Here is a 55063-nt window from a genome sequence, read left to right as displayed (position 1 = left end):
GGGCGTCGGCGCGCTCGATCCAGGTGGAGCTGCCGCCCGCTTCGGAGATGGCCCGGGTCAGTTGCGCGGCGGGCAGCGCGGCGGGCGCACGCAACAGGAACTCGTCGACCGTGCCCTCGGCCAACGGATGGGTCTGAAGGGTCAGGATGTCGATCCGGTGGCTGGCCAGCACGATGCAGAGTGCGGCCAGGCTGCCCGGAGCGTCACGGACCGTGGTGCGCATCCGCCACAGCACCGTCTCGGCTGCGGCGTCCGGCGACGGGGCGTCGGAGGCCGCGACCGGCTGTATGGCCGGGTCGTGCGCGACTCCCAGACCCTCGGTATCCGGCGGTGGTGCGTGACTGTGCCGGCGTGCCCACCAGGTGTGGAACGCGGCGGTGGCGGTCAGCGCCACGGCCGAGGCGATGAGCAGATACGGGCCGTCCGGCTGGTGTCCGATCAGGTTGGCGATCGCGTCGGCGACGGCGACCGCGGTGAACAGGGCGGCGAGTTCAATGAGGTCCCGGCGCCAGTGGTGGGGGCGGCGGGCACTCTTCGCGGAGGTCACATCAGTCATGACCTCACTGTGACCGAGCGGTGTTGCCTGATCACGAACGCCTTGTGACCGATGGGTTAAGTATGGATCTAGTCGCCTATCGTCCAATTTTGGCCAGTTGGCAAGGGGTTTTTGAGCGGGGTCAGGGCGAGGTCAGGGCGAGGTGAAGGCGGGGTGAGGGCGAGGTCAGGGCCGCCCGATTTCCGTTCCGCCGGGGTGTGAGGTGGTGCAGCGATTCCGGCCCGGGTTGGCTCGGCCCGGCCCGGGTTGGCCCGGCCCGGCCCGGGTTGGCCGGGCCCGGGTCGGCCGGGCAGTGCGGTCGGCCCCGGGAGCCCGGCCCGGGAGCCCGGCGCGCCGGCCCGGCTGCGTGGGGGACTCCGGTTCCGAAGTGCCATCACGTGCGATGAGCCCTCCCATGCGCGGCAGGACCCGTCCCGTCACCGGCGGCCGGTCACCCGGCCGCCTCCCGGCAGGCGGCTTCCAGGCGAGCCGCCTGCCGGACCAGCTGGGTCGATCCGCCGCGCGCGGCCGTTGCGGCGAGTCCGGCTATCCCGCCGGTCTGCGGCGACCCGCACTGCTCCGCGCACTCCGCAGCCACCCCGAGCAGATCGCTCAGTCCACGTGGCGCCTGCTCGCGCGCGAGCAACGCTGTCAGGACCGGGACCAGCACGGACAGCACCGTCTGGTACGCGCCGGTGGCGGCGGCCGTACGGGCCGCTGCCGCCAGTCGGCTGGGTTTCATCAGCTCCCGGTCGATCAGCACGCTCAGCTCCCCGCCGAGGAGATTCGCGTCCAGCCGGCCCCGGGCGGCAAGGATCAGCAGGGCATCCACCGCCGACAACCGGTCCTCCGGATAGCGGGCCCCGAGTCCGTACGCCAGCGCGAGATGGATGGCCCCCTCGGCGGGACCGTCCGTCTCGGCGAGGGCCGGCAGAGGCCATGCCACACCTCGCTGGTCCTCCTCGCAGGTGAGGAACGGCAGAAGCCAGGCCGCCAGCGTCTCGCCGTCCGCGGGCAGTGTGGCGATCCATTGCGGAGATGTGTCGCCCCAGTGGGAGCACTGCTGCCGTCGTGGGGAGTGCGGGCGCCCGAGCCAGTGGAAGGAACGGGGGAACTCCTGCTGAATGACCGGATGTCCGTTCGTGGCCGGCAGGACTCGCGGCGTACTCCGGGCCGGGCGCGGAAACCAGCCCTGGGGCTCGGGCGATTCGGTTTCCACATGGCGGCGCAGCACTGGCGCAACCGGTTCGTCCGCCCGGATCCAGGCGGCCAGCCGGTCACCCTCCGCTGTGCCCAGCGAAGCGGCCCGCGCTGCGGCCTCCGCCCCGTCCGTACGCCTAACCCGCAGCAGCGCCTGGCCGAAGTCGGCGGGCCCGGGCGTGAGCCCGAGCTTCTGGTAGGTGAGCAACCGCTCGACCAGATCCGTCGGGTCGAGGGCACCGGTGTGCCAGGTGGGCGTTGCCAGCAGGAAGGGCAGTTCACCTGTCCGTATCACGGTGGCGGCCTCCCACAGCCTTGCGTACAGCACGCCGTCGAGTGCCGCGTGGCAACAGGTGTCCGACGTTGTCCACCGGGCACGGCCGTCTCCGACAGTCTTCTCCGAGACCCGTCCGAGCAGCGACGCCGCTACGACCTGCAATCCGTCGTGGTTCCTCAAGAACCGCCGGTCGATATCGGCCTGCGGGCCGGGCTCGGTCCACCACTGCCCGGCCAGCGCCGCGCGCAGGGCGTCGGCCAGGTCCGCGCGTGCGTTGTGGGCGCACCGGATCAGTCCGTCCAGCGCCCGCTCGAAGGCGGTGACTTCGCGCGACCTGGAACGAACCAGGGCGACTACCTCCTCGATGAGCTCGGCGGTATCGGCGGGTGCCGGGTCGAGGCGTCGAGGGACCGGAACCGGCGGCAGCACCTCCTCGTAGGCGTCGACGGCCGGCCCGTCGACCAGCAACTCGCCGAACACCGCGCGTGCCGCCGACCGGTGCACGGCGCCCAGTTGCGAAGCCATGCCCGCGAGATCCTTGCGTACGTCCGGCGCAGTGGCGGGAAGATGGCGGGCCACGAGCTTGAGCGCCCGTTCCTGGATTCCGATGTCCGGGTGCACGAAAGCCTCGGCAACCACAGGCAGCAGTTCCTCGGCACTCGAGGGAACGCGGCGCAGCACCCGTCCCAGCAGCACCAGTTGGGAACGCACCAACTTCTTCTCGGTACGGAAGAGGACCGAGCCGGAGACATCGGCCAGCCGGTCGATGGACAGCTCACCGTGTCCGTCGAGCCGGGTGAGCGCCTCCTGGGCGTGGCCGGCCACGGGCGACGGGCCGTCCGCGGCCATGGCAGCCCAGTCGGTGACCCGTGCGGCCTCCTCGCGGTCGGTGAGTTCGAGCCCTCGCAGGACCTGCAGACAGAAACGCATGTCCACGGTCTTCCCGCCACGCACGAGGCGGGTGACGCACCGGTCCAGGAGGGTGCTCCGGTCCAGCAGGCCCTCCGCGGACAGGACGGTCAGCGCGGTCGGCCAGTGTTCGGCGGGGTCCTGAGTGGCGGCCCAGGTAACCGGCGGGGGCAGCTCGGGCATGTCCAGAAGGTGAGGAGCCAGCACACCGAGGTGCGGCTCGGCGCGCAGGATGTCGATCAGCGGCCGCGGCGGCCTTTGCTGCCACCGCGAGCCGGCGACGCGTTCGGCCCATCCCCGCACGAGACCGTCGGAGACGGGGAGCGGACAGCCCGCCATCCGTACCAGTTCGAGAACGAGCTGGTACTCCGCCTCGGACTCGACGGTGCGGGCGGTCAGACGGCGAGCGAGATCGGCGAGCCAAGCCGGATCGCGGCCGACCAGAACCTCCAGCACCCACGGGTACGGCGAACGCACCCACTCACGCTGCTCCCGTGCGCCGATCCAGGTCGCGCAACCCGCAGCCCCCGCGTGGCAGCCCGCTCCGGCTACCAGTACCGCCTTCCGGGCTCTTGTGCGCTCGCCCCAGGGCCAGCTGCGCATCTCCTTGCGCATCACCTTCAACTCGGTCAGTACCAGCCTGCGTTCAGCCCTGTCCAAGGGGGTGAGCAGCGCGGGGATGTCGTCCAGGCGGCCGTCGCGCACCGCCGTGATCAGCTCCTTCATCGTGCACCTCCTGTGACGGTCGCGCCCCGGCGGACCATACGGACGGCCAGTGCGTGTTTGCACGGGCCCCGGCGGCCGTGGTAGTCCGCCCACCACTGACACGTACAGCTCAGTGCGCCGGCCTTCTCGCGGACCTGGTAGTGCCGGTCACCGGAGTGCACGGCGGCGAGGGCGCCGTCGAGAACGACCGCCCCGGTCCGGGCCAGCTGTCGCGCTGCCACCAGCCGCGGGTTGTGCCGCTCCGCCCGGTCCGCGTCATACGGCAGTTCACGGTGGAAGTAGGCCGCGTCCGCGAGGTCGTACCCCACCCGGCCCGCCGTACCCAGCCGGGTGAGCGCCGCCCGGACACGCTCCACCGGCAGGCCCGACTGCTCCGCCAGGTCGGCAGGCTCGATCCGGGGCTCCCACGCCAGCAGCACGGACACCAGCTCGGCATCGGCTGCGGCGTCGTCCGTTGCGAGGGCCTCCAGCACTCCGCCCTCCCCGGAGAAGCCGCGCGAGGCGTCGGGGGAGAGTGTCAGGGTGAGCCGCATTCCAGGCAGCATCACCTCCCAGGCACTCGCGGTGGCGACGCTGTCGGCAACCGGCCCGTACACCCGCAGCGCCGTGGCGTACCGAAGGATGCGCTGCAGAGCGCCCAGCCGCTGGGGCCCCGGCAGGCAGACGGCCCCCGGCGCCGGCCGCGTCGTCGGCCGCAGCGTCCGGCCGGCGGGGACCACCCATTGCGCGCCGAGCGAGGCGCGGCCCGCCGAGCGGGGTATCGACCGCAGGAACCGGACCGCCTCCACCGCCGGGAGTTCGGCCCGCAGGTCGAAGGCGGCGGATGCCACCTGAGCCTCGGCGAAGCCCCGAAGCCACCGGTCCGGCAGCGGGACCTTCTTCTCCACGACGGGGCCGTGCAGCGTGGTGACCGCCATCTCCTGCGGGCCCACCCGAAGATGGAGCGGCTCATCGCCCGCCATCCGCGAGAGAGCCTCCCGCAGTGGATTGTTCACATCCACGTTGGTCGTGCCATGACCCGTCTCCGTACCCTCCAGACCCTCGCTCAGAACGTCGAGCCGTGCATATACCCCGCAACATCCGGAGAAGGACTCAAAGCGCAGCCGGTCGCCGTTTCCCGTCACCACCGGGTCCAGCGAGGCCTGCGAGGTCCGCTGGTAGTAGCGCGCGGCAGCCACGTCCGCCACGGCGAGCAGCCCGCGTGCGGCGACGGACGGCGACGCGAGGAAGCCCTCGAAGAACCGGGGATGAGGCTCGGCGCCGCGCGGTGTGAGGCCGCCTGCGGTCTCCAGGCCGAGCAACTGCCCTGCCTGCGAGGACTCCAGAGCGGACGGACGTGAGTAGGCCAGGGCCTGAATGGAACGGGTCATGAAAAAACCGTAGAACCCACCACTGACAATCGACCTGGGCCGAGCGGTGCCTGGCCGGCGCGCGGAGCCGGAGCTCCCCGCCCCGGCCCGTCGCCGGACGGTCAGTCCGTCCGGCTCACTGCCCCACTCGCGCGGGCTGGAGAACCTTGCTGAACAGGACGGATCCGCCCTGAGCACGGAGGCGCACAGTCAACTCGCCACTGTCACCGTCGATGTCCACCTCGCCGAACAGGGCCGGAGTCTCCATCGGCGAGACGTTCGCCCGATCGGGGGCCTGAACGAACACCTGATCGGGTCCGAATGTGCCGTCGAGTGCGTTGGAGGGAAACTGGCCGGCCGCCAGCGGCCCCGTGACGAACTCCCAGAAGGGGGCGAAATCCTTGAACGCCGCCCGCTCGGGGGCGTAATGCTGGGCCGAGGTGTAGTGCACGTCTGCCGTCAGCCACACCGTGCCGGTGATCCGGTGGTGCTTGATGAACCGCAGCAGTTCGGCGATCTGCAGCTCGCGGCCGAGCGGAGCCCCGGGATCACCCTGGGACACGGCCTCGAAGTTCGTGGCACCGTCGGCGACGACCAGCCCGAGCGGCATGTCCGCGGCGATCACCTTCCACACCGCCCGGGACTTCGACAGTTCCCGCTTGAGCCAGGCCAACTGCTCGGCCCCGAGGATTCCGGTGGTGTCGTCGGCCTGCCTGCCTGGGGAGTTGGCGTTGCGGAAGGACCGCATGTCCAGGACGAACAGATCGAGCAGCGGACCGTGCCGCACCACCCGGTGGACCCTGTCCCCGCCCGTGACGCCGTGCAGCGTCGACACCGGGAAGTACTCACGGAAGGCCTGCATCGAGCGCGTCGCCAGGACGTCCACGTTCTTCTCGGTGTACCGGACGTCGTCGAGGATCTGCCCGGGATACCAGTTGTTTCGCACCTCGTGGTCGTCCCACTGAATCACCGAGGGCACCTGTGCGTTGAACTGCCGGAGGTTGTCGTCCAGCAGGTTGTAGCGGAAATTCCCCCGGTAATCGGCCAGGGTCTCGGCGACCTTCGCCTTCTCCACGGTGGTGACGTTGCGCCAGACACGCCCGTCTGGGAGTGACACACTCGGCTCGATGACCCCGTCCGCGTAGATGTTGTCCCCGCTGCAGAGGAAGAAGTCCGGGTCGAGCCGGCGCATCTCGTCGTACACCCGGTAGCCCCCGATGTCCGGGTTGATGCCCCACCCCTGGCCCGCGATGTCGCCGGACCACAGGAAACGCACGCCGTCCCGCCGGCGTGCGGGTGCGGTCCGGAAGGTGCCGTACACCGGTTCGCCGGTGCGGCGGGGGTCGTCCGGGGCGGCGAGCGTCACCCGGTAGTGCACCTGCTCGCCCGGCGGCAGCCCGTACAGAGGCGTCGTCCCGGTGAAGTCCGTGCCGGGACCCAGCAGCGGGCCGTGCCACGTGCGGGCACGCCGGAACGACTCGGTCGCCGACGTCTCCACCACCATCCGGGCCGGCCGGTCGGAGCGTACCCAGACCAGTGCGGAGGAGGATGTCACATCGCCCACCTGCACACCCCAGGCCGCGTCCGGGCGGCCGGACCGTGCGAAGGCCGGGGCCGCCGCACCCGCCACGGGGAGCGCGAGAGCGGCGGAGACGGCCAGCGAACCGCGCAGCACGGTACGTCGGTCGGGGGACGGGAATCGTGGACGGTACGACATCGAAGGGCCTCCGGGGCAGCGGGTCGGACGCACGGACTGATGAGCGACCGGCCCACCTTCGCGCCCGCCGGAGTCGGGTAAACCAACGTGAGGTGAATACCCGGCCCGGCGGTTCGGCTGTCCGTTCAGCGGCGTCCCTGCCGGGCCGCGGCCAGTCGCTGCACGCCGTGCGTGATGTCCGCCGGTGGCAAGTGGGCGTAACCGAGCACCAGACCGACGGACTCGTCGTCGGTCCGCGCGGTGCCGCAGTCGCTCAGCGGGCGCAGGGCGATCCGGGCCTCGTTCGCGCGGGACACGAACTCCGCCTCGGGACCGTACCGTTCGGGCAGTCGGGCGATGATGTGCAGCCCTGCCGCGATTCCACTGACCTCGGTGCCGGGGAAGTGCTCGGCGAGTGCCGCAGTCAGGACGTCACGGCGTTCCCGGTACGCGCGTTGGCAGCGGCGCAGCTGGCGGTCGTAGCCGCCCCGGGCGATGAAGTCGGCGAGCACCGCCTGGTCGACGGCGGGATTGCCGAGGTCCATGGTTCGTTTACGGTCGGTCAACTCGTCCGTCATGGACGCCGGGGCCAGCAGCCAGCCCAGCCGAAGCCCGGGCGCCAGTGACTTGCTCACCGAGCCGGTGTACGCGACGCGCTCGGGGTCGAGCCCCTGCAGAGCGCCGACGGGGGCGCGGTCGTAGCGGAAATCACCGTCGTAGTCGTCCTCCACGATCAGGCCGTCGCTCTCCCTCGCCCAGTCGAGCAGCCCGCTGCGGCGAGCAGCGGAGTACGCGATTCCGGTAGGGAACTGATGGGCCGGCGTCGTCACGACGGCGCGCACGCCGGAGCGCACGAGCGGGTCGACGGCCAGCCCTTCCTCATCGAGCGGCAGGCGCGCCGTGGCCAGGCCCGCCGAGGCGAAGAGGGAGGCGTGTTCGGGGCTCCCGGGATCCTCGACACCGACGGTGCGCAGGCCACGGTCGCGCAGGACGGATCCGAGGAGTGTCGTCGCCTGGGCGACGCCCGAACAGACCAGCAGGCGTTCCGGGTCCGCCACCACTCCGCGGCGCCTCGTCAGCAGGGCGGCCAGTGCGTCGCGCAGCTCGGGAAGCCCGCGGGGATCCGGATATCCCAGGGCGCTGTGCGGCAGCCGGCCGAGAACCGAACGGTAGGTGGCGGCCCAGGCACTGCGGGGGAAGAGCGAGAGGTCCGGGGTGCCGGGGCGGAAGTCGATACGAGTGCCCCGGGCACGGGGAGAGAGATCGCGGGCACCGCCGGCCGCCGCCCGGACCGATCCGCTCACCCATGTCCCGGCCCCTCGCCCGCTGCGCAGGTAACTCTCGGCGGTGAGCTGTTCGTAGGCCTCCGTGACCAGACCGCGTGAGACACCCAGGTCGGCGGCGAGCGCACGGCTGGACGGCAGCCGGGTACCCGGCACCAGGCGGCCGGAGCGGACCGCTTCACGCAGCGCCGACTGCAGGGCACGTCCGCGCCCGCGGGCGGGGGCCGAAGCGGCCGGGAGTAACAACTCCCAGGCGGCCGAAACGGATTCCTGCGCACCGTCACCATTGCCGGACACTGAACTGGTCCCCGAAGACGTCATGAATGTGGACCTTAAGCCGGGCCGCAGCGCTGCCTAGCGTCGGTGCCATGAACGTGACCTACCTGCGCGGCGCGCTCTTCGCCGCATTCGCCTGCATCCTCGTGGGTGCTTCCTTCACCGCCAACAGCGTTCTCGGCGACTATCCCTACGCGGGTGGTCAGGCCCTGCGGTACGGCCTGGCAGGCCTGCTGCTCGTACCCCTTCTGACGCGAGCCGGCGAGCCCCGGCCGGTCGTCACGCTGCGCGGGCTCACCGGCAGGCAGTGGGGGCGGCTCGCCCTGCTCGCCGCTGTGGGCATGGTCGGCTTCAACCTGGCAGTGCTTGCTGCGGAGCGGTCCGCGGAGCCGGCCGTTCCAGGAGTGTTCGTCGGGTGCGCGCCCATCCTCGTGGGTGTCCTCGCACCCGTGCTGGATGGGCGCCGGCCGGCCCGCGCCGTGCTCTGTGCCGCGGTGCTGGTCGCCGCGGGAGCCTTCACCGTCCAGGGCTGGGGGCGTACGGACACGGCCGGCATCATCTGCTCCGTCGGCGCGCTGGCGGGGGAGGTGGGCTTCGCCGTGCTCGCCGTACCGGTGCTGCGCCCGCTGGGTCCCAAGCTGCTGTCCGCCACGGTGTGCGCGATCGCCGCCGCGGAGTCGGCCGTGCTGGGCGTGCTGGTCGACGGCGCCGGATTCGTGCGTCCGCCCACCCCCGGCGAGACGGCTGCGCTGCTCTGGCAGGCCGCCGTGGTCACCGTCGTCGGCTTCGTCTGCTGGTACAGGGGCATGCAGCGCATCGGAGCGGAGCGTGCCACTCTCTTCTCCGGTCTGATCCCCGTCTCTGCCGCGCTCACCGCTCCGCTGGTCGGTGCGGGCTCGTACGGTCCCGCCCAGGCCGCGGGCAGCTGCCTGGTCGGGGTCGGCGTGGCAATCGGCTCAGGCGTCCTGCGCCGGCGTGGCCGTGAGCAGGCGGTGGACTCAGCGGCTGGTACCGAGAATCACCCGCGCCACCAGAGCGGGGTCGTCGTTCATCGGGACATGACCGCAGCCGGGAAGCCGGACCAGACGGGCGCCGGGGACGGTGTGCTTGGCCCGGATGCCCTGGCGCCGCAGGAGCAGCCGGTCGCGGCCGCCCCAGGCGATGGTCACCGGCAGCCCCGGCACGTCGTCGGTGAACAGGACGTCGCGTCCGGCGGCCAGCGTCCGGTGGAAGCCGGTCGCCTGGCGCAGGGCCAGGGTCTCGGACACGGCGGCCTCCGGTGAACGCCGCCACGGCCGGGCGTAGATGGTGCTGGTCAGCACGGTGCGGCCGGTCGCGGAGCGGGACAGCCGCTCGATGAGGGGCAGGGGCATCGACTCCGCGGCCAGCCGCATGGCGCGGAGCGTTCCGAACGCGTACCGGCGCTCGCGGTCCGTCCAGAACCCGGCGGGCGAGAGGGCGGTGACCGAGCGTGCGAGCTTCTCGCGCCCGAGTTCCAGCGCCAGCAGGCCGCCCAGCGAGTTCCCCGCCACGTGGGGGCGGTCCACGCCGATCGCCTCGCAGAAGGCCCCGAGCAGCGGTGCCACGGTGGCCAGGTCGTACGGAAGGTCGTCGGGCAGCCCGGGGGAGGCGCCGAATCCCGGCAGGTCCATCGCGATGACATCCCGTTCCACGGCCAGCACCGGGATCACGGGGTCCCAGGCCTGGCGGTGGTGGCCGATGCCGTGGAGCAGCAGCAACGGCTCTCCGGTACCCGACCGTTCGTAGGCGACGGAGACGGTCCGCGGTCGTCCTCGGGGTGACTCGACGGTGAACGAGACCGTGGTGGCCATGAAGATGCTCCCGGGTGAGGCGGCACGGAGAGGCCGTGCCTGCAAGCGGCTTAGACATTCCGTCAACAACAATTACCGCCAGGTAGCTTGTAGTTCAAGAGCGGCGAGGCGGGAAACTGGACACCGTGGTGTGGGTCGGCTGGTATGAGCAGGTGACAGCCGAAACCGTGACCGACGTCTTCGAAGAGCACCGGCCCGTACTCATCGGGGTCGCCTACCGCATGCTCGCCCGGATCGCCGATGCCGAGGATGTGGTCCAAGAGGCCTGGCTCCGCTGGTCGGCAACCTCACGGGAGGACGTGCGTGAACCACGCGCCTTCCTTGTCAGGATCGTCACCCGCCTCGCCATCGACCGGCTGCGTCAGATCGGAACGCGTCGCGAGGCGTACGTCGGACCGTGGCTGCCGGAACCTCTGGTCACCGACTTCGGGCCGACCGTGCCCGACACGGCGGAGCAGGCCGTGCTCGCCGACTCCGTGTCCGTCGCCGTCCTTGTCGTCCTTGAGTCACTGTCCCCGCTGGAGCGTGCCGTCTTCGTCCTGCGCGAGGCCTTCGGCTTTCCCTATGCGGAGATCGCCACGACGCTGGACAGGACCGAAGCCGCCGTACGCCAGCTCGCCGGGCGCGCCCGTCACCACGTGGAGGAGCGGAAGCCGCGCTACGACGTCGACCCCGCACAGCGCCGTGACCTCACGGAACGCTTTCTGGCCGCGGCTGCCGGCGGTGACATCGCCGCGCTGCTCACCCTGCTGGCACCGGACGCGCGGCTCGTCGGCGACAGCGGCGGAAAGTCGAAGGCGCCACTGCGGATCCTGCGGAGCGCGGACAAGGTCGGCCGGTTCCTCTTCGCCGTCGCTCACGGGCAGATCCCCGACCTGTCGATTCGCTTCCTGGAGCTGAACGGCGGTCCGGCAGTACTGGTGCTCTCCGGCGGCAAGCCGGACTCCGTAGTCCAGGTAGAGGCGCGGGACGGAGTCATTCAATGCGTATATATCGTTCGCAATCCTGACAAGCTCACCACTTTTGCCGCAGAGTAGACGACCGAAGCTGATTTGCCGCTTCCTCGGAAGTAGCTCTCGACTACTCGTACCGCGAAGCCGCCCAACCGCCTGCCGAAGCCCCACGGACCCGCTCGGACGTGGGGCTTTGTGCTGAGTGCGGCCATCCTTCCGCGAACGTCCTGTGAACGCTGCACGGCGGATCACCGGTTCGCGGCCCCTCGGCCCGAGGATTGGTCTTGACCAAGGGGGTGCGCCGTCCTATGGTCTCAACGTTAAGACAGGAACCTTTAATAAATAACGTCGCGGAAAAGCCGACGGGCGATTGCGGAGGACAGGGTGGGGACCACGCAGCTGGAATCGGTACAGGAGCCGAAGTACTGGCACCTCAAGACCGTGCTCAGTGAGGCACTCGACTCGGACTTTGCGGTGGGGGAGATCCTCCCCAATGAGCGCGAGCTCGCCGCCCGGTTCGGCGTCGCCCGGGCCACGCTCCGGCAGGCCCTGGAGCAGCTCGAACTCGAAGGCAGGCTGCAGCGCCGCCGCGGAGTTGGCACCACGGTCGCCCCGCCGCGCGTAGGCGTCGCCGTCTCCACCGCGCAGCACGACTGGACCGGAGGCGGTGCGGGCGAGGCATGGCAGTCGGCGGACTGCCGGACGGCAGTCGCACCGGCCGCCGTGGCCAACATGCTCGACGTGGCGGGCGACGAGGCCGTCCACATCGTGCGCAGGATCCGGCTCAGCCACGGACAGGCGGTCGCTGCGGAGCTGCTGTACGTACCGGCGGCCTCCGTTCCGGATCTCTCCGCGATAGACACCGCGTCCGGTCCCGCCAGGGCCCGCAGCGTCGTACGTGAACTGCACCGGCTCGGCCTCGACGGCCAGGACCGTTCCGTGGAGCTCGGCTCGGCGCGCGCGGACGACGCCAAGGAACTCGACCGGCTCCCCGGTGCGCCCGTCCTCGTCGTGACGACCCGCTACCTCGCGGCCGGCGGCACGGCGGCCGTTTCCGTCGCCACGTACCGGGCCGACACCTGCCGGCTCACCTTCGGTGACTCGGGCGACCTGGAGATCAGCCACGACCAGGCCCGCCAGGCATCCTGACCGAATGGCCGCCCACCAGGGCGTGAACCGTACGGCCCGTCGCACTCAGCGGCGGGCCGTCACCGTTCCCTCCACGGCGAAGAGCTGCTCCTCGACATGGTCGAGCGCCAGCCGCAGCGCGCCTGTGGCCACGGCGGCCTCGCCGAGCAGCGAAAGCGTCACCCGAGGGGGCCGCAGGCAGTACCGAGCGAGCTCGCTGCGGAGAGGATCCAGCACCCCGTCCAGTCCGGCGGCCCAGCCGCCGATGACCACCAGCTCCGGATCGAGGGCCAGGACCAGCGCTGCCACGTCATGGACCAGACGCTGAATGAACCGTTCTACGGCGGCCTGCGCCTGCTCGTCGCCGTGCCGAGCCTTGGCGAACACCGCGGCGACCGCATGCTCGTCCAGCGGGTCCAGGGGTGTGTCCGTCGTCGACAGCAGTCTCTCCGGTGTGACGTCACGGCCTAGGAGGTGCAGCGCGCCGATCTCGCCGGCCGCCCCGCCGAAACCGCGGTGCAGCCGCCCGCCGATCAGGGAGCCCGCCCCAGGGCTCAGACCCGCCAGCACGAACACGATGTCGTCGGACTCGGTGGCCGCGCCCTTCCAGTGCTCGGCGACGGCCGCCGCATTCGCATCGTTCTCCACAAGAACGGGGCAGCGGAACGAGCGCCTCAGGCGCTCACCGAGCGCCAGCCCCGTCCAGTCCGGAAGAGCGGTGCCCAGCCGGACGGTGCCGTCGGCCTCCACGATGCCAGGGCTGCCCACGCCGACCGCGCGCAGACTGCTGCGGGCCACGCCGGTGCGCCGAAGCACGTCGGCGACCACAGCCCGTACCTTGTCCAGGCGGTCGTCCGCGCAGGCGGCCTCCGAAACCTCACGAAAGCCGGCGCCGATGATCCGGCCGTCCAGCCCCGACAACAACGCCGAGACCCGGTGCGGGCCGATCTCGATGCCCAGCAGGTGCCCCGCCTCGGCCCGGAACCGGAAGCGGCGGGCCGGACGGCCCTGACGTCGTGCCTCGGCACCGTCCGGCGCCGACTCGACGACCAGCCCGGCTTCGAACAGTCCCTCCATGACGCCTTCGACCGTGGGCCGGGACAGACCCGTGATCCGGGTCAGGTCCGTGAGAGTCGGGGATTCTGCGCCCCGGAGGGCATGCAGAACCACCGCAGAGTTGATCCGACGCAGCAACGACGGGTCCCCACCGGTCAGCCGGCCCACGGTGTGTCCTCCCAGCTCGTGCGCATGTCAGGCGGATCGTACTCGCTGCTCAGGGCCTGGGCGAGCATGGGCGGCAAGTCGTCGGACCTTGGGTGGCAAGGCCGCCCGGGAACACCCGATTTCAGCTCGGAGCGACGAATCCGGACTCGTAGGCGGCGATGACCGCCTGGGTGCGGTCCCGCGCCCCCAACTTCGCCAGCACGGCGCTGACATGGGTCTTCACCGTTTCGATGCCCACTACGAGCCGGGCGGCGATCTCGGCATTGGACAGACCCCCGGCCATCAGGCGCAGCACGGCCGCCTCACGCTCGGTGAGTGAAGCCCGCTCCATGGCCTCCCTCGCCGCGCTCGTTCCGTACTCGGCGGCGAGCTGACGGACCGCGGCAGGGAACAGCAGAGACTCGCCCTCCGCCACCAGACGCACCGCGTGCACGATCTCGGCCGGCCGGGCCCGCTTGAGGAGAAAGCCGTCCGCGCCCGCGCGCAATGCTTCGTAGACGTACTCATCGTTCTCGAACGTCGTCACCACCAGGATCTTCGGTGGGTCGGGCACCGTGCGCAGCACCACCCGAGTTGCCTCGATGCCGTCCATCAGTGGCATTCGGACGTCCATGGCCACCACATCAGGACGCAGCTGGCGCACCAGCGGGATCACCGCGGCGCCATCACCCGCCTCTCCCACCACCTCGATGTAGGGCTGGGCCTCCAGGACCGCGCGCAGTCCCGCACGGACCAGGGGTTCGTCGTCGACCAGAAGAACGGTAACCGGCATTCGCTCAGGGTATGCGGTGCGCTGGTCAGCGTATGCGGTGCAGAGGAAGGCTCGCGTGCACCATCCATTCCCCCTTGTACGGTCCCGTCTTGGCGCTGCCGCCCAGCAGGGCGGCTCGTTCCCTGATGCCCCTCAACCCGCTTCCGCCCCCAGAGGTAGCGGCCGAACCTGTGAGCGGATTTGTCACCTCCAGCTCAAGTCGCCCGTCGGCGACGGTGATACGGACGCGGACCGCAACCGAACCGGAATGACGCAGGACGTTGGTGAGAGCCTCCTGGAGGATGCGGTACCCCTCGCGCGACACCGACGCCGGCACCTGTTCCAACGGACCGGAAACATTCGCATCGACCTCGGCCCCGGAGCCGCGTGCGGAGTCCAGCAGACGATCCGCCTCACTCAGCGACCGACGTTGCCCCGGCGGCGTGGCCGATTCGCGCAGCACTCTCAGCACCCGTTCCAGGTCGTCGAGCGCATCACGGCCCGTCTCCTCGATCGCAGCCAGTGCCCGCTCGGTGAACGCTGGGTCGCGCGCCGCCCGGGCAGCACCCGCCTGAACGACGGCGACCGTCAGAGCGTGCCCGATGGAGTCGTGCAACTCGCGCGCGATCCGGTTGCGCTCGAGCAGCTGCTCCGTACGCTCCTCCAACGCGGTCATCCGCTGTTTAGGAGTGGGGCCGAGCAGCCACCGGGCCGCAATGGTGATCAGCTCCCCGCAGCTCACGACCACGGCGAGCAGCATCACCAGAGGAACCGGAGCGAGGAGCGCAGCCCACCAATGCGTGCCCAGCCCGGCGGCGAACCATTCGGGGCTCGGCTCCGAACCGACCGCGGAGCGGACGAGATCAACTGTCGTCGCCGACAGCCACACCGTCGCCATGCCGGCCAGCCCGGCACACACCAACCGCACCTCCAGCCAGAGCGCGGTCCGCCACCGCTCGGACCACGACGTGGAGGGAGCCACTGAGATGGATGCCCTGGGATCGCCCCGCTCCTCGGGCGTGAGCAGCAGCTGCGCCTGGACCCCCTCGGCGAGGCGCATGCCGGGAATCAGCCCCACCAAGGCCGCGAGGACGACTGGCACCCAGGGTGTGTCCATCGAGATGAACAGCCAGACACTCACTACGGCGCCGGGCAGGAGCAGATGTAGCCAGCGGGTGTAGGTGACCGGCGCGGTCAACGGGCGGAGGAAGCTGAACATGCTGTCATCGTGCCAGCGCGCTCGACCTGACGGCTCCCCCGAGCGAGGGAGATGATCCACACCGGTGGGGGAGGACCGCTGCCCGGCGCGGCGGCCAGGCTGAGGACATGACCAGTATCGACGTCAACGAGCTCACCAAGGATTACGGCGCCACCCGCGCCGTGGACCGACTCACGTTCAGTGTGCGGCCCGGCCGGGTAACCGGATTCCTCGGACCGAACGGCGCGGGCAAGTCCACCACCATGCGACTGGTCCTCGGCCTCGACCGGCCCACCGGCGGCACGGCCACGATCGGCGGGCAGACATACGCGGCTCTGGATGATCCGCTTCGCCATGTCGGGGTACTGCTCGACGCGCAGGCCGCCCACGGCTCGCGGACGGCGCGCAACCACCTGCTTGCGCTGGCCACGAGCAACGGACTCAGCGGGGCAAGAGTCGGGGAAGTGCTGGAGGAGGCCGGGCTCGGACACGTCGGGGACCGGCGGATCAAGACGTTCTCCCTCGGCATGCGCCAGCGCCTCGGCATAGCGGCGGCCTTGCTCGGTGATCCCGAAGTGGTCATGTTCGACGAGCCGTCGAACGGTCTGGATCCGGAAGGCATCATCTGGATAAGGGAGTTGATGAAGCGGTTGGCACGGGAGGGCCGCACGGTATGGGTCTCCAGCCATTTGATGAACGAGACGTCGTCGTGCGCCGACCATCTGATCGTCCTCGGAAAAGGACGCTTGCTCGTCGACCTTCCGATGCGGGAGTTTCTCGACTCCCGGAGCCGGCCCCGGGTACGAGTGCGGGTGCCCACGAATGAATCACCCAGGCTCGGTGAGGTCTTGACACGCAAGGGGTACCGGGCCGAGCAGGGGGACGACGGGTACTGGACCGTCGAAGGGGCGCGAGCGGACGAGATCGGGGCACTTGCCGCCACGGAAGGCCTTCCGGTTCTTCAGCTCATGGACGAGCAGGCCACGCTGGAACAGGCCTACCTGGATCTCACAGCCGGGGCAGCGGAGTTCGAGTCCGCCGTTTCCACACCCACCACACGACAGGAGGCCTGACCATGTCGACCATCACAGTTCTGCGCTCCGAGTGGATCAAGATCAGATCGGTGCGCTCGGTCGCCGGATCCCTGACGGCTGTATTCCTCGCCACCATGGCCGTCACGGTGCTCAGCTTCGCCACCGTCGGCCAGGCCGAGGCGGACAACGCGGATACCGACCTCGTGTTCGGTGCCTTCTACGCGCTGAACTTCGGGCAGATCGCGGCCATAAGCTTCGGAGCGACAGCGATCTCGTCCGAGTACGTCAACGGCGCGCTGCGCATGTCGCTCGCAGCCGTTCCGCGCCGCACCCTTTTCTACACAGCCAAGATGTCACTCATCGGAGGAACAGCTCTCGTCGTGGGCCTTGTCACGAGCTTCAGTTCGTTTCTGGTCGGGCAGTTGTTCATGGGGGATTACGCCATCGGGCTGGGAGAACCCGGTGCTCTGAGGGCCGCTTTCGGCAGCGGCATATATCTCGCTCTGATGACTCTGTTCGCCGCTGGGCTGACTGTCCTTTTCCGCAGTGCGGTTGCTGTGCTCAGCCTGCTCATCCCCTTCATCCTGATCGTTTCGTTCGTCGTCGGCGACATCGCAGGCGGTGTGGCCGACTATCTGCCGGACCGGGCCGGACAGTTGGTGCTGCACCAGCATTCGGAGAGCAGCCTGGGGCCCTGGACAGGGCTGGGCGTCACAGGGGTGTGGGCCGGGGCGGCCCTGCTGGCCGGATGGTGGGCACTGCGACGCCGGGATGCCTAACGACCTCGTGCACGATAGGCATCGCCGCAGGTCAGCGGTTTGCGCCGTCGCGACGCCCGAGCCGCTGACCTGCACGGATGTAGCGACGGCTCCTATCGTGCACGAGGCCGTAAGGACTGTCCCGTAACTGTTGGTTGTCACCGGGCGGTGGCGTGCAGGTTCCGGATGTACCAGTCGAAGCGTGTGCCGTCCTTGCTGCGCTTCGGCTTGCCGAGGGTGAACCCTGCCCGCTGCGCGACTGCGGCAGATGCGGGATTCTGCGGCTCCACCTGGATTACCGCCTCTGCCCCGCCCTCACCCGCCGCGTACTGGGACGCCAACAGGACCGCGCGGGTAGCTAGGCCGCGCCCCCGCCAGGACGGATAGAGGCCGTAGGCGACATTCACCTGGCCGGGCGCCAGGCCTTCTCCTGCGAACCGCAAGTCGATCGTGCCCGCGAGCACCTCGTCGGTACCCGTCCGGATGCCGAACGCGCGGAGTGGCCCAACGTTGTCCCACTGCTCCCGGCAGTGCCGGAAGTACGCTTCGATGCCCTCCCGCGTGCCGGGACCGCCGTTGAGCCAACGAACGAGTAGCTCGTCCTCCCCGGCGAGGTGCGCCTCGACATCGTCCAGGCACAGGGGGGACAGAGTGATGGTCCCGTCGGACAGCATTACTTCACGCATCCGGTCTATTCTTGACGCCAGATCCGTATCGCACCACCGGATTCTGCGCGACATCACGCGGAGCTCCCGGGCCACAGGAGATGATCTCCGTGTGGCTGGTGTGATTACGGCGTCGGAGCCGTCCTGGATAGGCCCGTTCACCGGGTTGAGCCCCCGCCTGTTTGGGAAGCTGGTGGCGGTTCTGCGTCGTGAGGGTGCGGACGCGGTTCGCAAGGGCCGGCCGTGGAGTCTTCCGTTGGAGGACCGGGCCCTGCTGGTCGCGGCGTACTGGCGAACGAACTTGACGATGCGCCAGCTCGCCCCGTTGTTCGGGGTATCGAAGTCGGCGGCGGACCGGATCATTGACCATATCGGGCCGATGCTTGCGCTCCAGCCGCAGAAGCGGTTCGCGAAGGACACTGTGCTCATCGTGGACGGCACACTGGTGCCCACCCGCGACCACGCCATCGCCGCACAGTCCAAGAACTATCGGTACTCCACCAACCATCAGGTCGTCATCGACGCCGACACCCGCCTCGTCGTGGTCGTCGGCCGGCCCCTGCCTGGAAACCGCAACGACTGCAAGGCGTGGGAGGAATCCGGCGCCAAGGCCGCCGTCGGCACAACGATGACCATCGCCGATGGTGGCTATCCGGGCACCGGGCTCGTGATGCCCCACCGCCGCCGCAAGGGCGAGGAACTGCCTCACTGGAAACAGGCCCACAACAAGTCCCACAAACAGGTCCGAGCCCGCGTCGAGCACGTCTTCGCCCGCATGAAGGCCTGAAAAATCCTCCGCGACTGCCGCCTCAGAGGCGACGGAGTCCACCACGCCACGCTCGGCATCGCACGGATGCACAACCTCGCCCTCGCCGGATAGACCGCCCGCTGCACAGCATCCCACCATGCCCGGGGCCGCTCGGAGACCTTTACGGGACAGCCCTTACGACCTCGTGCACGATAGGCATCGCCGCAGGTCAGCGGCTTGTTTCGTCGTGGCGCCCGAGCCGTTGACCTGCGCGGATGCAGCGACGGCTCCTATCGTGCACGAGGTCGTTAGGGCTCGCAGAGAATCAACATGCTGAGTTGATCTTCGTGGGTCTGCTGCTGGAGATGAATGCGGTGACGTCAGCGGGTGTGCGGAACCTGGCTGTCGAGGGTGGGATGGTGTGACCGTTCTCGGCGAGGAGGGGCTGGACTTGGTGCACGGCCCTGGTGATGGTGCTGCCGTTGAGTCCAAATAGCTGACCGATCAGGTCGCGGGTGCCAAGTTTGCGCAGGTAGAGCACGGTGGCCAGGACTCTGTCTGCGGTGGTCAGCCTGTCCTTGGCCCCGGCGCCGCGAGCCCGGATGCGGTCTCCTCCTCGCTGCTGGGACCGCCCGTGTTCACGTAGTTCATCGAGTCTCTGGGACAGCTGCTCGACGAGTCCGTCGAGCGCCGGCTCGGTCATACCGGTCAGTTCCGGATTGCGTAGATCGTCAGCGCGGGACCGGGCGGACAGGTGCTTGGCTGGCCGCGGTTCTTCGGCCGCGCTGACTGTGTCGCGGTGTTGGGGGTGGAGGGTGTAGTTCCAGTCGCCGTGGAAGCGGTGCCGGTGCATGGGCAGGGCGTCGATGTCTTTGTCGGTGACCTTGATGCCGGTCTCGTAGGTGCCCGGGTCGAGTTCGGCGTGGACGCTCAGCCCGGTGTGAGTGGTGGTGGCCTTGATGCTGTTCACGATGATGTCGTGGCTGGTCAGGGGTCTGCCTCGCCAGTTCATGGAGATGTGGGAGAACAGCCGGTGCTCGATCTTGTTCCACTTCGAGGTGCCCGGCGGCATGTGGCAGACCGTGATCTCCAGGCCGGATTCGGCCGCCAGGGCGGCAAGCTCGGTCTTCCAGGCGCGGGTGCGGTATCCGTTGGAGCCGCCCGCGTCCGCGGTGATCAGCAGCCGGGTGGCCTGAGGGTAGTCGTGACTGCCACGGGCCTTCCACCAGCGACGGATCGAGGCAACGGCGAACGCGGCTGTGTCGTGATCGGTGCCGACACTGACCCAGCCGGTGTTCGCGGCGACGTCGTAGATCCCGTAAGGGATCGCCTTGCCCGGTCCCTGTCGGTCCAGGAAATCATGGGTCCTGACCTGGGTCGGCAGTCCTTTCGGACGCCACTCGAGGCCCCCGTTCTTGTACTGGCCGACCAGCTCCTTCTTCTTGGTATCGACGCTGATCACCGGGTCGCCAGCTCCCATATGCTCCTTGGCCCGGTCGTTGATGTAGCGGAACTGGGCATCCCGGTCGGGATGCTGAGCTCCCTCGACGGTCTTGGCGTTGGCCTGGAGGCTGAACCCCTCCTCCCTCAGCAGGTCGGCGACGGTATCCGCCGAGACACGGTGACCCTGCCTGGTGAGCTCGTCGGCGAGTCTGCGGGTGGACTTCGTCGTCCATCGCAGCGGTGACATCGGATCTCCGCGCATATCCGGCTCGACCAGGGCCAACAGCGCGGGCCGCAGTCCGGGATCTACCTCGTCAGCCCGTTTGCGCCCGCCACCGGGACGGCGAACTCGGCCCAGCGGTTCCGCCCCCGCCTCCAACTCGTCCACGCCTTTACGGACGGTGGTCTCGCTGGCCTCGGCCGCCTGAGCGACCACCCGGATTCCGCCGTGCCCCAGGATCCTGGCCTCAGCCCCCATCAGCAGACGGCGCTGCCGCTCGTCCAGGTGTGGGAACAACACCTGGAACTTCACCGCAAGTTGACCACGTGCCTCGTCAGATATGCGCATACCACACCAACGAGCCGAACCGCGGGAAGCAACACCTTGATTCTCTGCGAGCCCTTAGGACAGTTGAACGAACCTGTTTATCCGATCAAGGGGCAACGATGTGGTGTGTGGTCGGACCGAGCTGTTGAAGCGTCCGCCCGACCTTGCCAGTAAGGAGGTAGAACCTTTCCATGCCAAGCTTCGAGGTCACACCGATAGGTACAGTCCGGAACGACCGGACGGACGTCCAGCACACGGACAACTGGGGTGCCGTTCGCAGTACCATCACCGTCGACGAGCGCTTCGGTGATGCGTGCCTCCAGGGATTGGAAGGCTTCTCCCATGTGGAGGTCCTCTTCATCTTCGATCAGTTCCCGGAAAGCGACGACTACCGTGAACCCCGCTCCTACCGCGGCCGCTCCGACCTCCCGCCCGTTGGCGTCTTCGCCGGCCGTGGCCCCCGCAGACCGAACCGCATCGGCGTCACGTGCTGCGCCATCGAATCCGTTCACGGTCGCGAACTGACGGTGGTGGGGCTCGACGCGGTTGCCGGCACCCCGGTCATCGACCTGAAGCCGACGATGGCGGAGTTCCGCGCGGTGAACGTCGAACAGCCTGAATGGGTCAGCAACCTGATGGCGGAGTACTTCGAGCCGTAAACGACCCCGTCAACCTGCCTGGGCTTAGCGCTTTCCCTGCGACGGTGACGATTGCGGCTGGAGTGGGCAAGCGGCGTGGTGGAGTTCCCTCTCGGAACGGACGCGTCGGTAGGGGAGCCCGGCCGCCGTCAGCCCGTCAGCCCGTCAGTCCAGCTTCCGCGTCCAGTACCTCACGCGCTCGGCCAGTCGTGCATGTCGGGGGTGGTGAAGCCCGATTGAGCCCGGAGCCCGGAGCCCGGTAGACGTGGCGGTGGCGATAGCAAAACGACGGCTGAAATCCTCTCAAAGCGTAGGGCGAGGCTCCCGTTGTCAGTGCCGGACGGTTTACTAACGGCATGACCACGGCACATCACCTCCGCCTCATCGACGGGATGCGCACCCGAGAGTTTCCCGCGGATCGCATCCGATCGGGCTCGGGAGTCAGCGGGCCCGGCTACCACACGGCGTCCCTGCACGCCGACGACGGTCACTCGGACGACGACGAGGCGGGGCGGCTGGAGCACCGTGCGCAGTGCCTTGCGGAGCACGAGGCGCTGATCGCCGTGCTTGGCGCACGCTGGGGTGAGCCGCAGTTGATCAGCCTGTGGAGTGCCCAGGAGCGAATGATGTCAGGTGAGGAGATACCTGACCCATGGGCCGTCACTGTTGCGGGGTGCGAGTATCTCCGGCTCTGGCGCATCGAGACTCGGTGGATCGCCCTGGCGCTGTATCTGCAGGAGGAGGGCCTCGGGTGCGAGCTCAGCGTGGTGGTGACCGCGATCGATCCTCCGTGAGTTCCGTGAGTTCCGTGAGTTCCGTGAGCTCCGTGAGTTCCGTCGCGGGGCGGCGCGGCAGTGAAGGGACATGCGCGAGCTGTTGCGGGCAGGTGGGGACGTAGCCGGAACGTGAGGCGCGGTCTGACCCGTTGAATCACCCGGGTCCGGCAGTCGGGGCGGTATCGGGCCAGGGCGGGGGCTGCGTCCGAGGGGCGGGGACGAGGACGAGTCACGAGCCTTGTCGGCCAGGTGGCTGGCCGGGCGTCGGCTGCGCTGTCGCGCTTGACGTCGTCCGGCGCGACAGCGCAGCCGAGGGACCCGTTCTGCCGTCAGGCTTCAGTGGTGAGGACCGTGGCTTCCGAGTCGACGGCTGACCGGAGACGTCCGTATTCGTCGGCCATGGAGCTGAGGGTCCAGTGGGCGTTCAGGCCGCTGGGGTTGGGCAGCGCCCATACGCGGGCCCCGCCGATCCTCCGGTCCTGTGGCCCGATGTGGGCCTGTCGCTCGCCGAATGCAGTCCGGTAGGCCGTGATCCCGACGACGGCCAGCCATTGGGGCCGCAGTTCCTCGACCTTCGAGGTGAGGAGCCGGCCGCCGGCGCGGAATTCCTCAGCAGAGAGTTCATCCGCCCGGGCTGTGGCTCTGGCGACCACGTTGGTGATGCCCAGACCGTAGCGGAGCAGTTCGGACTGCTCGCAGGGCTTCAGCTGCCGCGGGGTGAACCCCGACAGATGAAGCACCGGCCAGAAACGATTACCGGGGAAGGCGAAGTGATGGCCCGTGGCACCCGTCATCAAGCTCGGGTTGATTCCGCAGAACAGTACGCGCAGACCGCCCGCAACCACATCGGGAACAATGCGGTCACGGGCGGCCAGGAGCTGTTCGGGTGTCACCGGCCTGCGGTCCGGTGCATCAGAGGATCGAGCCCGGCGCGTAAGAGGCGGCCTCCGGATGCTGCTTGGTGATCTCCTCGATCCGGCCGACGAGCGCGGTGACCTGATCGCCGGCAGCTCCCGTGAAGGAGAGCTTGTCGGCCATGAGCTCGTCCAGCTGCGCGCGGTCGAGCGGGATGCGCTCGTCCGCCGCCAGCTTGTCCAGCAGCTCGTTGCGCTCCGTGCCCTGCTCGCGCATGGCGAGAGCGGACGCGACCGCGTTCTCCTTGATGGCCTCGTGGGCGACCTCACGGCCGACACCGGCGCGAACCGCGCCCATCAATACCTTGGTCGTGGCGAGGAAAGGCAGGTAGCGGTCCAGCTCGCGGGCGACGACGGCAGGGAACGCGCCGAATTCGTCGAGCACCGTCAGGAAGGTCTCCACCAGCCCGTCGAACGCGAAGAACGCGTCGGGCAGTGCCACCCGGCGGACCACGGAGCAGGACACGTCGCCCTCGTTCCACTGGTCGCCCGCCAGCTCACCGGTCATCGACGCGTGACCCCGCAGGATGACCATCAAGCCGTTGACGCGCTCGCAGGAGCGGGTGTTCATCTTGTGAGGCATGGCGGAAGAGCCGACCTGGCCGGGCTTGAAGCCCTCGGTGACCAGTTCGTGGCCGGCCATCAGCCGGATGGTCTTCGCGACCGAGGAAGGCGCTGCGGCCAGCTGCACCAGGGCGGTCACCACGTCGTAGTCGAGCGAGCGCGGGTAGACCTGGCCGACCGAGGTGAAGGCCTGCGCGAAGCCGAGGTGTCCGGCGATGCGCTGCTCCAGGTCGGCGAGCTTCCCGGCGTCCCCGCCCAGCAGGTCGAGCATGTCCTGGGCCGTGCCGACGGGCCCCTTGATTCCACGGAGCGGGTAGCGGCCCAGCAGGTCCTCAAGCCGTCCGTAGGCGACCAGCAGCTCGTCCGCGGCCGTGGCGAAGCGCTTGCCCAGCGTCGTGGCCTGCGCGGCGACATTGTGGGACCGGCCGGCGATGACCAGCTCGCGGTACTCACCGGCGAGCCTGCCCAGCCGGGCCAGGACTGCCACCGTGCGGTCGCGCATCAGTTCCAGCGACAGCCGGATCTGGAGCTGCTCGACATTCTCGGTCAGGTCGCGCGAGGTCATTCCCTTGTGGACCTGCTCGTGACCGGCGAGGGCGTTGAACTCCTCGATGCGGGCCTTGACGTCGTGCCGGGTCACCTTCTCCCGCTCGGCGATCGAGGCCAGGTCGACCTGGTCGAGGACACGCTCGTAATCGGCGATGGCCGCGTCGGGTACCTCGATCCCGAGGTCCTTCTGGGCGCGCAGCACCGCCAGCCACAGCTGACGTTCCAGCTTCACCTTCTGCTCGGGGGACCAGAGGACAGCCAGCTCCGTAGAGGCGTAGCGGCCGGCCAGGACATTGGGGATGCGAGGCTTCGCAGACACAGCAGTCACGTGTCCAGATTCTACTGGCGGTTTGTGCAGGTCGACGCCGCCCCCTTCTTTGTGCGTTGCTACGACTGCGTGAGCGAGCGGGCGAGTGAGTGCGCGCGTGAGTGCGGGGGAGCGCACGGACGTGGGCGTAGGTGGCTCGGCCCCGCCCGGCCCGCCCGTGTCCGATACCGTCGGGCCGGCTACTCGCCGGCGTCCACCCGTCGCCACGTGGCGACGGGGCCCGGGGCCTTGTCGTCCAAGGGCGTGACCCAGAAGGCCCGTCCCAGCTCGGAGCTGAACTGGGCTCCCGTACGGCCGTCTCCCGACGAGCGGCCGGTCAGACGCCGTCCTATCCAGGGGAACAGGTGCCGACGGGCAAAGCGGACGTCGTCGACGCGCCGGGTGGACCAGTGCGGCGGGGCCGCCACGGGCAACAGCGTCTGCCAGTCGTTCTCCGGCGGCAGCCCCAGCGACTGCCAGACGGCCTCCGCCACCCGGCGGTGGCCTTCGGCGGTCAGGTGCAGCCGGTCAACGTCCCACATCCTGGGGTCGCCCAGTACCGGTGCCCCGTACAGGTCGGCGACCTCCGCGCCGTGCCGGGCGGCAAGGTCGTCGATCAGGGAGAACAGCTCCTCCATCCGCGGTCGGAACCGTTCCATCACCGGTCCGTTGCGACCGGGGCTGCGCATCAGGACCAGCTTCTTGCACGAGGGCGCCAGACGTTCCACGGCCTCTTCCAGGCGACCGCGGACCATGCCCATGTCGCACTTGGGCCGCAGGGTGTCATTGAGACCGCCCACCAGGGTCACCACGTCCGCCTGCATGGCCGCCGCCACGTCCACCTGCTCGTCCACGATCTGGCCGATGAGCTTTCCGCGTACGGCGAGATTGGCGTACCGGAATCCGGGGGTGCGGGTGGCCAGCCGGGTGGCGAGAACGTCGGCCCAGCCCCGGTACGAACCATCGGGCATCAGGTCCGACATGCCCTCGGTGAACGAATCGCCTACCGCGACGAGACTGGTGTATTCGGCATTTATTTCCATGGCCCTGCGATCGTATCGCGGCGCGGCCCGTCCTCCGGAAGGCGACGGTGGCCCGGTCCGCCGCCTTCCGGACGGAGTCCGGCCCCACACTCCAGGAGGGGTGCGGGGCCGGACCGGGGCCGTGATCGGCGCGGCGGGGGAGGAGACAGGATCAGCGCGGCTGAGGCCGGCCCACCAGCTCGCGGAGGACGTCCTCCATCGTCACCATGCCGGCCAGCCGGTCGTCCTCGTCGAGGACGGCCGCCAGATGCGTACGGCTGCGCCGGAGCGCGGTCAGTACGTCGTCGAGCGGTGCCGCCGCCCGGACCCGGGCGATCGGCCGCATAGCGGTCACCGGGAACGGCACGTCCCGGGGGGTGACATCGAGGGCGTCCTTCACATGGAGATAGCCCAGGATCCGCTGCTCGCTGTCCATCACAGGGAACCGCGAGAATCCGGTCTCGGACGAGAGCCGCTCCAGTTCCTCGGGCGTCGTCCCGACCCTCGTGTACATCACCTGGTCCACCGGCAGCACCACATCTTGCACCGGCCTGCGCCCCAGTTCCAGTGCATGGTGCAGTCGCTCGGCGGCGCGGTCGTCGACCAGTCCGGCGTCGCCCGCGTCCTTGACGAGCCGGGCCAGCTCGTCGTCCGAGAACGTGGCCGACACCTCGTCCTTCGTCTCCACCCGCAACAACTTCAGCAGTGCGTTGGCGAAGGCGTTGATCGCGAAGATCACCGGACGCAGCGCCCGGGCCAGCGCCACCAGCGGCGGCCCGAGCAGCAGCGCGGTCTTCACGGGCGCGGCCAGCGCGATGTTCTTCGGCACCATCTCGCCGAGCAGCATGTGGAGGTAGGTCGCCACCGACAGTGCGATCACGAACGAGATCGGATGGACCAGCCCGTGCGGCACCCCCACTGCGTCGAAGATGGGCTCCAGCAGATGCGCGATGGCGGGTTCGGCGACGATGCCGAGGACCAGGGTGCACAGCGTGATGCCCAGCTGTGCCGCGGCGAGCAGCGCCGAGACGTGTTCGAGGCCCCAGATGACGCTGCGCGCCCGCCGGTTCCCGTCCTCGGCCTGCGGCTCGATCTGGCTGCGCCGCACGGAGATGAGGGCGAACTCGGCACCGACGAAGAAGGCGTTCACGACCAGGGTCAGCAGACCGATGAAGAGCTGTACGGCGGTCATCGCTCGTCCTCCGGCGCATCGTCGGAACCGGGCAGCGGTGCGTGCAGCAGCGCCCGGGCGGCGCGCCGCCCGGAGGCGTCCACGACATCGAGGCGCCAGCCGGCCAGCTCGATCGAGTCACCCACGGCAGGGATGCGGCCCACCTCGGTGGCGATCAGTCCGGCAAGGGTCTCGTACGGTCCGTCCGGCACTCTCAGTCCGATCGTCTCCAGCTGGTCGGTGCGGGCCGCGCCGTCGGCCGACCACAGTGTGCGTCCGTCGGCATCCTCGCCGGCGGGTGCGAGATCGGGTGTCTCGTGCGGGTCGTGCTCGTCCCGTACCTCGCCGACGACCTCCTCGACGATGTCCTCCAGCGTCACGACGCCCGCCGTGCCGCCGTACTCGTCGATGACGACCGCCATCGCGAGTTTGCCGGAGAGGCGGTCCAGTAGCCGGTCCACGGTCAGGGTCTCCGGCACCAGCAGGGGCTCGCGCAGCATGTCCGAGACCCGTTTGCGCGGGCGCTGCTCGGCGGGGATGGCCAGTACGTCCTTGATGTGGGCGACGCCGACGACGGTGTCGAGGCTGCCCCGGTACACAGGGAACCGGGACAGTCCGGTGGCGCGTGTGGCGTTGGCGACGTCCTCCGCTGTCGCCTGCACGTCCAGTGCCGTGACCTGCACCCGGGGAGTCATCACGTTCTCCGCGGTCAGCTCCGCCAGATTGAGGGTGCGCACGAAGAGCTCCGCGGTGTCCGCCTCGAGGGCACCCGCCTTGGCGGAGTGCCGGGCCAGTGCCACCAGCTCCTGCGGACTGCGTGCGGTTGCCAGTTCCTCGGCCGGTTCGAGGCCGAAGCGGCGCACGATGTGGTTGGCGGTGTTGTTGAGGTGGCTGATGAAGGGCCGGAAGAGAGCGGTGAAGGCACGTTGCGGGGTGGCCACCCTCTTGGCCACGCCGAGCGGCGAGGAGATGGCCCAGTTCTTCGGGACGAGCTCGCCGACCACCATGAGGAACACGGTGGACAGGGCGGTGCCGATGACCAGGGCCACGGACGACGACACGCCGGGCGAGAGCCCGACGGCCTCGACCGGGCCGCGGATCAGTTTCGCGATGGACGCCTCGGAGAGCATGCCGACGACCAGGTTGGTGACGGTGATGCCCAGCTGGGCGCCGGACAGCTGGAAGGTGAGGCTGCGTACCGCCTTCAGTGCGCTCGCGGCACCGCGTTCCTCCCGCTCCACAGCCCGTTCGAGCTGGCCACGGTCGACCGTGGTCAGGGAGAACTCCGCCGCGACGAAGGCGCCGCATGCGAGGGAGAGCAGCACCGCCACGAGCAGCAGAAACACTTCGGTCATCGGTTCACCTCCGTCCCATGATCGGGCAGGGATACGAGGATCGCGCGGTGTCGGCGATATCGGCTACTGGGAGGTTCGCCCATGGGACGGACGCTCACACCTTTCATATGGATCGACGGGGGAGCACTCATAGTAAAGGATCAGCAAAGTGGCGAGGTAGGGCAGCCGTCCGGGCCCTCGGACGGCTGCCCCGGAAGCGGCGGGCCCGGCCCGCCCGCTCTGGCAGCGGGCGAGCGGGCCCGGCTCACTGTCAGAGCGGCTTCACCCAGCGCCGCCAGTGGTCCTCGCGGTGGTAGCCGACCGCGGCCCATGCGTGCTGGGCGCGCTCGTTGGCTTCCAGGACCATGGCGTCGGCCCGGCGGCCGCCGAGCGCGGCGAAACGGGCGTCCGTCGTTTCCAGCAGCGCCGTGGCGATGCCCCGCCTGCGGAATCCGGGATGTACGGCCAGCCGGTAGACATGGCAGCGCCAGCCGTCGAAGCCGGCTATGACGGTGCCCACGAGCAGGCCGTCCCGCTCCGCGAGGAGCAGGGCCTCCGGGTCCCGGTCGATCAGCCGGGACACCCCATTACGGTCGTCACTGATGCTCGTTCCTTCTGCCGCCTCGCGCCAGAACGTCAAGACGTCGTCGACGTCGGCGAGGGCGGCGCAGCGGATGTGGAGATCACTCATGGGATGAGCCAAGCAGAGCGTCATCCCCATGGGCGAGCGAATTCCGGGGCTGCTCGTGCGTGGTGGGCTCCGTGTCTCAGCTCGTACGGGGGTGGGCTCCGTGTCTCAGCGCAGATGCACCGGGAGCGACTCGATGCCGTACACGATCGACAGCTTCCGGAAGCCGAGATCCTGCGGCGGGACGGCGAGCCGCATGCCGGGGAACCGCCTGGCCAGTGCGGGGTACGCCACGCGCAGTTCCATGCGCGCAAGCTCGGCGCCGATGCAGCGGTGGATGCCGTGGCCGAAGGCCAGGTGGCCGGCCGGCGTGGTGCGGTGCAGGTCGAAGCCCCCGTCGTCCGTGACGTACGACGGGTCGCGGTTGGCGCCGCTCAGGGAGCAGAGGACCATGTCGCCGCGCGGAATGACCACGCCGGCTATCTCGATGTCCTCACGGGCGAACCTGGGGAACGCCATCTGGACCGCGGAGAGATACCGCAGCACCTCCTCGACGAACGGCGCGGTCATCGTGTCGTCCGTGCGCAGCCGGTCGAGGACGTCCTCGTTCTGCAGCAGGACCAGCGAGCCGAGCGCGATCGTGCTGGCCGTCGTTTCGAAGCCGCCGGTGAGCACTCCGTCGGCGAGACCCGCGAGCTCCTCGTCGTCGACACTGTCTCCGTGCTCCCTCACGATCATGCCGAGCAGCCCGTCCCCGGGCTTCCGGCGCTGCGCCCTGACGACCTCCCTGAAGTAGTCCAGCGACGCGGACATGGCACCGAAGGGTGCGGTCGTCCCCCCGAAGAGGTCGAAGCGGTCCATCGCGAGCTGTTGGAAGTCCTGCCGGTCCTCGTACGGCACGCCCAGGAGTTCGCAGATGGTGAGGGAGGGGACGGGCAGTGCGAACTCGTGCACCAGGTCGACGGGGCCGCGGGCGGTCTCCATCGCGTCAAGGCGTTCCTCGACGATCGCTTCGATCCGGGGTGCCAGGCGCCGCAGGCGGCGCATGGTGAACTCCGGGGTCAGGATGCGGCGCAGGCGCGTGTGTACCGGCGGATCGCTGAAGCCGAGCCCGCCCGGGCTCTGCTCGGGGGCGATCCCGGCGTTGCCCGCGAGGTGGGCGAAGTCCGTGCTGAACCCCTCGGCGGATCCGAGTACGGCCTTCGACTCCTCGTAGCCGGTGACCACCCAAGCGTCCATGCCGAACGGCAGCGAAACCCTGGACACAGGGGCGCTCGCCCGGGTCGTGGCCACCCGGCGTACAGGATCGAGGCCGTCGCGGCGCAGGAGCATGAGCAGTTCCTCCGGCAGCAGCTTGATCGTGGAGGAGCCGATTCCGTGCCGTTGAATCCTGGCCAGGTAGGTGCGCCCGAGCCGGGCGGTGATACGGGAACGGAACGTCGTACTCAATGTGCACTCCATGAGTCGTCGCGAGATCTGGTCGGTTGGCAGGCATTCGCCGCCAGGACGTGGCCGACTGCGCTGACTTCGGCTGCCTGACCAGGAATTATGACCACTTGTTCGGAAGAGGGGGCGGCCGGGTGCGATATCCGTCGCTCATCCTTCGACGGTACGGGTCCCGGAGCCCGTACGCCCGGGGCGGCCGACTGCGGTGATATGCCAGGTGACGGGGGTGTGCCGGGGCTGCGGACGGCCCGGGTGCCGGTACCGGAAGGCTGCCGGCAGCCTTGCCGAGGCCCCGTTCCCCTTGCCGGTGCTAGCAATCCCGCGCTAGCGTGAGGGGGTGCCCAAGACGCAGCTGAACGTTCGAGTGGACGAGGCCACCGCCGAGGCCGCGCGGCAGCGCGCGCTCCAGAGGGGGATGAGCGTGAACCGCTACATAGAGGAACTGGTCAAACAGGATGCGGGCGAGGTCGGCCATACCTTCGTCGAGGCCGCCGCCGACTTCATGAAGCAGTACGAATCGGTGTTCGCCGAGGAGTTCGGCCCGGAGCGCAAAGGCACCCGTTGAATCTCCGGATCCACCTTTCCTGGCTGCTCATGGTCGCCGAGCACAAGACACCCGGTGACCCCCAGGTCACCGACTGGGGCGCACTGGTCGCCGCGGTCGCGCGGCACGAGGCGGAGATCTTCGGCAGCCCGGTCTACAGCGACCCGCATTCCCGGGCGGCAGCGCTGCTGCAATTGCTGTTGCACGTGCCCGCGCTGGAGCGCTCCAACGCGATGTTCGCCTCAGCCGTCGCCTACGGCTATCTCGTCGCGTCGGGGCTCAAGGTCATCACCTCGCCGGAACAAGTGCGCGATCTGGCGCTGCTGGTCAAGGAGGGCAAGGCGGACGTCCGGGCCATCGCCGACGAGCTACGTCAGTGGAGCCTGTGACCGGCACGGTGACCACGGGAGCCTGTGACCAGGACGGTGACCACGCCGGTCCGACAACGAGCGATGTGCCGTAGCACTGTCGTGTGGTCGGCGGGCAGGACCCGCCGCATGCCTCCGCGGTCGTCAGCGGAGGCCCTCCCGCCCCCGGTCCACCACTGCCGACCGTCGCGCCACGCCCAGCACACACGAGGACGTGGGCAGCTTGATGCCGCCCTCCGGCATGTTTACCCTCCGGTACGTCTCCACCTCGAAGCCTGCCGCTTCGATCGCGGCGAGAGCGTCGCGCGAGGTGTGACATCCGCCGGCCAGCAGGGGCCAGACAGTCCGGTCCAGTGCGCGTTGGGTGGCGGCCATGGCACGGCCGTCGGCCCGCACATGCTCGAAGAAGCGCAGCTCACCACCCGGCCGCAGGACCCGCCGGATCTCCGCGAGCGACTGCTGCACATCGCGTACGGTGCACAGCACGAGCGAGACGACGGCTCCGTCGAACGCCTCGCTCTTCACCGGCAGGGCCTCCGCCGTACCAGGCACCACATCGACCGGGATTCCGGCGCGCAGCGCGGATCGCACCGCCAACTGCCGCAGTGTGCGCTCGGGTTCGATCGCCACCACCTCGGAAACGGCCGGCGGGTAATGGGCGAAGTTCAGGCCGTTCCCTGCCCCGATGTCGATGACCCGCCCCGACAGTCCCGACAGCAGCTCGGCCCGCACCGCGGCCAGGCCCGCGGCGGACTCGGCGGCCACGCTGAGCCGGGCGTAGCAACGGGCGAAGACCGGGTGGTGCACCGCGTCCTTCTGGATCTTCGTGCTCCGCAACCGCATGACGGACCTCCTCGACGGGCCGGTCCGCGCGGGCCGGGTGCGAGCGTACGCCCCGCCGCCCCGCTCGGCCGGAAAGGTTCGGCTACCTCGATTCTGCCTCCTTCGGCGCACCCCGTCCTGTGCCGTACCCCGTTCAGTCCGGCGGTCGGCTCCCGCCCAGCCGCTCGGCCAGCCAACTCCCGGCTCGGGCACGGAAGTCCGAAGGAGCGAGAGCTCCCGCGCCCGCCGGGACAACACCCAGCAGCGGAGCGCCCGCCGCCACCGGAAGGTCCGACAGATTGCAGCGCTCCGCCAGGTCCGGCTCGGCGGGCATGCTGCCGACCACCACCCCGAGGCAGTCGAGCCCGCGGGCACGGAGCGCCTCCGAGGTCAGCGCCGTCGAGTTGAGCGTGCCGAGCCCGGCAGGCGCCACCACCAGGACCGGTGCCGCCAGCAGCCGAGCGGCGTCCGCCAGGGTCGCGCCGTCGTCGTCGAACCGTACGAGCAGTCCGCCCGCACCCTCGATCAGTACCAGATCGTGTTCGGTCGCCAGTTTCTCGGCGGCCTCGGCGACCTCGTACGGTCGGACGGGCGCCATCCCGGCCCGCCGCGCGGCGGTCGCAGGCGCCAAGGGCTCCGGGAAACGGGCCAGTTCGACCGCCGTCACATGACGGCCCGCCAGCCGCGCCACCTCGGCGGCGTCACCGGGCTCACCCGGCACCAGGCCCGTCTGGGCCGGCTTGAGCACCGCCACCCGACGGCCCGCAGCCGCCGCCGCGACGGCCGCGGTCACGATCGTCTTGCCGATCTCGGTGCCCGTCCCCGTCACCACCAGAATGTTCATCTCAGCCCTCCCGAGCCGCAGCGCATACGGCGCGGCAGATCCGCGCCACATCGTCGTCCCCGGTGACGTACGGCGGCATGGTGTATACGAGATCGCGGAACGGCCGCAGCCACACGCCCTCACGTACCGCCGCCCGCGTCGCGGACTCCATGTCCACCTCGTGATCGAGCTGGACGACGCCGATCGCACCCAGAACCCGCACGTCGCGGACCCCGGGCAGCTCCTCCGCCGCCGCCAGCCCGTCGCGCAGACCGGCTCCGATCCGTTTGACCTCCTGCTCCCAGTCCTGGCCGAGCAGCAGATCGATCGAGGCGCAGGCCACCGCGGAGGCCAGGGGATTGCCCATGAACGTCGGCCCGTGGGCGAGTACCGGAACCTCGCCGCGCGAGATGCCCTCGGCCACCGCGGTCGTGCACAGCGTCGCAGCCATCGTCAGATAGCCGCCGGTCAGGGCCTTGCCCACACACATCACATCGGGTGAGACCCCGGCGTGCTCGGCCGCGAACAGCTTGCCCGTACGTCCGAAGCCCGTCGCGATCTCGTCGAACACCAGCAGTACGTCGTTCGCGTCGCAGGCCTCGCGCAGGACACGCAGGTACGCGGGCGAGTGGAAGCGCATGCCGCCCGCTCCCTGCACCACGGGTTCCACGATGACCGCGGCCAGCTCGTCCGCGTGGTGCGCGATCAGCTCGCGCAGATGCGTCGCGTACGCGCTGTCCGGCTCCGCGTCGAAGCCCGACGGCGGCTCGTCGGCGAAGACCTGCCGGGGCAGCGCCCCCGACCACAGCTCGTGCATGCCGCCCTCGGGGTCGCACACCGACATCGGCTGCCAGGTGTCCCCGTGGTACCCGCCGCGCCAGGTCAGCAGGCGCTGTTTGGCCGGCCGTCCGGCGGAACGCCAGTACTGGAGGCACATCTTCACGGCGACCTCGACCGACACCGACCCCGAGTCGGCGAGGAAGACGTGCTGCAACGGTGCCGGGGTGATCTCGACCAGCTTGGTGGCCAGCCGCACGGCGGGCTCGTGCGTGAGCCCGCCGAACATCACATGGCTCATCCGGTCCAGCTGGCTGCGTGCCGCCTCGTTCAGAACCGGGTGGTTGTAACCGTGCACGGCGGACCACCACGACGACATGCCGTCGACCAGCTCATGCCGGCCCTCGGCGGGTTCGGCGAGTCTGAGCCGCACGCCGGACGCGGACTCCACGACCAGCGGCTCCTGCCGGCCAGGCATGGGACCGTACGGATGCCAGACATGGGCCCGGTCCAGGGCCCGCAGCCCGGCGGGGGAGAGCGGCTCAGGCATTGGGTGCGAGATCCGTACCCGCGCCGCGGCGGCGGACCGCCACCAGGTCCGTGCGAGCCGCCTGGGATTCGGCGGCTTCCGCGGGAGCGGTCTGCGCCTCCGGGCCGTCGCCGCACGGCGCGCACCCGCCGGCGTGCGAACCACAGCCGCCACCCGCGTCCGTACGATGCCCGGGCAGCGTCGTCGTACCGGCGCCCTCCACCTCGAAGCCGGCGTCCGCGATCATGTCGAGGTCGACCTGCCCCGCCTGGCCCTCACTGGTCAGATAGTCGCCCAGGAAGATCGAATTGACGAGATGCAGGGCCAGCGGCTGCATCGAACGCAGGTGCACCTCGCGGCCGCCCGCCAGCCGGACCTCCACGTCCGGGCAGACGAACCGCACCATCGCCAGAATGCGCAGACAGCGCTGCGGCGTCAGGTTCCACTCCTTGGCGAGCGGCGTCCCCTCGAACGGGATCAGGAAGTTGACGGGCACCGAGTCCGGGTCGAGGTCACGCAGGGCGAAGACCACGTCGACCAGGTCGGAATCGCTCTCGCCCATACCGGCGATCAGCCCGGAACAGGCGGAGAGCCCTGCGGCCTGCGCCTGGTGCACCGTCTCCACGCGGTCGGCATAGGTGTGGGTGGTGGTGATGTCCCCGTACGTCCCCTCGGACGTGTTGAGGTTGTGGTTGTAGGCGTCGGCGCCCGCCGACCGCAGCCGGTCGGCCTGGCCGTCGGAGAGCAGGCCGAGGCAGGCGCACACCTCGACGCCCTCGTTCTGTTCCTTGATCGCTTCGATGGTCTGCGACACCCGGTCGACGTCCCGGTCGGTCGGGCCCCGGCCGCTCGCGACCAGACATACGCGCTTGGCGCCACCGGCCACCCCCGCCGCCGCCGCCTTCGAAGCCTCGTCGGGCTTCAGCCAGGTGTACTTCAGGATCTCGGCCTTGGATCCCAGCCGCTGGGAGCAGTACGAGCAGTCCTCGGGGCAGAGCCCGGACTTGAGATTGACCAGGTAGTTCAGCTTCACCCGCCGCCCGAACCACTGACGGCGCACCTTTCCGGCCGCGGCCACCACGTCGAGCAGTTCATCGTCCGGTGTCGCCAGTACGGCGAGCGCTTCTTCACGGGTCGGCAGCTCGCGCCGCAGCCCCTTGTCCACCAGCGTGTTCAGGAGGTCCATGCCGATGATCCTGACGCACAGCACCGCCCCGAGCCAAGGAGGAACCGGACAACAGAGCCCGCAGAGGGTGTGTGCATTGCCACACCATGCCCGGCTGCGCCCCCGGTTAGGGTCTGTGAGCTGCCTACAAAAGGGACCCGACCATGTCCTTCGCCCCGTTCGACTGGATCGACGAGGAGGCGCGCCGCCGCGCGGACGCCGGACTCGTCCGGACGCTCCGGCCGCGGCCCGCCGAACCGGAACTGCTGGACCTCGCGAGCAACGACTACCTCGGCCTCACCCGGCATCCGGAAGTGACCGCCGCGGCGGCCGATGCGGCGCGCCGGTGGGGCGGCGGTGCCACCGGCTCCCGGCTGGTCACGGGTTCCACCGCGCTGCACGCGGAGCTCGAACGCGAACTGGCCGAATTCTGCGGATTCGAGGCGGCTCTGGTGCTGTCCTCGGGCTATGCCGCCAACCTCGCGGCCCTCACCGCCCTGACCGGCCGCGGCTCGCTGATCGTGTCGGACGCGGGCAATCACGCCTCGATCGTCGACGGGTGCAGGCTCTCGCGCGCCGAGACGGCTGTGGTTCCGCACGCCGACCCCGAGGCGGTGCGCAAGACCCTGCAGTCGCACCGGGGCAGGGCGCTGGCGGTCACCGACTCGGTCTTCTCGGTCGACGGCGACGCCGCACCGCTGGCCGAACTGGCCGACGCCTGCCGCGCGGAGGACGCCGCGCTGCTCGTCGATGACGCGCACGGCCTGGGCGTCCTCGGTGACGGCGGCCGCGGCGCGCTTGCCGCGGCAGGTCTGGCGGGTGGCGACGGCGTCGTCGCCACACTCACCCTCTCCAAGTCCCTGGGCAGCCAGGGCGGCGCGGTTCTCGGCCCCGCGCGGGTGATCGACCACCTGGTCAACACCGCCCGCACGTTCATCTTCGACACCGGGCTCGCACCGGCCGCCGTCGGCGCCGCGCTGGGCAGCCTGCGGCTTCTGCGCCGCGAGCCGGAACGGGCGGGCCGGGCCCGTGCGGTCGCCACCGCGCTGCACGAGCAGCTGACCGCGGCCGGCCTGACCGCGGTCCGTCCCGACGCGGCCGTGGTCTCCGTACGCGCCCCCTCGGCCGAGGCGGCCGTCCGCTGGGCGGCGGACTGCCGTACGGCCGGGATGGCGGTCGGGTGCTTCCGTCCGCCCTCCGTACCGGATGGCATCTCCCGGCTCCGGCTGACGGCGCGCGCGGACCTGACGGACGAGGAGATCGCGGAGGCGGTGGCGATCGTACGGCGGGCCGCTCCTGCGGGCTGACCCGCCGGGGCCGCTACCCGAAACATCGGCCCGCCGGCGGCTCAGCCGGCCGAACCGCCGTTCAGGGCGGTGACGAAGGAGGTCCAGGCCGCAGCGGAGAAGAGCAGCGGCGGCCTGGACGCGTCCTTGGAGTCGCGCACGGCCAGCCTCCGGTTGCCGAACGGCGCGGCCTCCACGCAGTTGTTCATTCCCGTGCTGCGGCTGCTGCGCCGCCACCGTAACGCGTGCTGTGCGAGGCAATCCGACATGAGGCCCCCTCGGGCAGTCCGGGGTCACCGACCGTCGCGGTCGATCGCGGCGATCAGGTCCAACGAGTGCTCCGGCGACAGCGCGTGTGCCTGCAGAGTGCGGAAGGCCGAGCTGTACGCCTCAAGGTCTTCTTTCCGCTCCAGGTAGAGGCTACTCGTCAAATGGTCGAGAACGACCACATCCAGATCAGAAATGCTCGGAAAGGAGAAGATAACGAAAGGTCCGGTGAGGCCCACATAGCCGCCGACCGTGAACGGCAGCAACTGAAGCTGCACATGCGGCAGTTGGGCTACCCGGCTGAGATGGCGCAGCTGCTCCCGCATGACCCGGCGGCCGCCGACCTCGCGTCGTAGCACTGCCTCGTCCAGTACCGCGGTCAGTCTCAGCGGCGGATCGCTCCGCAGGACCCCCTGCCGCGCCAACCGGACTTCCACCAGCGAGTCCAGCTGTCCGGTGGGCAGCCCGTCGAGTGAGGCCCGGGTCACCGCTCGGGCGTAGTCGGCGGTCTGCAACAGCCCCGGCACCACCGACGTCTCCAGCGTGCGCGCGGTGCGCGCCTGTGACTCCAGGCTGATGAAATCGCGGTACTGCGGCGGGATCAGGCCGCGGTACGCGTGCCACCACCCCGTGCCCCCGCCGCCCGCCGAACCCGCGAGCGCCTCCAGGACCTCGCGCAACTTCGGGTCGTCCGTGTCGTACGCGTCGAGCAGCCGGGTCACATCGCCGGGCTGCACCCCGCTCACGCCGGTCTCGATCCGGCTGACCTTCGACTGGTGCCAGCCGAGCAGACGAGCCGCGTCCCGGCTCGTGAGTCCCGACGCATGGCGCAGACTCCGCAGCTCCTCCCCGAGCTTGCGGCGTCGCACCGCAGGGCCGTGCTGCATGTGGTGCCTCCCTCCCACTCCCTGTCGAGCGGACAGTGTGGCGCCTTTACGGGGCATCCGGGGCAGAGTTCACCGCTTCGAGCGACAGATATATGCATATCTTGGTGGATCGCCGTTACAGAGGGCAGCATCAGTGGCAATCTGGCGCGAAGCACAACCCGGACCAACGATCGCGGGGTCGCTTCCGGGTGGGAAAGGGACGGCTCGCCATGGCAGACCATCAAGAAGCAAGCGTCACTCTGCCGAGCGAGCCGGTCTCGGTCGCCGCGGCCCGGAGATATGTGGCCCGGGTACTGGCCGACTGGGGACTTCCCGACGACACGGAGACGGGAGAGACCGTCCGGCTCATCGTCTCGGAGCTCGCGACCAACGCCGTCCAGCACACCTTCGGACAGTCACCCACCTTCACCGTGGACCTCCGGCTGGAGCGGGAGGAGCAGCTGCGCCTCGGGGTGACGGACAGTCACCCTCGGTGGCCCCAGCGGCTCCCCGCGGCCGTGCAGCAGGACAACGGGCGCGGCATGGTGATCATCCGCGCGCTGGCCAAGGAGTACGGTGGCCGGCTGACCGTCACCCCCACCGCGGACGGCGGGAAGACCGTCTGGATCGCGCTGCCGTGGCACGCGGCCGTCCAGCACTGACTGCCCCGCCGCGCACCCCGGGCACGGTCACAGAGGCGTCGCGGCCCGCCCGAATCCGCTGCGCAGCAAAGCCCGCAGCGTCGCCGCCGCGGCGCTCGCGCGGTCGCCGCGGTGCACCACCGAGATCGTCCGGCGGAACGCGGCCGGCTCCAGTCGCCGTACGGACAGCGGCGTCGGCGACATCGCGGCGACCATCTCGGGTACGACCGCCATGCCGATGCCCGCGCTGACCAGAGCGCACACCAGCGCATAGCCGGGCGACTCGCAGACCACCGCCGGCAGCGCCCCCGCCTCGGCGAGTGCGCTCTCCACCCCGCGGCGCGGCGGATGGGTGGGTGCGCTGCTGATCAGGGGCCGGCCTGCCAGCTCCGTCACCGGGAGCCGCCCGCTGCCGTCGGCCAGGACCTGCCCGACCGCGGTGATCAGCACCAGCTCCTCGATCAGGAGCGGCTCGGACAGGACACCTGACGGCGGCGGCGTCGCAGCGCCGGGCTCGTAGTCATGGGTCAGTGCCAGATCCACCTCGCCGGCTGCCACCGCGGCCACCCCGCCCGGCGGCTCGTACTCGGTGACGGTCAGCTCCACGTCCGGGTGCGCCCGGCGGAACGCGCTCAGCACCGGCGGCAGCAGATGAATGCCCGCCGTGGTGAAAGTGCCGACGCGCAGGCGACCGCCTGAGAGTCCGGCCAGACGAGCCAGTTCATGGCGGGCCTGCTCCATCTCGTCGAGGACCCGCCGGGCGCGTCCGGCGAGCAGTTCGCCCGCTGCCGTCAGCCGGGCGCCTCGGTGATGGCGCACCAGCAGCGCAGCCCCCGCCTCCCGCTCCAGCTTGGCGAGCTGCTGGGAGAGTGCCGGGGCGGTGTAGCCCAGGCGTGCGGCGGCCCGGGTGATCGAACCGGCCTCGGCGACCGCCACCAGCGCCGCGAGGCGCGTCGGGTCGTACATTAAGCGTTCCTTTTGGCAGACCCAGAAGATTGCAAGTACATGCTAAAGGCTCCGGCGGTCCAGGATGGAGCGATGGACGCACAACTGACCGCTTTCGTCGGGGTCGCCGCCGCCATGGTCGCGCTGCCCGGCGCGGACTTCACCGTCGTCGTACGCAACGCCCTCGCCTCGCGCGCGGCGGGGGTGGCGACCGCAGTGGGGGTCGCCGGGGGCCTCCTGGTCCACACCGCGCTCGCCGTCGCCGGTCTGGCCGCCGTGCTGGTGGCGGTGCCCGTGCTGTTCCGGACCGTCCAGCTCCTGGGCGGCGCATACGTGCTCTACCTGGGCATCAGTGCCCTGTACGCGGCCCGGCGACGCGCCGGGCAGGCGGCGGGGCCCGGGCCGGACGAGGGGGATGGTGGGCAGGCCACGATGGGGACAGGCCGCGCACTGCGCCAGGGATTCCTGACCAATGCGCTGAACCCCAAGGCGCCCGTGCTCTTCCTGAGCCTTCTGCCGCAGTTCGTGCCGGCCGGGGCCGCGCCCCTGCCCAGGACGCTGCTGCTCGCCGCGATCGTCGTCCTGATGGCTCTGATCTGGTTCCCGGCCGTGGCGCTCCTGGTGGACCGCCTTGGCCGGTGGCTGCGCCGGCCGCGTACCGCCCGGGCGATCGAGGGCGGCAGCGGCGCGGCACTCACCGCACTGGGGCTGGTCCTGGTGACGGGCCCGCTGCTGCACTGACGCGGGAGCACGGGCCGGGACGGGGAGGGGCTTCAGCGGACCCGTCCGTAGTAGACGCTCTTCGTCCAGATCTTTTCCAGGCGGACCACGGCCCCGGTCTTGGGCGAGTGCCAGATCTTGCCGCTGCCCGCGTAGATGCCCACGTGGTAGATGCTGCGGCCGGAATGGAAGAAGACCAGATCGCCGCGTTGCCGCTTGGAGGACGAGATGTGGCGGGTCTTGTTGTACTGCTGCTGGGCCGTGCGCGGGAGCTTCTTGCCCGCCTTCTTGAACGAGTAGAGCGTCAGGCCGGAACAGTCGAAGCGACTGGGCCCGGTGGCGCCCCACCGGTAGGGCGCTCCCTTCTTCGACGCGGCGATGTTGAGCGCCTTCATCGAATGTGTCGCGGCCTGGGCATCGGTCACGGCGCCGGGAACGAACAACGTGCCGCCTACAGCGGCGAGAGTCATGGCCGAGGCCGTTGTGGCCCGGGCGAGGAGAGACGGGACATGAACCTGCGCAGTCATGCGCAACCCTTCGTCAGCCGCCTGTGAAGGATGACCTGTCGGGTTCGGGCTGGCGAAGTCGCCCGGCCGCAGATGCGGCTTCACCCCGAGGGACAACCGGAGGTCCGGTCGGCCCGTTGTGCTCGGGTCCTCCACTCCTGCCGATCCACTCCTGTCGACCAGGCATCCGGGCGGCGGCAGGACTCGGCGTCCGCCCGGACCGCCCCGCCGCGGTGGCGGGGGCTTGTCGTCCCAGGGATCTTGACTCACCGAGTGCCGGATTTCCGAGGTGAAGCGGCGATATGTGAGGCTCGTCACGACTGGCCCGTTCGGGTGGACAGGTGACCTTTGGGGAAACGGCAGACGCTCGCCGCCCGGTGCCGTACCAGCGACGTAACGGGAGATTTCGCCCATCGTCCACCGTGAAAGCGCAAATTGAGTTGTCCCTCGCGCGAAGTAACGTCTACGCCGAACGAGGGAGAATATTTGGCCGACGCGTCGGGCGTGTCGGTCGAGGAGCTCAGCAACTGGGAGGGGCGGGCGGGATGGTGACCCGCCCGGAGCGCCGTTCGCCGTCGAGTACGCGCAGCGCCCGGGTCAACGTGGCTGCGTGGATCCGTGCTTCACCACGCTCGTGCATCACCGCGAGGGCGTCCCGCAGTGCGGCCGAGTACGAGGCCAGTGCCTGGGCGGCGCGCAGTGCGCCGTAGGTGTCGCCGCCGTGGGCCGGATTGATCCGGCCCACCTGGTCGAGGACTTGCAGGTAGCGGTCGATGAACTCGCCCTCCGCGCGGGTCAGGGCGGGCAGTGGTGCGAACTCCGGTGGCTGCATCGGGGATTCACCGCGCCGGGTGCGGAGACAGCGACAGCGAGCGGTTCTGGACGATGTGGTCGACCAGCCCGTATTCCTTGGCGCCCTCGGCGTCGAGGATGAGGTCGCGCTCGGTGTCGGCGGTGATCTGCTCGACGGGGCGGCCGGTGTGACGGGCCAGCATGCTGCTGAGCGTCTCGCGCATGCGGGCCAGTTCCCTTGCCTCGATCTCCAGGTCGGACGGCTGCCCCTGTACGGGCTCGGCGAGTTCGGGCTGCTGCACCACCACGCGGGCGCCCGGCAGGGCGTGCCGTTTGCCGGGAGCGCCCGCCGCGAGCAGCACGGCCGCGCCGGCCCCCGCTTGGCCGAGGCAGAAGGTCTCCACCTCGCAGGTGAGGAAGGCCATCGTGTCGTAGACGGCGGTCATGGCCCCGAACGTGCCGCCGGGGGAGTTGATGTAGAGCGAGATAGGCCGGTCGGGCGCGTCGTGCTCCAGGTACATGAACTGTGCGACCAGGTCGTTGGCAGCCGTGTCGTCGACGGGGGTGCCGAGGAACACGACCCGTTCGGCCAGCAGCTTGGAGTACGGGTCGAGCGTGCGGGTCCCCTGGGACGTGCGCTCGGTGAACTCGGGCAGTACATGGCGGGCGGCGGGGCGGTGCATGGCGAGGCCTCTCGTCCGGGGTGCGCGAGACCCTGAAGGCACCCGCGCACGCTTCTGTAGAAAATGTACAGGACGTACAGAAGGTTGTGATGGGAGAGAGCCTGGTGATCGGTGCAAAGGCCGAGGACAGAGGCTGTTCTGCTGTTCGCCGAGTGCTGAAATCTCACAAATCTGCCACGACGCCCTCAGCGTCAAGCTGCTTCGTCCTCACCGCAATCACATGGACAAGTGAGGTGTTCCGAGGCGACGCGGAGGTCCTCGGGACTCGGGTGGGCGTACACCCGCTTCGAGGATGGCGTAGATCGTGGCGTTGGCGGCCGGCGTGAGCAGGATGGTGCAAGCGAGGGCGGCGGGCCGTGCGGCCGGGTCCTCACGGGCGATCGCGTCGGGTGCGTAGTCCTTGAGCGCGGCCGCGAGCGGGATGCGCACCAGGCCGGACGGTGCGAGCAAGCCCAGGACCAGGCTGCTGGAGGCGGCCAGGACCAGTGCAGCGATGGCCAGCAGCCAGGTCGTCAGGCGTGGTTCCGGGCGGCGCGAAAGCGGGCCGGCGGCCAGGGCGGCAAGTCCGGGAAGAGCAGTGGCGGGTAGACGGCCAGATGCGTCGCGGCGGCTGCTCCTCTGCTTGTTGGTGCCGAGCAGGCGGCGCAGGAGGTCTTCGTCGTCGGACAGCTCGTCGACGAAGCGGGTCAAGACCGTGTTCCGGATGTGAGACAGATTCAGACGTTTTGCATTACCGCCCAGTCGATACCGACACACGGCACCCCGGAGTGCTCACACCTCACGACTGGATTCGCTGTCAAAGAAGCCGAAACGACTGGACCCACTGTCAAACGCCTCGATTGATGACAAACGACACCACGAGTTGCCTACTCGAACGGTTGATCTGTCTACAACAGGGATGTCACCTAGCCTGGTGAGAGGGGACGTCTTATGATCCGGAGTTCGCCATGATCAATCGGCGAAAGGAAAGCGAAACCACCCTGACATCCCCGCTTCCCGCCCCGAGGCGGATCGCGTGGATTGTGTGGAGCGGTGTGGGAACGCTCGGACTCCTCGGCCTCCTGACGTGGGCAGGCAAGGACCACCCGGCCTGGAGCGGGGGCGGTTGGGGGTGGGCACAGGGGTTCACCGGGTGGGTGGCGCAGATCTTCGGCGGGCTCGGCCGGGTCGTCGACGGCGACGGCCTCGTACCCGGCCAAAGGCTGGGATTCTGGTTTGTCGCCCTGGTTGTCCTCTACTTGTACTGGCGGGCGACGCGTGCGCTGGTGGCCTACAAACCGGGTCCGGTCGACGTTCAGGAACTCATCGACGCGACGCCCCCGGGAACCCTCGATGTGCCGGCTGGGGATCTGACCGCCGAGCTTCGCCAGCAATTGTCCGACAGCAGCATCTACGCACCAACGACGCTGCCCGCCGAGGTCCCACCGACGAGCTTTCTCGAACTGGTCGGCGACGTCGAGTTGGACCCCAAGAAGCTGGGGGCCGCCATTCCGCGCCTCCTGAGCCGACTGCGGCCGAAACTCGCCTACCGGGTCGGAGGAGTGCTCCGGATCCGTGAACAGAGACCGGACTGCCTGGGTGTGACGGTGACGGTCACGGCCTTCGTGTTCGGCGGTTCCAGCTCGACGACTCTTTGGGGAAAAGAATGGGGCGAAGTCATCCGCAAGACCGGCTGCTGGGTGATCAGCGTCCTGCTGCCGGTGACTCGAGCGGGGCGGCAACCGCCCTGGCGTCAATGGTGGGGCCGTGAGCTCAATCCCGAACTGTACGAGGCGTACCAGAGCGCGAACGAGCTCAGCCGGGCCGGCCGCTATCACGAGGCGCTGTCACGGTACTTCGACGCGATCGCACTCGACCCCAAGAATCCGTACCTCCGGAGCGAGTTGGCCGAGGTGCAGGAGAAGATGGGTCTGCACATCGACGCTCTCGAAACGTGCCAACGCGCCCTCACTCTCGATGGACAGACTTCCAGGCAGTACAACAGGCGGCTGTGGCTGAGACCTGGGCAGGTGGATTGGCGGCGGCTGCGCTATCTGCGTCACCCTCGCCTGTACCGGGACGTGCTCGGTCTGCGGTACCGGAACGCCATCATCCTGGGAATGTCGGAAGAGACGACACAACAATGGTTCCAGCGCAAAGGCAGCCAGGACGACACGACCCGGCGCCGCCTCGTGCCCCTTCTTGCGGATCGGTACCAGCAAGCGGCCATCACGCTGGCACACCCCGGTGACGAAGAGGCCTGGCTCGCAAAAGCGCTGGAGCAGTCCCTCTACGGGAGATCCGAATCCGCTGCCGTCGCGAAGAATCTTGTGCGTCTGGTTTTCCAGCGGGCCGCGATGCAGGAGACTAACCGTCTGGCCGCAGATGACCGCTGGGCGCGCCTGGCCGGTCTGTACTGGCCGGCACGGCTGCGGAGTTGCTTCCGGTTTATCTCCCCCTTCTCCCATGTTCAGAGCGTCCGCAGCCCTCGGCAGGCCGTGACTCGAGGCGCATTCCGCATCAATCGCGAGGTGTGGGCCCCTCTGCGTCTGGCGTGGGCGGTCGAAAAGATACAGCTACCCGGCCCCGTGTACGACCCGCACGCCCGTTATGCCTGGCGCACCGGACCTCCTGTGACAGCGCACGTCACCCCCGGTGAACTCAAAGCCCGGATCGACAGGGCCCGGAGCCGACTGGTATTTGTACGTCGCTACCTTCCGTGGTGCCGGCGCGGCGACTGGTTGACCCGCTACAACAGCGCATGTGTGCATGCCGTGGCCCTGAAGATCAACGAGGGCAGCGAGGCTCGGACGAAGGAGCACACGCAGCAAGCGGTGGAGGAGCTTGAATGGGCGATTCTGGTTCCCAGGGGAGACTCCGCAACGGTGGAGCGAACCTGGATGGTGCATGAGGACCCGGATCTGGCTCTTCTTCGGGAGGCGGCACTCTTCGAGCGCTTCGTACTGACCGCCTATCCGGGGCAGGAGCTCCCGACGCATCCTCCTCCGAACAGCTGGTCCGAGGCGCAGATGAGGGAATACGACTACAGGCTCCTCGAAGAGGCCGCCAAGGTGATGGAGAAGGTGTGGATCGCGCGAGGCGAGGAGCCCAGCTTCGACATCCGGGACGCGACGGAATGGCTTCGCGCCGAATCCGACATCTGGAACGGGATGCGGAAGGTGACCGACTCGCGACGGCTCGGCCACTGGGAGTACCGCGTGGAACTCATTCGATCGGTGCGGGCCGGCAGTCAGTCAACGGTCCCGGACACGCTGGGATTCCCTCCCTCGATGTTCGCTGATGGCACCGCGCGGTCCGACCGTGAGGAGATCACCAGTCGCCTCCGGAGGCTGCAGAGCGACCTCAAGCGAGACGTGAGAGGCAAGAAGGCCCACTACGCGAACATCCAGGAGGGGCAGGACTTGTTCAGCAGGGCAACAGCCGGTGGCGTGGCGTGGCTGGACCCGCGTACCGTCCACAGTCTGTGCACCGCTTACTCTGCCGTCTGGCAGACGCTCGCCGAGTGGCTGGAACAGGACCGCGACGAGAGCCACTTTGTGGATGCTCTGGACAGAGTCCCCAAGCCATCGGCGGACGGGCTGCCCCGGGAGAGTGTCCCACGATTCGGATCCTGAGCAAGGACCGGCCAGAAGGCGACTGAGCAATGAACGAACAGGCAGCCGAAGGCGTCGTAGTTCGTCGGGACTTTCAGATGATCCAGACCGATGGTGCCATGCCAGTAGGAGCCGCTTCCCGTGCAAGTCATGGTGGCGATCAAGGAGGCTGTCAGTACTGGATGACCTCCTGGTGGTTCGTGGAGTACCGGTAGTTGTTGGACTGCTCGGCAATGGTGTGGTCGCGGGTGGGCACCGGGGTGCCGTCCACGATGAGCACGGTGTCATTGGCGACTGCTTGCGGGGCTGGAGCGCGAGCATCGGCCCGAGGTGGTCGATGACCCGGTCCGCCGCCGACTCGGACACTCCGAACAGCGGGGCGAGTTGCCGCATGGTCAGATTCGTGCGCCAGTAGGCCGCGACCAACTGGGCTCGGTCCTCCAGCGAAAGACTCCAGGGCCGGCCCCTGCGGACCGAGTCCGCCCCCTCCCCGCCGCAGCACCGTCACCAGCTTCCCGAACTGCCGCGGGCTCAGCCTGCTGAATGGGGCTATCCAAGACGGCTCCGATGCCGTGATCACACCGGCCACCGCAAGGTCGTTCCATGGCGCCTGCGCAACATCGAGAATGCCCCCATGACTAAGGAATTGGTGAGGTTCCTCGAGGCGCGGCTGGGCGAGGAGGCTGACTTGGCCCGGCGCTGCGACGGTGACGGCTGCGGGGAGTGGTCTGCCAGCGGAGAAACGGTCGACTTCTGCCAGGTGGATCTCTCCGGTTTGCACCCCACGATCGCTCTGCACGTGGCCCTGCACGACCCGGCCCGCGTCCTGCGCGAGATCGAGGCCAAGCGGCGCATCCTGGCCCGTCACGCCCGAGACCCCTGGCCCTGCCACGACTTGCGTGACCTTGCTTTGCCCTATGCCGACCACCCTGACTTCCCCGCCCGGACATGAAGCAGCGCGGCGCACGAGCGGAGGGCGGGCGGCGAGGTGCGCGTGGGCGGGGTGCGCGGTCTGACGAGACTGGGTGCCTGAACCGAGCGTCGACCACTGAAGATCATTTACGGGCCAGCCCTTGGCGACTGGAATCCCCTCTTCCCTGACCCCGTCGTCGCGGTGTCACTCCTGGACCGGCTGATCAACACCTGCAACATCCTGAGCGGCCCCAGCTACCGCCCGAACAGGCGCCCCGCCGACAAGCTGGCCAAGCCCACGATCACCTAGTCGGGGGTGTCTCGTCGGCGAGCTGGTTGTTGCGGTCGATCTCCGGCATGTATGTCTCGGCCCAGACCCGCAGGGCGGAGAGCGGTCCTTCGAGGGACAGGCCGAGCTCGGTGAGTTGGTAGTGGACGGCGGGTGGCACGGTGGGTTCCACTCGGCGCGCGACCAGACCGTCGCGGACGAGGCTCTGCAGGGTGACGGACAGCATCTTCTGTGAGATGCCGGAGATACGGCGCCGCAGTTCCGCGAAACGGAGCTCGTCCGGCGCCTCCTCGGCCAGCACCTTGACCGCCATCGACGTCCACTTGGTGCCGATACGGTCGAGCAACTGGCGGGTCGGGCAGAGCGGATTCAGCAAATCACCCCGCTCACCGGGCCGCCCGCCGGGTTCGCCGGGCCTCGATGTGGTCACTCAGGGCTCACCACCTGAAGGGAAAGTGCCGTCTTGGAAGGAACCAGGGTAGTTCCTTAGCGTGACGTGGTCACTATTCCTCACCACACCTGGAGCCTCTCCATGCCCGAGCTGCGGCGCGTCCCCGTCAACGGTGTCGAACTGAACGTCGCCCTCGCCGGATCGGGCCCGGCCGTCCTGCTGCTGCACGGTTTCCCGCACACATGGGAGCTGTGGACGGACGTCATGGCCGGCCTGTCCGGCCGCTACCGCGTCATCGCGCCGGACCTGCGCGGGTTCGGCGCGAGCAGCGGGACCGCCTCCGGGTACGACGCGGGAACCCTGGCCGAGGACGCCGCGGCGCTTCTCACCACGCTCGGCGTGTCCTCGGCTGCGGTGGTGGGCATCGACGCGGGTACCGCGCCGGCCTTCCTCCTCGCCCTGCGCCGCCCCGGTCTCGTCCGGCGCCTGGTCGTCATGGAGTCCGTTCTGGGCGGTCTGCCCGGCGCCGAGGAATTCCTTGCCGACGGGCCGCCGTGGTGGTTCGGCTTCCATTTCGCCGCGCCCGGCCTTGCCGAGACCGTACTGGAGGGCCACGAGGCCGCCTACGTCGACTGGTTTCTGAGTACTGGCACGCTCGGCGACGGGGTGCGCCCCGCACTTCGGGACGCTTTCGTCCGCGCATACACCGGCCGCCAGGCGTTGAGCCGCGCGTTCTCGTACTACCGGGCGCTGCCCGAGAGCGCGGTACAGATCGAGCAGGCGGTCGCCATCGCCCGCCTGACGGTGCCGACGATGACGTTGGGCTCCCGGCCCGTCGGTGCGGCGCTGGAACGCCAGCTCCGCCCGGTCACCGACGATCTCACCGGACACGTCATCGAAGACTGCGGCCACATCATCCCGCTGCACAGGCCGCGCGCCCTACTCACGCTGCTGCGTCCATTCCTTGCCAGTGAGGACGCGAAAGCAACGTGACCGGGTCCGGGGTTTCGATGCACGCCCTTAGGACCGCGTCCCGGACGGCTGGCCAGTGATGATGTCGGTCCGGGATGAGATCGTTTCCGCGTGGGCGACACAGACGAAGCAGAAACCGACGTTGAGCACGCCGTCATCGCCCGCTATCGACTGGCCGATGACGGCCTCGGCGGACCCAGCCAACGAGGGGTCGTCCGCCAGGCGCAGTCCCGGCTGACCGAGGCGATCGGGCAATCCGACGTCGGCGAGTTCGACGGAAACGAATACGGAGGCGGCGAGGTTGTCCTCTACGCCTACGGACCGGACGCCGATGCACTCTTCGCTGTGGTGGCACCCATCCTGCACGACCTGCCGTTCCGCCCGGCACACGTCATCTTGCGCTACGGCTCGGTCGATGACGCATCGGCTGCCGCGCATCGCGTGGACCTCTGACGGGACGAAGTCCCAGCCAGGCGGGAACCCGGGGAATTACGCGAACCCAGCCAGGCGGGAACCTGGGGAATTACGTGAACTCATACCTGGGGATACACGATCGTCCACAGCGTGCAGCGCGTCTCGGGCGGCAGCCTGGAGGCGCACCAGGACTCAGGGCGCCCACAACACTCCTCACCTCGTCTCGCGCATCTTCTTCAAACGAGTGCGCACGAGAGCGTGCGAAAGCCTCTGACCTGGACATTCGCTGTCGCCATGGACCACGGCGGACCAGGTGGACATTACATAAGCTAGGAGCATGGCCTACGAGATTCCGGTGACGCAAGCCCGAGCTGACCTCGCCGAACTGATCAACCGAGTCGTCTACGGCGGCGAGCGCGTGGTCGTGACGCGGCACGGCAAACCCCTCGTGGCGCTCGTATCGGCCGCTGACCTGGAGCGACTCGAGAACGAGGAGGCGGCGGAGCAGGAGCAGGTGATCAGTTCGGTCTCCTCGATCGGCTCCGCGGCATCCGCTCCGGGCGAACGGCGGCGCTTCGGGATCGCCGCGGAGCACAGGGGGCAGCAGGACCCGGGCAACTGACCGGACACGAAAAGGCCGTACACCCCCACCGCGGGGGGTGCACGGCCCTTTCGGGGGTGCGTCAGCCCGCCAGTGCGGGCTGACGCTCGGCTGCGGCCTCGGGCGCGTCCGGTGCCGGGGCCCGGCGGCGGCCACCGATGATCACCGCGGTCAGGCCGAGTACGGCCCACAGGGCGAGGGTCAGGACCGCGCCACCCGCCGCGTGTCCGTCGAAGAACGCGACCGAGCGCAGCAGCGAACCGCCCGCGCCCGGCGGCAGCAACTGGCCGATCGCGCCGACCGGCTGGGGAAGCAGTTCGGGCGCGCTGGTGACGCCCGAGAACGGGTTGCCGACGAGCACCATGAGCAGTGCCCCGAGGCCGATGCCCGCCGGTCCGATCAGCGCCGCGAGTCCCGCCACCGGCGCGCCGACGGCGAGCACGGTGAGACCGAGCGCGCCCACCTCGCTCCACCAGTCACCGATGATGACCCCGAGCCAGCTGTCGGTGAGCGCGGTGGCGACGACTCCCACCAGGGTCGCCACGCCGATCAGCGCGGAGGCCGCGCGCCCGCCGCGCAGCCGCAGCAGGGTCACCGCCGATCCGGCGGCCATGCCCGCGATCGCCAGCGGCAGGATGCTCGCGCCGAGCACGCTGCCGCGCGGATCCGCGGCCGGTGCCGCCACCACGTCCGTGACGGGCACCGCAGTGCCCGCCGGGGCGGATGCGGTCACCGCCTCGTGCAGCAGCTGGGCGACCACCGGGCCGGCCGCGGACGCGGTCAGCAGTTCGGGGCCCTTCGCGGTGGCCACGACCGCGCCGTATACGGCGCGGTCCTCGATTGCGGTGCGGGCGGCGGTCTCGGAGTCGTACCTGTGGATCTCGAAGGCGCCGTCGCGCTGTTCGAGCTGCCGCTGGAGCTGATCGGCGGCCGGTGCGGAGCCTGCGACGCCGACGGGGAGGTCCCGGGGCGCCATCCGGGCAGCGGGCCAGGCGAAAGCCCAGAGGACGAGCGCCACCACCATGGGGACCAGCAGAACGACCGCCACCAAACGGCGGTTCGGGGCAGCGGACATGACGGGAACCTCGATTCAAAGAGAAGGATCGTTCGTTTTATGTATCGGCGACACTCTCCGGCCGAGTGGCTCGCTTGTCAAGAAGGAACGTTCGTTTTACATTGGGGTCATGGCTCGTGTATCCCAGGAACACCTCGACGCCCGCCGCCGGCAGATCCTCGACGGCGCGGCGCGGTGCTTCGCCCGCGACGGTTTCCACGCCGCATCGATGCAGGACGTGCTGAAGGAGGTCGGGCTGTCGGCCGGCGCCGTCTACCGCTACTTCAGCGGCAAGGAGGACCTGATCGACGCCATTGCGAGGGAGGCGGTCGGCGGGGTCCGGGAGGCGTTCGAGCGTGCCGCCTGCAGCAGTCCGCCGCCCACCCCTGATGTGCTGATCGGCCGCGTGGCGCGCACGCTGTTCGGCGGCGAGGCGGACGGGAGGGGCGGGCTGGACCGGCGGGCGTATGCCGGGCTGATCGTCCAGGTGTGGTCCGAAACGCTGCGCAGTGAGCGGCTGGCGGCCACGCTCGGTGAGGCGTACGAGGGCCTGCGCGTGTCATGGGCGGAGCTGGTCGGCGTGTACCGCGCGAGCGGGACGCTCGCTGCCGATGTGCCGGACGAGCACATCGCCCGCACGCTGATCGCCACCGCTCAGGGCTTCATCGTCCAACTCGCCATGTTCGGCGACGCGGGACCCGAGGTTCTCGAGAACGGTCTGCGCGGGCTGATGTCCATGGATCAGCAAAAGGCCAGTTAACGTGCCGGAAAAACTTCGGCTCTAACGTGCAATACCTCGCCGTGCGGCACCGGTTCGACGTTCAACAGACTGTTGAAGGCGGCTAGTGTCTCGCTGCGCCCAGGGCCGGTACTGGGCGGACGACTGTGAGGTGGACACGTGCAACTGACCCCGCACGAGCAGGAACGCCTGCTCATACATGTGGCCGCGGACGTGGCCGAGAAGCGCCGCGGGCGAGGGCTGCGGCTCAACCACCCCGAGGCCGTCGCCCTCATCACCTCGCACCTGCTGGAGGGGGCACGCGACGGCCGTACGGTCTCCGAACTCATGGCATCCGGACGCAAGGTGCTCACCCGTGAGGACGTCATGGACGGCATAGCCGAGATGATCCACGACGTGCAGGTCGAGGCGACCTTCCCCGACGGCACCAAGCTCGTCACGGTCCACGACCCGATCGTCTGACGGGGCGCCGCCGATGATTCCGGGAGAGATTCTGTACGCGGACGGGCCCGTGCCGCTCAACGCGGGCCGGCCCGCCATCCGCCTCACCGTCCTCAACGCGGCCGACCGGCCGATCCAGGTCGGCTCGCACTACCACTTCGCCGAGGCCAACCCCGGCCTCGAGTTCGACCGGGAAGCCGCCCGCGGACTGAGGCTGAACATCGCCGCCGGGACGGCCGTCCGGTTCGAGCCCGGTATCCCCGTCGACATTGAACTCGTCCCGCTGGCGGGGCGGCGGATCGTCCCGGGCCTGCGCGGTGAGACCGGAGGTCCCCTCGATGACTGAGCTCCAACGCGCCGTGTACGCCGACCTGTTCGGCCCCACCACCGGCGACCGGATCCGTCTCGCCGACACCGGCCTGCTCGTCGAGATCGAGGAGGACCGCTGCGGCGGACCCGGACGTGCGGGCGACGAGGCGGTGTTCGGCGGGGGAAAGGTGATCCGTGAGTCGATGGGGCAGGCGCGAACCACCCGCGCCGAAGGCGCGCCGGACACGGTGATCACCGGCGCCGTCGTCATCGACCACTGGGGCATCGTCAAGGCGGACATCGGTATCCGCGACGGCCGGATCACGGGGATAGGAAAGGCCGGCAACCCGGACACCATGGACGGCGTCCATCCGGACCTGGTGATCGGCCCCGAGACCGAAATCATCTCAGGCAACGGGAAGTTCCTGACCGCAGGCGCCATCGACGCCCATGTCCACTTCATCTCGCCGACCCTCGTCGACCAGGCTCTCTCCAGTGGCATCACCACCCTGGTCGGTGGCGGCACCGGTCCGGCCGAGGGCACGAAGGCCACCACCATCACCCCGGGTCCCTGGCATCTGGCCCGGATGTTCGAGGCGTTGGAGGCGTACCCGGTCAACATCGGACTGCTCGGCAAGGGCAACACGATGTCCCATGACGCCATGCACTCCCAACTGCGGGCGGGCGCTCTCGGGTTCAAGATCCATGAGGACTGGGGCGCGACCCCCGCCGTCATCGACGCCTGTCTCAGGGTCTGCGAGGAGACGGGGGCCCAGCTGGCCATCCACACCGACACGCTCAACGAGGCAGGATTCGTCGCCGACACCCTGGCCGCCATCGCAGGGCGCACCATCCACGCGTACCACACCGAGGGCGCGGGCGGCGGGCACGCCCCCGACATCATCAGCGTCGTCTCGGAGCCGCACGTGCTGCCCAGCTCCACCAATCCGACGCGTCCGCACACCGTCAACACCATCGAGGAACACCTCGACATGCTGATGGTGTGCCACCACCTGAACCCTGCAGTGCCCGAGGACCTGGCGTTCGCCGAGTCGCGGATCCGGCCCTCGACCATCGCGGCCGAGGACATCCTGCACGACCTCGGTGCCATCTCGATCATCTCCTCCGACTCGCAGGCCATGGGGCGCATAGGTGAGGTTGTCCTGCGCACCTGGCAGACCGCCCATGTGATGAAGAAGAGGCGCGGTGCCCTGCCGGGTGACGGGCGGGCCGACAATCACCGAGTCCGTCGCTATGTCGCCAAATACACCATCAACCCCGCGGTGGCCCAGGGCCTCGACCGGGAGATCGGCTCCGTGGAGACCGGCAAACTCGCCGACCTGGTGCTGTGGGAACCGGCCTTCTTCGGGGTCAAGCCGCAGACCGTCATCAAGGGCGGCCAGATCGCGTACGCGCAGATGGGCGACGCCAACGCCTCCATCCCCACCCCGCAGCCCGTCCTGCCGCGTCCCATGTTCGGTGCGGTCGGCAGGGCCCCGGCCGCGAACTCGTTCAACTTCGTGTCGGGAGCGGCGATCGAGGACGGGCTGCCCGAACGGCTCGGGCTGGGGAAGCGGTTCGTGCCGATCACCAGTACCCGGGGCGTGACCAAGGCCGACATGAGGGAGAACGATGCGTTGCCCCGGGTGGACGTCGACCCGGACAGCTTCGCCGTGACGATCGACGGCGATCCGGTCGAGCCGGCCCCCGCCGCCGAACTTCCCATGGCCCAGCGCTATTTCCTCTTCTGAGAACGGACGACGGATGAGCCGCGCAGCCCTGCTCGTCCTGGCCGACGGCCGGTTCCCCGCCGGCGGTCACGCCCACTCCGGCGGTGCCGAGGCGGCCGTCGTGGCAGGACGCATCCGCAACGCCGACGACCTCGCCGACTTCTGCCGGGGCCGTCTGCACACGGCCGGGCTGACCGCCGCGGCGCTCGCAGCGGCGGCCGCCCACGGCCACGACCCGCTGGCCCTGGACGAGGCCGCCGATGCCCGTACACCCTCACCGGCCCTGCGTGCGGTCGCCCGCAAGCTCGGCCGGCAGCTGATGAGGGCCGCCCGCGCGACCTGGCCGAGCGAGGAGCTCGACGCGTTCGCCCTGGCCCGGCCACGCGGCGGCCACCAGCCGGTCGTGCTCGGCCTGACCGCGCGCGCGGCAGGGCTCGGGCCCGAGGACGCCGCCCACTGCGCCGCGTACGAGACGGTCGGCGGTCCGGCCACGGCAGTGGTCCGGCTGCTCTCCCTCAACCCGTTCGACGCAACCGCCGTCCTGGCCCGGCTCGCCCCCGAGCTCGACCACGTTGCCGAGCAGGCCGTCGCTGCCGCGCACGGCCTCATCGACGGACTCCCCGCCGTCTCGTCCCCGTTGCTCGACATCGCCGCCGAGGCCCACGCCGGCCGGCCGGTCCGGCTCTTCGCCTCATGACCCCGGCGCGCCGCCCGGCACGTCGCCCGAACCGCTCAGGAGCCGCACCATGCACCTCGACCACTCCCACCCGGGCCCGGCCGCTGTCGGCGCCGACGCCGCACGCCCCGACGGCACCCGACGGGCCCTGCGCATCGGCCTCGGCGGGCCGGTCGGATCCGGGAAGACCGCGACCGTGGCCGCGCTCTGCCGCGCCCTGCGCGACCAGTTGTCCCTGGCCGTCGTCACCAACGACATCTACACCCGTGAGGACGCGGCGTTCCTGCTCCGCAACGCGGTGCTGCCGCCCGAGCGGATCCAGGCCGTCGAGACCGGAGCCTGCCCGCACACCGCCATCCGCGACGACATATCCGCCAACCTCGAAGCCGTCGAGGACCTGGAGGACACCGTGGGACCGCTCGACCTCATCCTCGTGGAATCCGGCGGTGACAACCTCACCGCCACCTTCTCCAAGGGGCTCGTGGACGCCCAGATCTTCATCATCGACGTCGCGGGCGGCGACGACATCCCGCGTAAGGGCGGTCCCGGCGTCACCACATCCGACCTGCTGGTGATCAACAAGACCGACCTGGCGCCGTATGTCGGCTCCGACCTCGGCCGGATGGCCCGCGACGCCGCACAGCAGCGTGGCGATCTGCCCGTCGCCTTCACCTCCCTCACCTCGGGCGAAGGCGTCGGCCCGGTCGCTGACTGGGTGCGGGGGCGGCTCGCCTCCTGGACCGCATGAGCGTCCGGGCCACCGCCCGCATCACCGCCGTAGGCGATGGGCGCGGCGCCACCACGCTCCCCGTCCTGGAGAGCGACGGACCGCTCGCCCTGCGACGGACGAGGGCCGCGCTCCCCGGGGCGGCGCGCGTCACCGTCGTGGGCGCGATGAGCGCCCCGCTCGGCGGCGACCGGCTCGCCATCGAGGCGAGGGCCGGGCAAGGCGCCCGGCTCACCGTCGACTCGGCGGCGGCCACGGTCGCCCTGCCCGGACCCGGAATCGGCACGGCAGCGGCCCGCTACGACATCGTGCTGTACGTGGAGGAGGGGGCCGAGCTCAACTGGCTCCCCGAACAGCTCATTTCGGCGCACGGCAGCGAACTCCACATGGCTACCGTCGTCGAACTCGCCCCCACGGCACGGATGATGCTGCGCGAGGAACAGATTCTCGGCCGGTACGGCGAGACCACCGGCACGCTCCTGAGCAGGCTCACCGTCCGCTGCGCCGGACGCGCGATCCTCGATCAGCAACTGGCGTACGGGCCGGGCGCACCCGGCGGCTGGGACGGCCCGGCCGTGCTCGGCGGCCATCGCGCCATCG

54 protein-coding genes, 3 pseudogenes and 1 riboswitch (2 of these 58 only partly in view) are annotated in these 55063 nt (G+C 69.6%); of the genes and pseudogenes, 25 read left to right on the top strand and 32 right to left on the bottom strand.

Annotated features, from left to right (window positions below):
• From ACIOEW_RS27950 to ACIOEW_RS27930, 5 genes are all read right to left on the bottom strand, one after another.
• A protein-coding gene (locus tag ACIOEW_RS27950; RefSeq protein ID WP_401967077.1) for a GNAT family N-acetyltransferase crosses the window boundary here: on the bottom strand, positions 1-547 show its 5' end (the start). It extends 851 nt beyond the left edge of the window; only the first 547 of its 1398 coding nucleotides appear in the window; it begins with the start codon at positions 545-547; the stop codon falls past the left edge of the window.
• Between the two features lie 439 nt (positions 548-986).
• Positions 987-3647 carry a DUF6493 family protein gene (locus ACIOEW_RS27945; protein WP_401966847.1) on the bottom strand — a complete coding sequence of 887 codons (2661 nt, stop codon included), beginning with the start codon at positions 3645-3647 and terminating at the stop codon, positions 987-989.
• On the bottom strand, positions 3644-5017 hold the full coding sequence (locus ACIOEW_RS27940; RefSeq protein ID WP_401966845.1) for an SWIM zinc finger family protein: 1374 nt from the start codon (positions 5015-5017) through the stop codon (positions 3644-3646). Before ACIOEW_RS27940 ends, ACIOEW_RS27945 begins: the two co-directional genes overlap by 4 nt.
• Before the next feature lie 115 nt (positions 5018-5132).
• Positions 5133-6713 (bottom strand): alkaline phosphatase D family protein, encoded by a 1581-nt coding sequence (locus ACIOEW_RS27935; protein WP_401966844.1) that lies wholly within the window; start codon positions 6711-6713, stop codon positions 5133-5135.
• Positions 6714-6838: 125 nt separating this feature from the next.
• Complete coding sequence (locus ACIOEW_RS27930) at positions 6839-8296, bottom strand: PLP-dependent aminotransferase family protein (RefSeq protein WP_401966842.1); 1458 nt, start codon at positions 8294-8296, stop codon at positions 6839-6841.
• 2 nt (positions 8297-8298) lie between these two features.
• Between ACIOEW_RS27930 and ACIOEW_RS27925 the strand changes: the two are divergent.
• Positions 8299-9192 (top strand): annotated as a pseudogene (locus ACIOEW_RS27925) (DMT family transporter); the annotation flags it as partial.
• Between the two features lie 57 nt (positions 9193-9249).
• Here the strand turns inward: ACIOEW_RS27925 and ACIOEW_RS27920 are convergent.
• On the bottom strand, positions 9250-10083 hold the full coding sequence (locus ACIOEW_RS27920) for an alpha/beta fold hydrolase (RefSeq protein WP_401966840.1): 834 nt from the start codon (positions 10081-10083) through the stop codon (positions 9250-9252).
• Between the two features lie 152 nt (positions 10084-10235).
• Here ACIOEW_RS27920 and ACIOEW_RS27915 point away from each other — a divergent pair, with 152 nt between their 5' ends.
• Positions 10236-11120 (top strand): RNA polymerase sigma-70 factor, encoded by an 885-nt coding sequence (locus tag ACIOEW_RS27915; RefSeq protein ID WP_401966838.1) that lies wholly within the window; start codon positions 10236-10238, stop codon positions 11118-11120.
• Between the two features lie 300 nt (positions 11121-11420).
• Positions 11421-12185, top strand: coding sequence for a GntR family transcriptional regulator (locus tag ACIOEW_RS27910; protein ID WP_401966836.1), 765 nt, complete (start codon positions 11421-11423; stop codon positions 12183-12185).
• Positions 12186-12230: 45 nt separating this feature from the next.
• Here ACIOEW_RS27910 and ACIOEW_RS27905 read toward each other — a convergent pair whose 3' ends face one another.
• From ACIOEW_RS27905 to ACIOEW_RS27895, 3 genes are all read right to left on the bottom strand, one after another.
• Entirely contained in the window at positions 12231-13388 is a 1158-nt protein-coding gene (locus tag ACIOEW_RS27905) for an ROK family protein (protein ID WP_362547895.1), read from the bottom strand.
• 121 nt (positions 13389-13509) lie between these two features.
• Positions 13510-14160, bottom strand: coding sequence for a response regulator (locus ACIOEW_RS27900; RefSeq protein ID WP_401966834.1), 651 nt, complete (start codon positions 14158-14160; stop codon positions 13510-13512).
• Between the two features lie 25 nt (positions 14161-14185).
• Positions 14186-15358 (bottom strand): sensor histidine kinase, encoded by a 1173-nt coding sequence (locus ACIOEW_RS27895; RefSeq protein ID WP_401966831.1) that lies wholly within the window; start codon positions 15356-15358, stop codon positions 14186-14188.
• A gap of 107 nt (positions 15359-15465) precedes the next feature.
• On the opposite strand from ACIOEW_RS27895, the gene ACIOEW_RS27890 reads away from it, so the two are divergent.
• On the top strand, positions 15466-16410 hold the full coding sequence (locus tag ACIOEW_RS27890) for an ATP-binding cassette domain-containing protein (RefSeq protein WP_401966829.1): 945 nt from the start codon (positions 15466-15468) through the stop codon (positions 16408-16410).
• Positions 16407-17150, top strand: coding sequence for an ABC transporter permease (locus ACIOEW_RS27885; RefSeq protein WP_362548017.1), 744 nt, complete (start codon positions 16407-16409; stop codon positions 17148-17150). The genes ACIOEW_RS27890 and ACIOEW_RS27885 overlap by 4 nt, the downstream gene beginning before the upstream one ends.
• A gap of 137 nt (positions 17151-17287) precedes the next feature.
• Here the strand turns inward: ACIOEW_RS27885 and ACIOEW_RS27880 are convergent, their stop codons facing one another.
• Positions 17288-17815, bottom strand: a complete 528-nt coding sequence (locus ACIOEW_RS27880) for a GNAT family N-acetyltransferase (protein WP_401966827.1) — start codon at positions 17813-17815, stop codon at positions 17288-17290.
• Between the two features lie 91 nt (positions 17816-17906).
• On the opposite strand from ACIOEW_RS27880, the pseudogene ACIOEW_RS27875 reads away from it, so the two are divergent.
• Positions 17907-18674 (top strand): annotated as a pseudogene (locus ACIOEW_RS27875) (transposase).
• Between the two features lie 193 nt (positions 18675-18867).
• Here ACIOEW_RS27875 and ACIOEW_RS27870 read toward each other — a convergent pair.
• Positions 18868-20463: an ISAzo13 family transposase gene (locus ACIOEW_RS27870; protein WP_401967074.1), complete on the bottom strand. Its 1596-nt coding sequence runs from the start codon at positions 20461-20463 to the stop codon at positions 18868-18870.
• Between the two features lie 260 nt (positions 20464-20723).
• Here ACIOEW_RS27870 and ACIOEW_RS27865 point away from each other — a divergent pair, with 260 nt between their 5' ends.
• Positions 20724-21191, top strand: coding sequence for an SAM-dependent methyltransferase (locus ACIOEW_RS27865; protein ID WP_401966824.1), 468 nt, complete (start codon positions 20724-20726; stop codon positions 21189-21191).
• Positions 21192-21526: 335 nt separating this feature from the next.
• Entirely contained in the window at positions 21527-21964 is a 438-nt protein-coding gene (locus tag ACIOEW_RS27860; protein WP_401966821.1) for a hypothetical protein, read from the top strand.
• A 311-nt stretch (positions 21965-22275) separates the two neighbouring features.
• Here the strand turns inward: ACIOEW_RS27860 and mug are convergent, their stop codons facing one another.
• From mug to ACIOEW_RS27825, 7 genes are all read right to left on the bottom strand, one after another.
• Positions 22276-22839: a G/U mismatch-specific DNA glycosylase gene (mug, locus tag ACIOEW_RS27855; RefSeq protein WP_401966819.1), complete on the bottom strand. Its 564-nt coding sequence runs from the start codon at positions 22837-22839 to the stop codon at positions 22276-22278.
• Between the two features lie 19 nt (positions 22840-22858).
• On the bottom strand, positions 22859-24301 hold the full coding sequence (gene purB, locus ACIOEW_RS27850) for an adenylosuccinate lyase (protein ID WP_401966816.1): 1443 nt from the start codon (positions 24299-24301) through the stop codon (positions 22859-22861).
• Between the two features lie 179 nt (positions 24302-24480).
• Positions 24481-25323, bottom strand: coding sequence for an SGNH/GDSL hydrolase family protein (locus tag ACIOEW_RS27845; RefSeq protein WP_362547918.1), 843 nt, complete (start codon positions 25321-25323; stop codon positions 24481-24483).
• Between the two features lie 151 nt (positions 25324-25474).
• Positions 25475-26494 carry a hemolysin family protein gene (locus ACIOEW_RS27840; RefSeq protein ID WP_362547921.1) on the bottom strand — a complete coding sequence of 340 codons (1020 nt, stop codon included), beginning with the start codon at positions 26492-26494 and terminating at the stop codon, positions 25475-25477.
• A complete protein-coding gene (locus tag ACIOEW_RS27835) occupies positions 26491-27828 on the bottom strand; it encodes a hemolysin family protein (protein ID WP_362547924.1) in 1338 nt (445 codons plus the stop codon). The genes ACIOEW_RS27840 and ACIOEW_RS27835 overlap by 4 nt, the downstream gene beginning before the upstream one ends.
• A gap of 250 nt (positions 27829-28078) precedes the next feature.
• A complete protein-coding gene (locus ACIOEW_RS27830) occupies positions 28079-28498 on the bottom strand; it encodes a GNAT family N-acetyltransferase (protein WP_401966814.1) in 420 nt (139 codons plus the stop codon).
• Positions 28499-28603: 105 nt separating this feature from the next.
• Positions 28604-29884 (bottom strand): cytochrome P450, encoded by a 1281-nt coding sequence (locus ACIOEW_RS27825; protein WP_401966812.1) that lies wholly within the window; start codon positions 29882-29884, stop codon positions 28604-28606.
• A gap of 334 nt (positions 29885-30218) precedes the next feature.
• Here ACIOEW_RS27825 and ACIOEW_RS27820 point away from each other — a divergent pair, with 334 nt between their 5' ends.
• On the top strand, positions 30219-30446 hold the full coding sequence (locus ACIOEW_RS27820; protein WP_030921856.1) for a hypothetical protein: 228 nt from the start codon (positions 30219-30221) through the stop codon (positions 30444-30446).
• Complete coding sequence (locus ACIOEW_RS27815) at positions 30443-30814, top strand: fic family toxin-antitoxin system, toxin component (protein WP_145767569.1); 372 nt, start codon at positions 30443-30445, stop codon at positions 30812-30814. The genes ACIOEW_RS27820 and ACIOEW_RS27815 overlap by 4 nt, the downstream gene beginning before the upstream one ends.
• A 123-nt stretch (positions 30815-30937) precedes the next feature.
• On the opposite strand, the gene ACIOEW_RS27810 is transcribed toward ACIOEW_RS27815, so the two are convergent.
• From ACIOEW_RS27810 to bioB, 4 genes are all read right to left on the bottom strand, one after another.
• Positions 30938-31636, bottom strand: a complete 699-nt coding sequence (locus ACIOEW_RS27810) for a class I SAM-dependent methyltransferase (protein WP_362547935.1) — start codon at positions 31634-31636, stop codon at positions 30938-30940.
• A gap of 133 nt (positions 31637-31769) precedes the next feature.
• Positions 31770-32459 (bottom strand): dethiobiotin synthase, encoded by a 690-nt coding sequence (gene bioD, locus ACIOEW_RS27805; protein WP_401966808.1) that lies wholly within the window; start codon positions 32457-32459, stop codon positions 31770-31772.
• A 1-nt stretch (position 32460) separates the two neighbouring features.
• Complete coding sequence (locus ACIOEW_RS27800; protein ID WP_401966805.1) at positions 32461-33765, bottom strand: adenosylmethionine--8-amino-7-oxononanoate transaminase; 1305 nt, start codon at positions 33763-33765, stop codon at positions 32461-32463.
• Positions 33758-34930: a biotin synthase BioB gene (gene bioB, locus ACIOEW_RS27795; RefSeq protein ID WP_401966803.1), complete on the bottom strand. Its 1173-nt coding sequence runs from the start codon at positions 34928-34930 to the stop codon at positions 33758-33760. Before bioB ends, ACIOEW_RS27800 begins: the two co-directional genes overlap by 8 nt.
• A gap of 143 nt (positions 34931-35073) precedes the next feature.
• Here bioB and ACIOEW_RS27790 point away from each other — a divergent pair, with 143 nt between their 5' ends.
• The gene (locus ACIOEW_RS27790; RefSeq protein ID WP_362547947.1) at positions 35074-36216 is read left to right on the top strand and encodes an 8-amino-7-oxononanoate synthase; all 1143 of its coding nucleotides are present in this window, start codon (positions 35074-35076) and stop codon (positions 36214-36216) included.
• A gap of 41 nt (positions 36217-36257) precedes the next feature.
• On the opposite strand, the gene ACIOEW_RS27785 is transcribed toward ACIOEW_RS27790, so the two are convergent.
• Both ACIOEW_RS27785 and ACIOEW_RS27780 read right to left on the bottom strand, forming a co-directional pair.
• A complete protein-coding gene (locus ACIOEW_RS27785) occupies positions 36258-36464 on the bottom strand; it encodes a DUF397 domain-containing protein (protein WP_362547950.1) in 207 nt (68 codons plus the stop codon).
• Between the two features lie 24 nt (positions 36465-36488).
• A complete protein-coding gene (locus ACIOEW_RS27780) occupies positions 36489-37349 on the bottom strand; it encodes a helix-turn-helix transcriptional regulator (protein WP_362547953.1) in 861 nt (286 codons plus the stop codon).
• Between the two features lie 209 nt (positions 37350-37558).
• On the opposite strand from ACIOEW_RS27780, the gene ACIOEW_RS27775 reads away from it, so the two are divergent.
• Positions 37559-37990 carry an ATP-binding protein gene (locus ACIOEW_RS27775; RefSeq protein ID WP_401966801.1) on the top strand — a complete coding sequence of 144 codons (432 nt, stop codon included), beginning with the start codon at positions 37559-37561 and terminating at the stop codon, positions 37988-37990.
• Positions 37991-38017: 27 nt separating this feature from the next.
• Here ACIOEW_RS27775 and ACIOEW_RS27770 read toward each other — a convergent pair whose 3' ends face one another.
• Positions 38018-38935 (bottom strand): LysR family transcriptional regulator, encoded by a 918-nt coding sequence (locus tag ACIOEW_RS27770; protein ID WP_350993790.1) that lies wholly within the window; start codon positions 38933-38935, stop codon positions 38018-38020.
• 72 nt (positions 38936-39007) lie between these two features.
• On the opposite strand from ACIOEW_RS27770, the gene ACIOEW_RS27765 reads away from it, so the two are divergent.
• On the top strand, positions 39008-39655 hold the full coding sequence (locus tag ACIOEW_RS27765; protein ID WP_401966799.1) for a LysE family translocator: 648 nt from the start codon (positions 39008-39010) through the stop codon (positions 39653-39655).
• A gap of 32 nt (positions 39656-39687) precedes the next feature.
• On the opposite strand, the gene ACIOEW_RS27760 is transcribed toward ACIOEW_RS27765, so the two are convergent.
• The 4 genes from ACIOEW_RS27760 to ACIOEW_RS27745 all read right to left on the bottom strand — a co-directional run bounded on the left by ACIOEW_RS27760 (position 39688) and on the right by ACIOEW_RS27745 (position 42305).
• Positions 39688-40161: a C40 family peptidase gene (locus ACIOEW_RS27760; RefSeq protein ID WP_401966797.1), complete on the bottom strand. Its 474-nt coding sequence runs from the start codon at positions 40159-40161 to the stop codon at positions 39688-39690.
• Positions 40162-40164: 3 nt separating this feature from the next.
• Positions 40165-40360, bottom strand: a riboswitch (cyclic di-AMP (ydaO/yuaA leader).
• Between the two features lie 300 nt (positions 40361-40660).
• Positions 40661-40972 (bottom strand): hypothetical protein, encoded by a 312-nt coding sequence (locus ACIOEW_RS27755; protein WP_401966796.1) that lies wholly within the window; start codon positions 40970-40972, stop codon positions 40661-40663.
• Between the two features lie 7 nt (positions 40973-40979).
• Positions 40980-41615 (bottom strand): ATP-dependent Clp protease proteolytic subunit, encoded by a 636-nt coding sequence (locus tag ACIOEW_RS27750; RefSeq protein WP_401966795.1) that lies wholly within the window; start codon positions 41613-41615, stop codon positions 40980-40982.
• 216 nt (positions 41616-41831) lie between these two features.
• Complete coding sequence (locus tag ACIOEW_RS27745; protein ID WP_401966793.1) at positions 41832-42305, bottom strand: hypothetical protein; 474 nt, start codon at positions 42303-42305, stop codon at positions 41832-41834.
• A gap of 446 nt (positions 42306-42751) precedes the next feature.
• Between ACIOEW_RS27745 and ACIOEW_RS27740 the strand changes: the two genes are divergently transcribed.
• The gene (locus ACIOEW_RS27740) at positions 42752-45229 is read left to right on the top strand and encodes a tetratricopeptide repeat protein (RefSeq protein WP_401966790.1); all 2478 of its coding nucleotides are present in this window, start codon (positions 42752-42754) and stop codon (positions 45227-45229) included.
• A 160-nt stretch (positions 45230-45389) separates the two neighbouring features.
• On the opposite strand, the pseudogene ACIOEW_RS27735 reads toward ACIOEW_RS27740, so the two are convergent.
• Positions 45390-45797 (bottom strand): annotated as a pseudogene (locus ACIOEW_RS27735) (transposase family protein); the annotation flags it as partial.
• Positions 45798-45842: 45 nt separating this feature from the next.
• Here ACIOEW_RS27735 and ACIOEW_RS27730 point away from each other — a divergent pair.
• Positions 45843-46160, top strand: a complete 318-nt coding sequence (locus tag ACIOEW_RS27730) for a DUF6221 family protein (protein ID WP_401966787.1) — start codon at positions 45843-45845, stop codon at positions 46158-46160.
• A gap of 262 nt (positions 46161-46422) precedes the next feature.
• Here the strand turns inward: ACIOEW_RS27730 and ACIOEW_RS27725 are convergent, their stop codons facing one another.
• Positions 46423-46839 carry a winged helix-turn-helix transcriptional regulator gene (locus tag ACIOEW_RS27725; protein ID WP_401966786.1) on the bottom strand — a complete coding sequence of 139 codons (417 nt, stop codon included), beginning with the start codon at positions 46837-46839 and terminating at the stop codon, positions 46423-46425.
• Between the two features lie 102 nt (positions 46840-46941).
• On the opposite strand from ACIOEW_RS27725, the gene ACIOEW_RS27720 reads away from it, so the two are divergent.
• From ACIOEW_RS27720 to ACIOEW_RS27710, 3 genes are all read left to right on the top strand, one after another.
• Entirely contained in the window at positions 46942-47793 is an 852-nt protein-coding gene (locus ACIOEW_RS27720; protein WP_401966784.1) for an alpha/beta fold hydrolase, read from the top strand.
• A 90-nt stretch (positions 47794-47883) separates the two neighbouring features.
• Complete coding sequence (locus ACIOEW_RS27715; protein WP_401966783.1) at positions 47884-48225, top strand: hypothetical protein; 342 nt, start codon at positions 47884-47886, stop codon at positions 48223-48225.
• A 298-nt stretch (positions 48226-48523) separates the two neighbouring features.
• The gene (locus ACIOEW_RS27710; RefSeq protein WP_362547988.1) at positions 48524-48808 is read left to right on the top strand and encodes a type II toxin-antitoxin system Phd/YefM family antitoxin; all 285 of its coding nucleotides are present in this window, start codon (positions 48524-48526) and stop codon (positions 48806-48808) included.
• Between the two features lie 61 nt (positions 48809-48869).
• Here ACIOEW_RS27710 and ACIOEW_RS27705 read toward each other — a convergent pair whose 3' ends face one another.
• Positions 48870-49862 carry an ABC transporter permease gene (locus ACIOEW_RS27705; RefSeq protein WP_401966780.1) on the bottom strand — a complete coding sequence of 331 codons (993 nt, stop codon included), beginning with the start codon at positions 49860-49862 and terminating at the stop codon, positions 48870-48872.
• A gap of 109 nt (positions 49863-49971) precedes the next feature.
• Between ACIOEW_RS27705 and ACIOEW_RS27700 the strand changes: the two genes are divergently transcribed.
• The 7 genes from ACIOEW_RS27700 to ACIOEW_RS27670 form a co-directional block, all read left to right on the top strand.
• The gene (locus ACIOEW_RS27700) at positions 49972-50601 is read left to right on the top strand and encodes a TetR/AcrR family transcriptional regulator (protein WP_401966778.1); all 630 of its coding nucleotides are present in this window, start codon (positions 49972-49974) and stop codon (positions 50599-50601) included.
• 138 nt (positions 50602-50739) lie between these two features.
• Entirely contained in the window at positions 50740-51042 is a 303-nt protein-coding gene (locus ACIOEW_RS27695) for an urease subunit gamma (protein ID WP_401966776.1), read from the top strand.
• 13 nt (positions 51043-51055) lie between these two features.
• On the top strand, positions 51056-51367 hold the full coding sequence (locus tag ACIOEW_RS27690) for an urease subunit beta (RefSeq protein ID WP_401966773.1): 312 nt from the start codon (positions 51056-51058) through the stop codon (positions 51365-51367).
• Positions 51360-53081, top strand: coding sequence for an urease subunit alpha (locus ACIOEW_RS27685; RefSeq protein WP_401966771.1), 1722 nt, complete (start codon positions 51360-51362; stop codon positions 53079-53081). The genes ACIOEW_RS27690 and ACIOEW_RS27685 overlap by 8 nt, the downstream gene beginning before the upstream one ends.
• A 13-nt stretch (positions 53082-53094) precedes the next feature.
• Positions 53095-53757 carry an urease accessory protein UreF gene (locus ACIOEW_RS27680; RefSeq protein ID WP_401966769.1) on the top strand — a complete coding sequence of 221 codons (663 nt, stop codon included), beginning with the start codon at positions 53095-53097 and terminating at the stop codon, positions 53755-53757.
• Between the two features lie 49 nt (positions 53758-53806).
• On the top strand, positions 53807-54484 hold the full coding sequence (ureG, locus tag ACIOEW_RS27675) for an urease accessory protein UreG (protein ID WP_326734803.1): 678 nt from the start codon (positions 53807-53809) through the stop codon (positions 54482-54484).
• Positions 54481-55063: the 5' portion of an urease accessory protein UreD gene (locus ACIOEW_RS27670; protein WP_401966767.1), read on the top strand. Its footprint extends 191 nt past the window's final position; 583 of the gene's 774 nt are visible here — the first part of the coding sequence; its start codon is at positions 54481-54483; its stop codon lies off the right edge, out of view. Before ureG ends, ACIOEW_RS27670 begins: the two co-directional genes overlap by 4 nt.

It is taken from the genome of Streptomyces sp. NPDC087901, from assembly GCF_044742205.1.
Classification (GTDB): domain Bacteria; phylum Actinomycetota; class Actinomycetes; order Streptomycetales; family Streptomycetaceae; genus Streptomyces.
The sequence above is the reverse complement of the archived record's forward strand: the minus strand, read 5'-3'. Positions and strand labels throughout refer to the sequence as shown.

Excerpts from the sequence above, each read along its gene's own strand:
- ACIOEW_RS27945 (WP_401966847.1), bottom strand. The coding sequence starts at position 3,647 with ATGAAGGAGCTGATCACGGCGGTGCGCGACGGCCGCCTGGACGACATC.
- ACIOEW_RS27940 (WP_401966845.1), bottom strand. The coding sequence starts at position 5,017 with ATGACCCGTTCCATTCAGGCCCTGGCCTACTCACGTCCGTCCGCTCTG.
- ACIOEW_RS27935 (WP_401966844.1), bottom strand. The coding sequence starts at position 6,713 with ATGTCGTACCGTCCACGATTCCCGTCCCCCGACCGACGTACCGTGCTG.
- ACIOEW_RS27930 (WP_401966842.1), bottom strand. The coding sequence starts at position 8,296 with ATGACGTCTTCGGGGACCAGTTCAGTGTCCGGCAATGGTGACGGTGCG.
- ACIOEW_RS27920 (WP_401966840.1), bottom strand. The coding sequence starts at position 10,083 with ATGGCCACCACGGTCTCGTTCACCGTCGAGTCACCCCGAGGACGACCG.
- ACIOEW_RS27900 (WP_401966834.1), bottom strand. The coding sequence starts at position 14,160 with ATGCCGGTTACCGTTCTTCTGGTCGACGACGAACCCCTGGTCCGTGCG.
- ACIOEW_RS27895 (WP_401966831.1), bottom strand. The coding sequence starts at position 15,358 with ATGTTCAGCTTCCTCCGCCCGTTGACCGCGCCGGTCACCTACACCCGC.
- ACIOEW_RS27890 (WP_401966829.1), top strand. The coding sequence starts at position 15,466 with ATGACCAGTATCGACGTCAACGAGCTCACCAAGGATTACGGCGCCACC.
- ACIOEW_RS27880 (WP_401966827.1), bottom strand. The coding sequence starts at position 17,815 with ATGCGTGAAGTAATGCTGTCCGACGGGACCATCACTCTGTCCCCCCTG.
- ACIOEW_RS27870 (WP_401967074.1), bottom strand. The coding sequence starts at position 20,463 with ATGGGGGCTGAGGCCAGGATCCTGGGGCACGGCGGAATCCGGGTGGTC.
- ACIOEW_RS27865 (WP_401966824.1), top strand. The coding sequence starts at position 20,724 with ATGCCAAGCTTCGAGGTCACACCGATAGGTACAGTCCGGAACGACCGG.
- ACIOEW_RS27860 (WP_401966821.1), top strand. The coding sequence starts at position 21,527 with ATGACCACGGCACATCACCTCCGCCTCATCGACGGGATGCGCACCCGA.
- ACIOEW_RS27845 (WP_362547918.1), bottom strand. The coding sequence starts at position 25,323 with ATGGAAATAAATGCCGAATACACCAGTCTCGTCGCGGTAGGCGATTCG.
- ACIOEW_RS27840 (WP_362547921.1), bottom strand. The coding sequence starts at position 26,494 with ATGACCGCCGTACAGCTCTTCATCGGTCTGCTGACCCTGGTCGTGAAC.
- ACIOEW_RS27835 (WP_362547924.1), bottom strand. The coding sequence starts at position 27,828 with ATGACCGAAGTGTTTCTGCTGCTCGTGGCGGTGCTGCTCTCCCTCGCA.
- ACIOEW_RS27830 (WP_401966814.1), bottom strand. The coding sequence starts at position 28,498 with ATGAGTGATCTCCACATCCGCTGCGCCGCCCTCGCCGACGTCGACGAC.
- ACIOEW_RS27810 (WP_362547935.1), bottom strand. The coding sequence starts at position 31,636 with ATGCGGTTGCGGAGCACGAAGATCCAGAAGGACGCGGTGCACCACCCG.
- bioD (WP_401966808.1), bottom strand. The coding sequence starts at position 32,459 with ATGAACATTCTGGTGGTGACGGGGACGGGCACCGAGATCGGCAAGACG.
- ACIOEW_RS27800 (WP_401966805.1), bottom strand. The coding sequence starts at position 33,765 with ATGCCTGAGCCGCTCTCCCCCGCCGGGCTGCGGGCCCTGGACCGGGCC.
- bioB (WP_401966803.1), bottom strand. The coding sequence starts at position 34,930 with ATGGACCTCCTGAACACGCTGGTGGACAAGGGGCTGCGGCGCGAGCTG.
- ACIOEW_RS27790 (WP_362547947.1), top strand. The coding sequence starts at position 35,074 with ATGTCCTTCGCCCCGTTCGACTGGATCGACGAGGAGGCGCGCCGCCGC.
- ACIOEW_RS27785 (WP_362547950.1), bottom strand. The coding sequence starts at position 36,464 with ATGTCGGATTGCCTCGCACAGCACGCGTTACGGTGGCGGCGCAGCAGC.
- ACIOEW_RS27780 (WP_362547953.1), bottom strand. The coding sequence starts at position 37,349 with ATGCAGCACGGCCCTGCGGTGCGACGCCGCAAGCTCGGGGAGGAGCTG.
- ACIOEW_RS27775 (WP_401966801.1), top strand. The coding sequence starts at position 37,559 with ATGGCAGACCATCAAGAAGCAAGCGTCACTCTGCCGAGCGAGCCGGTC.
- ACIOEW_RS27770 (WP_350993790.1), bottom strand. The coding sequence starts at position 38,935 with ATGTACGACCCGACGCGCCTCGCGGCGCTGGTGGCGGTCGCCGAGGCC.
- ACIOEW_RS27765 (WP_401966799.1), top strand. The coding sequence starts at position 39,008 with ATGGACGCACAACTGACCGCTTTCGTCGGGGTCGCCGCCGCCATGGTC.
- ACIOEW_RS27760 (WP_401966797.1), bottom strand. The coding sequence starts at position 40,161 with ATGACTGCGCAGGTTCATGTCCCGTCTCTCCTCGCCCGGGCCACAACG.
- ACIOEW_RS27755 (WP_401966796.1), bottom strand. The coding sequence starts at position 40,972 with ATGCAGCCACCGGAGTTCGCACCACTGCCCGCCCTGACCCGCGCGGAG.
- ACIOEW_RS27750 (WP_401966795.1), bottom strand. The coding sequence starts at position 41,615 with ATGCACCGCCCCGCCGCCCGCCATGTACTGCCCGAGTTCACCGAGCGC.
- ACIOEW_RS27730 (WP_401966787.1), top strand. The coding sequence starts at position 45,843 with ATGACTAAGGAATTGGTGAGGTTCCTCGAGGCGCGGCTGGGCGAGGAG.
- ACIOEW_RS27720 (WP_401966784.1), top strand. The coding sequence starts at position 46,942 with ATGCCCGAGCTGCGGCGCGTCCCCGTCAACGGTGTCGAACTGAACGTC.
- ACIOEW_RS27710 (WP_362547988.1), top strand. The coding sequence starts at position 48,524 with ATGGCCTACGAGATTCCGGTGACGCAAGCCCGAGCTGACCTCGCCGAA.
- ACIOEW_RS27705 (WP_401966780.1), bottom strand. The coding sequence starts at position 49,862 with ATGTCCGCTGCCCCGAACCGCCGTTTGGTGGCGGTCGTTCTGCTGGTC.
- ACIOEW_RS27700 (WP_401966778.1), top strand. The coding sequence starts at position 49,972 with ATGGCTCGTGTATCCCAGGAACACCTCGACGCCCGCCGCCGGCAGATC.
- ACIOEW_RS27690 (WP_401966773.1), top strand. The coding sequence starts at position 51,056 with ATGATTCCGGGAGAGATTCTGTACGCGGACGGGCCCGTGCCGCTCAAC.
- ACIOEW_RS27685 (WP_401966771.1), top strand. The coding sequence starts at position 51,360 with ATGACTGAGCTCCAACGCGCCGTGTACGCCGACCTGTTCGGCCCCACC.
- ACIOEW_RS27680 (WP_401966769.1), top strand. The coding sequence starts at position 53,095 with ATGAGCCGCGCAGCCCTGCTCGTCCTGGCCGACGGCCGGTTCCCCGCC.
- ureG (WP_326734803.1), top strand. The coding sequence starts at position 53,807 with ATGCACCTCGACCACTCCCACCCGGGCCCGGCCGCTGTCGGCGCCGAC.